Annotated in this window: 48 protein-coding genes (2 of these 48 cut by a window edge); 31 read left to right on the top strand and 17 right to left on the bottom strand. The window is 70.4% G+C overall.

Translation table 11 applies throughout. From position 1 onward, the window contains the following. On the top strand, positions 1-1,358 hold the 3' portion of the coding sequence (locus ABD665_RS15110; RefSeq protein WP_344742487.1) for a serine hydrolase domain-containing protein. 16 nt of this gene lie to the left of the window's left edge; only the last 1,358 of its 1,374 coding nucleotides appear in the window; its start codon lies off the left edge, out of view; its stop codon occupies positions 1,356-1,358. Between the two features lie 62 nt (positions 1,359-1,420). Then, on the top strand, positions 1,421-1,774 hold the full coding sequence (locus tag ABD665_RS15105; protein WP_204913457.1) for a hypothetical protein: 354 nt from the start codon (positions 1,421-1,423) through the stop codon (positions 1,772-1,774). A gap of 15 nt (positions 1,775-1,789) precedes the next feature. Here the strand turns inward: ABD665_RS15105 and ABD665_RS15100 are convergent, their stop codons facing one another. From ABD665_RS15100 to ABD665_RS15080, 5 genes are read right to left on the bottom strand one after another with little or no spacing between them, the layout of a single operon-like run. Further along, entirely contained in the window at positions 1,790-2,143 is a 354-nt protein-coding gene (locus ABD665_RS15100; protein WP_204913456.1) for a hypothetical protein, read from the bottom strand. 55 nt (positions 2,144-2,198) lie between these two features. Next, a complete protein-coding gene (locus tag ABD665_RS15095; protein WP_204913455.1) occupies positions 2,199-2,483 on the bottom strand; it encodes an antibiotic biosynthesis monooxygenase in 285 nt (94 codons plus the stop codon). Between the two features lie 8 nt (positions 2,484-2,491). After that, positions 2,492-3,247: a decaprenylphospho-beta-D-erythro-pentofuranosid-2-ulose 2-reductase gene (dprE2, locus tag ABD665_RS15090; RefSeq protein WP_204913454.1), complete on the bottom strand. Its 756-nt coding sequence runs from the start codon at positions 3,245-3,247 to the stop codon at positions 2,492-2,494. Between the two features lie 26 nt (positions 3,248-3,273). Continuing rightward, entirely contained in the window at positions 3,274-4,761 is a 1,488-nt protein-coding gene (dprE1, locus tag ABD665_RS15085) for a decaprenylphosphoryl-beta-D-ribose oxidase (RefSeq protein ID WP_344742486.1), read from the bottom strand. Beyond that, positions 4,758-5,768 carry a decaprenyl-phosphate phosphoribosyltransferase gene (locus tag ABD665_RS15080; protein WP_204913453.1) on the bottom strand — a complete coding sequence of 337 codons (1,011 nt, stop codon included), beginning with the start codon at positions 5,766-5,768 and terminating at the stop codon, positions 4,758-4,760. Before ABD665_RS15080 ends, dprE1 begins: the two co-directional genes overlap by 4 nt. Before the next feature lie 138 nt (positions 5,769-5,906). Between ABD665_RS15080 and ABD665_RS15075 the strand changes: the two genes are divergently transcribed. After that, complete coding sequence (locus ABD665_RS15075) at positions 5,907-6,347, top strand: hypothetical protein (RefSeq protein WP_204913452.1); 441 nt, start codon at positions 5,907-5,909, stop codon at positions 6,345-6,347. Between the two features lie 33 nt (positions 6,348-6,380). Here ABD665_RS15075 and ABD665_RS15070 read toward each other — a convergent pair whose 3' ends face one another. Both ABD665_RS15070 and ABD665_RS15065 read right to left on the bottom strand, forming a co-directional pair. Continuing rightward, a complete protein-coding gene (locus tag ABD665_RS15070; protein ID WP_204913451.1) occupies positions 6,381-7,604 on the bottom strand; it encodes an acyltransferase family protein in 1,224 nt (407 codons plus the stop codon). A gap of 139 nt (positions 7,605-7,743) precedes the next feature. Further along, positions 7,744-8,349: a hypothetical protein gene (locus tag ABD665_RS15065; protein ID WP_204913450.1), complete on the bottom strand. Its 606-nt coding sequence runs from the start codon at positions 8,347-8,349 to the stop codon at positions 7,744-7,746. A gap of 566 nt (positions 8,350-8,915) precedes the next feature. Here ABD665_RS15065 and ABD665_RS15060 point away from each other — a divergent pair. Next, entirely contained in the window at positions 8,916-9,440 is a 525-nt protein-coding gene (locus ABD665_RS15060; protein WP_204913449.1) for a ferritin-like domain-containing protein, read from the top strand. A 118-nt stretch (positions 9,441-9,558) separates the two neighbouring features. Beyond that, positions 9,559-10,971, top strand: a complete 1,413-nt coding sequence (locus ABD665_RS15055; RefSeq protein WP_204913448.1) for an aminotransferase class I/II-fold pyridoxal phosphate-dependent enzyme — start codon at positions 9,559-9,561, stop codon at positions 10,969-10,971. Between the two features lie 57 nt (positions 10,972-11,028). Here ABD665_RS15055 and ABD665_RS15050 read toward each other — a convergent pair whose 3' ends face one another. Then, positions 11,029-11,556 carry a DUF309 domain-containing protein gene (locus ABD665_RS15050; RefSeq protein ID WP_204913447.1) on the bottom strand — a complete coding sequence of 176 codons (528 nt, stop codon included), beginning with the start codon at positions 11,554-11,556 and terminating at the stop codon, positions 11,029-11,031. 6 nt (positions 11,557-11,562) lie between these two features. Next, complete coding sequence (locus ABD665_RS15045; protein WP_204913446.1) at positions 11,563-12,195, bottom strand: TIGR03085 family metal-binding protein; 633 nt, start codon at positions 12,193-12,195, stop codon at positions 11,563-11,565. 168 nt (positions 12,196-12,363) lie between these two features. Here ABD665_RS15045 and ABD665_RS15040 point away from each other — a divergent pair, with 168 nt between their 5' ends. The 6 genes from ABD665_RS15040 to ABD665_RS15015 all read left to right on the top strand — a co-directional run bounded on the left by ABD665_RS15040 (position 12,364) and on the right by ABD665_RS15015 (position 18,657). Beyond that, a complete protein-coding gene (locus ABD665_RS15040; RefSeq protein WP_204913445.1) occupies positions 12,364-13,167 on the top strand; it encodes a nitrilase-related carbon-nitrogen hydrolase in 804 nt (267 codons plus the stop codon). Positions 13,168-13,315: 148 nt separating this feature from the next. Beyond that, positions 13,316-14,641, top strand: a complete 1,326-nt coding sequence (gene hisD, locus ABD665_RS15035; RefSeq protein WP_204913444.1) for a histidinol dehydrogenase — start codon at positions 13,316-13,318, stop codon at positions 14,639-14,641. Between the two features lie 143 nt (positions 14,642-14,784). Continuing rightward, the gene (locus ABD665_RS15030) at positions 14,785-16,071 is read left to right on the top strand and encodes an extracellular solute-binding protein (protein WP_204913443.1); all 1,287 of its coding nucleotides are present in this window, start codon (positions 14,785-14,787) and stop codon (positions 16,069-16,071) included. A 95-nt stretch (positions 16,072-16,166) separates the two neighbouring features. Next, positions 16,167-17,042 carry an ABC transporter permease subunit gene (locus ABD665_RS15025; protein ID WP_204913442.1) on the top strand — a complete coding sequence of 292 codons (876 nt, stop codon included), beginning with the start codon at positions 16,167-16,169 and terminating at the stop codon, positions 17,040-17,042. Continuing rightward, a complete protein-coding gene (locus ABD665_RS15020; protein WP_204913441.1) occupies positions 17,039-17,950 on the top strand; it encodes an ABC transporter permease subunit in 912 nt (303 codons plus the stop codon). The genes ABD665_RS15025 and ABD665_RS15020 overlap by 4 nt, the downstream gene beginning before the upstream one ends. Continuing rightward, positions 17,950-18,657 carry an alpha/beta fold hydrolase gene (locus tag ABD665_RS15015; RefSeq protein WP_204913440.1) on the top strand — a complete coding sequence of 236 codons (708 nt, stop codon included), beginning with the start codon at positions 17,950-17,952 and terminating at the stop codon, positions 18,655-18,657. Before ABD665_RS15020 ends, ABD665_RS15015 begins: the two co-directional genes overlap by 1 nt. On the opposite strand, the gene ABD665_RS15010 is transcribed toward ABD665_RS15015, so the two are convergent. Beyond that, complete coding sequence (locus ABD665_RS15010) at positions 18,640-19,116, bottom strand: MarR family winged helix-turn-helix transcriptional regulator (RefSeq protein ID WP_344742485.1); 477 nt, start codon at positions 19,114-19,116, stop codon at positions 18,640-18,642. The genes ABD665_RS15015 and ABD665_RS15010 overlap by 18 nt on opposite strands. A gap of 313 nt (positions 19,117-19,429) precedes the next feature. Here ABD665_RS15010 and ABD665_RS15005 point away from each other — a divergent pair, with 313 nt between their 5' ends. Then, positions 19,430-20,371 (top strand): anti-sigma factor RsbA family regulatory protein, encoded by a 942-nt coding sequence (locus tag ABD665_RS15005; protein ID WP_204913439.1) that lies wholly within the window; start codon positions 19,430-19,432, stop codon positions 20,369-20,371. A 58-nt stretch (positions 20,372-20,429) separates the two neighbouring features. Here ABD665_RS15005 and ABD665_RS15000 read toward each other — a convergent pair whose 3' ends face one another. Next, a complete protein-coding gene (locus tag ABD665_RS15000) occupies positions 20,430-21,149 on the bottom strand; it encodes a UTRA domain-containing protein (protein ID WP_204913438.1) in 720 nt (239 codons plus the stop codon). A 145-nt stretch (positions 21,150-21,294) separates the two neighbouring features. Here ABD665_RS15000 and ABD665_RS14995 point away from each other — a divergent pair, with 145 nt between their 5' ends. The 6 genes from ABD665_RS14995 to ABD665_RS14970 all read left to right on the top strand — a co-directional run bounded on the left by ABD665_RS14995 (position 21,295) and on the right by ABD665_RS14970 (position 27,667). Further along, complete coding sequence (locus ABD665_RS14995) at positions 21,295-22,638, top strand: extracellular solute-binding protein (protein ID WP_204913437.1); 1,344 nt, start codon at positions 21,295-21,297, stop codon at positions 22,636-22,638. After that, entirely contained in the window at positions 22,635-23,603 is a 969-nt protein-coding gene (locus ABD665_RS14990) for a carbohydrate ABC transporter permease (protein WP_344742484.1), read from the top strand. The genes ABD665_RS14995 and ABD665_RS14990 overlap by 4 nt, the downstream gene beginning before the upstream one ends. 4 nt (positions 23,604-23,607) lie before the next feature. Next, on the top strand, positions 23,608-24,417 hold the full coding sequence (locus ABD665_RS14985; protein ID WP_204913436.1) for an ABC transporter permease subunit: 810 nt from the start codon (positions 23,608-23,610) through the stop codon (positions 24,415-24,417). 78 nt (positions 24,418-24,495) lie between these two features. Then, on the top strand, positions 24,496-25,317 hold the full coding sequence (locus ABD665_RS14980; RefSeq protein ID WP_204913435.1) for a 6-phosphogluconolactonase: 822 nt from the start codon (positions 24,496-24,498) through the stop codon (positions 25,315-25,317). A gap of 59 nt (positions 25,318-25,376) precedes the next feature. Next, positions 25,377-26,678, top strand: coding sequence for a family 4 glycosyl hydrolase (locus tag ABD665_RS14975; RefSeq protein WP_204913434.1), 1,302 nt, complete (start codon positions 25,377-25,379; stop codon positions 26,676-26,678). Continuing rightward, positions 26,675-27,667 (top strand): BadF/BadG/BcrA/BcrD ATPase family protein, encoded by a 993-nt coding sequence (locus ABD665_RS14970; RefSeq protein ID WP_204913433.1) that lies wholly within the window; start codon positions 26,675-26,677, stop codon positions 27,665-27,667. The genes ABD665_RS14975 and ABD665_RS14970 overlap by 4 nt, the downstream gene beginning before the upstream one ends. Before the next feature lie 143 nt (positions 27,668-27,810). Here ABD665_RS14970 and ABD665_RS14965 read toward each other — a convergent pair whose 3' ends face one another. The 4 genes from ABD665_RS14965 to hisD (ABD665_RS14950) all read right to left on the bottom strand — a co-directional run bounded on the left by ABD665_RS14965 (position 27,811) and on the right by hisD (ABD665_RS14950) (position 31,733). Next, on the bottom strand, positions 27,811-28,593 hold the full coding sequence (locus tag ABD665_RS14965) for a GolD/DthD family dehydrogenase (RefSeq protein ID WP_204914950.1): 783 nt from the start codon (positions 28,591-28,593) through the stop codon (positions 27,811-27,813). Between the two features lie 202 nt (positions 28,594-28,795). Further along, positions 28,796-29,566 carry an aldolase/citrate lyase family protein gene (locus ABD665_RS14960; protein WP_204913432.1) on the bottom strand — a complete coding sequence of 257 codons (771 nt, stop codon included), beginning with the start codon at positions 29,564-29,566 and terminating at the stop codon, positions 28,796-28,798. Continuing rightward, complete coding sequence (locus tag ABD665_RS14955; RefSeq protein WP_204913431.1) at positions 29,563-30,312, bottom strand: SDR family NAD(P)-dependent oxidoreductase; 750 nt, start codon at positions 30,310-30,312, stop codon at positions 29,563-29,565. The genes ABD665_RS14960 and ABD665_RS14955 overlap by 4 nt, the downstream gene beginning before the upstream one ends. 56 nt (positions 30,313-30,368) lie before the next feature. After that, on the bottom strand, positions 30,369-31,733 hold the full coding sequence (hisD, locus tag ABD665_RS14950) for a histidinol dehydrogenase (RefSeq protein ID WP_204913430.1): 1,365 nt from the start codon (positions 31,731-31,733) through the stop codon (positions 30,369-30,371). A 141-nt stretch (positions 31,734-31,874) separates the two neighbouring features. Here hisD (ABD665_RS14950) and ABD665_RS14945 point away from each other — a divergent pair, with 141 nt between their 5' ends. The 5 genes from ABD665_RS14945 (at position 31,875) to ABD665_RS14925 (ending at position 37,063) form a co-directional block, all read left to right on the top strand. After that, positions 31,875-32,885 carry a substrate-binding domain-containing protein gene (locus ABD665_RS14945; RefSeq protein ID WP_204913429.1) on the top strand — a complete coding sequence of 337 codons (1,011 nt, stop codon included), beginning with the start codon at positions 31,875-31,877 and terminating at the stop codon, positions 32,883-32,885. A gap of 179 nt (positions 32,886-33,064) precedes the next feature. Continuing rightward, positions 33,065-34,045, top strand: a complete 981-nt coding sequence (locus tag ABD665_RS14940; protein WP_204913428.1) for an ester cyclase — start codon at positions 33,065-33,067, stop codon at positions 34,043-34,045. 39 nt (positions 34,046-34,084) lie between these two features. Next, positions 34,085-35,248: a cupin domain-containing protein gene (locus ABD665_RS14935; protein ID WP_204913427.1), complete on the top strand. Its 1,164-nt coding sequence runs from the start codon at positions 34,085-34,087 to the stop codon at positions 35,246-35,248. Between the two features lie 87 nt (positions 35,249-35,335). After that, positions 35,336-36,148, top strand: a complete 813-nt coding sequence (locus tag ABD665_RS14930; RefSeq protein ID WP_204913426.1) for a nitrilase-related carbon-nitrogen hydrolase — start codon at positions 35,336-35,338, stop codon at positions 36,146-36,148. A 129-nt stretch (positions 36,149-36,277) separates the two neighbouring features. Continuing rightward, positions 36,278-37,063 carry a DUF2306 domain-containing protein gene (locus ABD665_RS14925; protein WP_204913425.1) on the top strand — a complete coding sequence of 262 codons (786 nt, stop codon included), beginning with the start codon at positions 36,278-36,280 and terminating at the stop codon, positions 37,061-37,063. 32 nt (positions 37,064-37,095) lie between these two features. Here ABD665_RS14925 and ABD665_RS14920 read toward each other — a convergent pair whose 3' ends face one another. Continuing rightward, positions 37,096-37,551 (bottom strand): HEAT repeat domain-containing protein, encoded by a 456-nt coding sequence (locus ABD665_RS14920; protein WP_204913424.1) that lies wholly within the window; start codon positions 37,549-37,551, stop codon positions 37,096-37,098. A gap of 16 nt (positions 37,552-37,567) precedes the next feature. Continuing rightward, entirely contained in the window at positions 37,568-38,869 is a 1,302-nt protein-coding gene (locus tag ABD665_RS14915; protein ID WP_204913423.1) for a hypothetical protein, read from the bottom strand. Positions 38,870-39,207: 338 nt separating this feature from the next. On the opposite strand from ABD665_RS14915, the gene ABD665_RS14910 reads away from it, so the two are divergent. From ABD665_RS14910 to ABD665_RS14875, 8 genes are all read left to right on the top strand, one after another. Then, a complete protein-coding gene (locus ABD665_RS14910; RefSeq protein WP_204913422.1) occupies positions 39,208-43,275 on the top strand; it encodes an AAA domain-containing protein in 4,068 nt (1,355 codons plus the stop codon). Between the two features lie 215 nt (positions 43,276-43,490). Next, positions 43,491-44,396: a hypothetical protein gene (locus tag ABD665_RS14905; RefSeq protein ID WP_204913421.1), complete on the top strand. Its 906-nt coding sequence runs from the start codon at positions 43,491-43,493 to the stop codon at positions 44,394-44,396. Further along, positions 44,397-46,319 carry an AAA domain-containing protein gene (locus ABD665_RS14900; protein WP_344742585.1) on the top strand — a complete coding sequence of 641 codons (1,923 nt, stop codon included), beginning with the start codon at positions 44,397-44,399 and terminating at the stop codon, positions 46,317-46,319. Between the two features lie 226 nt (positions 46,320-46,545). Beyond that, positions 46,546-47,154 (top strand): hypothetical protein, encoded by a 609-nt coding sequence (locus tag ABD665_RS14895; protein WP_204913419.1) that lies wholly within the window; start codon positions 46,546-46,548, stop codon positions 47,152-47,154. A 108-nt stretch (positions 47,155-47,262) separates the two neighbouring features. Next, a complete protein-coding gene (locus tag ABD665_RS14890) occupies positions 47,263-49,533 on the top strand; it encodes a GmrSD restriction endonuclease domain-containing protein (protein ID WP_204913418.1) in 2,271 nt (756 codons plus the stop codon). Between the two features lie 123 nt (positions 49,534-49,656). After that, positions 49,657-52,509, top strand: a complete 2,853-nt coding sequence (locus tag ABD665_RS14885) for a helicase-related protein (protein WP_204913417.1) — start codon at positions 49,657-49,659, stop codon at positions 52,507-52,509. Next, positions 52,509-57,167 (top strand): class I SAM-dependent DNA methyltransferase, encoded by a 4,659-nt coding sequence (locus ABD665_RS14880; protein WP_204913416.1) that lies wholly within the window; start codon positions 52,509-52,511, stop codon positions 57,165-57,167. The genes ABD665_RS14885 and ABD665_RS14880 overlap by 1 nt, the downstream gene beginning before the upstream one ends. Beyond that, positions 57,164-57,671: the beginning of a DEAD/DEAH box helicase gene (locus ABD665_RS14875; RefSeq protein ID WP_344742483.1), read on the top strand. Its footprint extends 5,804 nt past the window's final position; only the first 508 of its 6,312 coding nucleotides appear in the window; its start codon is at positions 57,164-57,166; its stop codon lies off the right edge, out of view. The genes ABD665_RS14880 and ABD665_RS14875 overlap by 4 nt, the downstream gene beginning before the upstream one ends.

Here is a 57,671-nt window from a genome sequence, read left to right as displayed (position 1 = left end):
TGGACCTGCTGCCGACGACCCGACGGGTGCTCGACCACCGGTTGGCCCGCACCCAGACGGAGGGACGGGCCCCCAGCGTGGCCGCGGGCCTCGTCCGTGACGGTGCCCTGGTGTGGTCCAGGGGGCGGGGTTCGGTGGACGGGGCGGCCCCGACGACGGACACCCAGTACCGGATCGGCTCGATCACCAAGACCTTCGTGGCCGTGCTGGTCCTGCGCCTGCGCGACGCGGGCCGCCTCGACCTCCTCGACCCGCTGGAGACCCACCTCCCGGGCACCGCCGCCGACGACCGGACGGTGCTGCAGCTGCTGTCGCACACCGCCGGCGTCGCGTCGGAGACGCCGCCGCCCTGGTGGGAGCGGACCGACGGCGCGGTGCGGCCGGCGGTGACCGACCTCCTCGGCGCCGACCCTGCCGAGCAGCTGACCGGGCGACGCTTCCACTACTCCAACCCGGGGTTCGCGCTGCTGGGGGCGATGGTCGCGCGGCTCCACGACCGGCCCTTCGGCGAGGTCCTGCAGTCCGAGGTCCTGGACCCGCTCGGCCTGCGCCGGACGACCCTGATGCCGGTCGCGCCGCACGCGCTCGGCTGGGCCGTGCACCCGTGGGCGGACCTGCTGCTCCCCGAGCCCACGCACGACGCGGGGCTGATGGCCCCGGCCGGCCAGCTCTGGTCGACCGTGGGGGACCTCTCCCGCTTCGCGAGCTTCCTGCTGGTCGGCGACGACCGCGTCCTGCCGCTCACCACCCTCGAGGAGATGCGCGAGCCGGTCGTCCCGGCCGGGGCGGACGGTTCGGGCTACGGCCTGGGCCTGCAGACGCGAGGGGGACCGTACGGCCTGGTCGGTCACGGAGGTTCCATGCCCGGCTTCCTCGCCGGCCTCGACGTCTCGGCGGAGGCGGGCCTGGCCGTCGTCGCCTTTGCGAACGCCACGTCCGGGCCGGACCTCGGCGCGCTCGTCGAGGACCTGGTCGACGCGGTGGCGACGGCCGAGCCCCGCGAACCCGAGCCCTGGGCGCCGCTCCCGGACGCCGACCCGGAGCTGCTCGCGCTGACCGGTCCCTGGTACTGGGGCGCGGCCCCGTTCGCGGTCCGGCTGCAGGCGGACCGGCACCTCGAGCTGGTCACCCTCGGCTCGCGCGGGCGGGAGTCGCGCTTCCGGCCCGCCGCGGACGGTCGCTGGACCGGGCTGGACGCCTACTACCGGGGCGAGACGCTGACGGTCGTCCGGGACGCGGGCGGCGACGTGACCCACCTCGACCTGGGGTCCTTCGTGCTGACCCGCCAGCCGTACGGCCCCGCCGAGGTGGTGCCGGGTGGCGTCGACCCCGCCGGCTGGCGCGGTGGTGGTCGCTGACGCTGCGTCGACCGACGAAAACGGCTGGCCGGACCGTGGCACGGTGGGGTTGCCTGTCGGCCATGGTTCTTCCCGGGTGGACGCCCTACCGGCGGCACGAGGACGACGAGCTGCTGGGCTACCTCGTGCAGGAGCCGGGCGGCACCGTGCCGCTCACGCTCTTCGGGGCCCGGCTCGCGGAGGCCGGCACCCTCGAGCAGGCCGAGGCGGTGCTGCGCGCGCGGGGGCTGTCGTGCCTGGCCGACCCCTGGCTCTTCCGGCAGGACGACGGCGAGGAGGTCCGGGTCGCCCTCGTGGCCGCGTACCCCGACCGGGTCGTGGTCGTCCCCGCGCCGTGGGGGTACGCCGACCCCGGCGCGCAGCCGGTGGTCGTGGCGGCCGAGAACGGTGCGGACCGGCTCCGGCCGCTGCGCTGAGCAGGCCCCGGCGGTTCAGTCGTCGGCGGGCAGCGGGGGCTGGGTGGTCGAGGCGAGGACGCGGCGGGCGCGGCGCCCGAGGTCGCTGAGGTCGACGCGTCCGGCGTCCGCGGCGGCGGCGAGCCGGGCCGCGAGGTCGAGCGCCTCGTCGAGGACGGGGACGTCGACGGCAGCCTCCTCGCCCATGTCACGGAGGATCGTGATCTCGGTCCGCGAGGCGATGATGGGCTCGGGCACGCCCTCGATCCAGACCCGGGTGCGACGCCCGCCACCGCGCTGCTCGCCGGTCAGGCGTTCGAGCGCGAAGATCTTGTTCGACCGGGCGTACTTGCCGAACCCGAGGGCGATGATCCGCGAGTCGTCGGCCACGCGCTCATGATGACAGCCCGGACGCCGCCGGCGCCGTGAGGGGCGGGCGGCCCGGTCAGCCGACGTCGGTGAAGTGCTCGACCCGCGGCGGCCCCGCGAACCAGGGGCCGATGGCCTCGCGCCACCGCGTGAAGCGCTCGCTCTGCCGGAACCCCGTCTCGTGCGCCTCGACGCTGTCCCACTCGACCAGCAGCACGAACCGCTCGGCCGACTCGACGCCACGGGTCATCCGCACCGAACGGCAGCCGGGCGTGCCGGCGAGGATCTCCCGCGCCCCGAGGAACGCGTCCTCGAAGGCGTCGGGGTCGGTGACGTCGATGAGGGCGACCTCGAGGACCACGGCCGGCGTCAGATCGGCAGCCGGCGGAACAGCGGCCGCGGCACGTGGCGCAGCCCGGACATCACGAAGCGCATCGGCGTCGGCACCCAGATCAGCTCGCGCTTCGCGGTCACCGCCTCGATCGTCGCCTCGGCGACCTCCTCCGGCGTCGCCGCCAGCGGGCCGACCTCGAGGTCGGCGGTCATCTTGGACTTCACGAAGCCGGGACGGACGACGAGGACCCGTACGCCGGTGCCGCGCAACGCCTCGCCGAGCCCGAGGTAGAAGCCGTCGAAGCCGGCCTTGCTCGACCCGTAGACGAAGTTGGAGCGGCGGACCCGCTCGCCGGCGACGCTGGAGAGGGCGACGACGACGCCGTGCGCCTGCTCCTTGAGCCGGTTCGACAGCAGCACTCCGAGGTGGACCGGCGCGGCGTAGTTGACCTCGGCCAGCTCGAGCGCGAGCTCCGGGTCCTGCCACGCCTGCTCGGTGTCCCCGAGGATCCCGAACGCGACCACCGCGACGTCGATGTCCCCGTCGGCGAAGGCCGCGTCGATCGTGGCGGCGTGCGAGCCGTGGTCGCGGGCGTCGAGGTCGACCTCGCTGACCTGGCAGCCCAACGTCCCCAGCTCGGCCGCGGCCGCCGTACGCCGCTCGCCCGGACGCGCCGCGAGGACGACCCGCAGGCCGCCGCGACGGGCGTACCGGCGGGCGATGGCGAGCGCGATGTCGGACGTGCCGCCCAGCAGGAGCAGGGACGAGGGGTTGCCGGTCGCGTTGATCAAGGAGTCGCTTTCGGAGGAGGGAGCCATCAGATCGCCAGACGGCGGGCGAGGTCGGAGCTGAAGAGGTGCTCGGGGTCGGCCTGCCGGCGGACGGCGAGGAAGTCGTCGAGGCGCGGGTACATCTGACGGAACCGTTCCGCGGTGAGCCGCGAGTCCTTGGCCAGGTAGACCCGGCCGCCGACGCTGACGACCTCCTCGTCGAGCGCGTCGCAGAGCTTGTCGAGCCCCGGCTCGATGGGCAGGTCGACGGTCAGCGTCCAGCCCGGCATCGGGAAGGACAGCGGCGAGAGGTTGCCCGGGCCGAAGCGCTTGAGCACGTTCAGGCAGGACAGGTGCCCGGAGTTCACGATCATCTCGAAGCACCGCTTGAACGTCTCGTGCGCCGAGAACGGCACCACGAACTGGTACTGCAGGAAGCCGTTCGGGCCGTAGACCCGGTTCCACTCCGCGACGATGTCGAGCGGGTGGAAGAAGGCCGTGATGTTCTGCAGCGCCCCGACCTGGTGCTTCGGCGCCTTGCGGAACCAGAACTCGCTGAAGGCCTTCGCCGTCAGCTTGTTGACCATGCGGTTCGGGAAGACCTCGGGGATCGTCCCGAAGGACGGCGCCACGAACTTCAGCGGCTCCCGGCGGCGCTTGGGGTCCAGCTGGGACAGCTTCGCCTTGTCGCCGCGGGTGAGGACCGCGCGGCCCATGTGCCTGCCCTTGGTGACCGCGTCGAACCAGGCGACCGAGTAGTTGTACGCGTCGTCACCCGTGCTCATCCTCGCCATCAGGTCGTCGATGTCGCTGCAGCGGTCGGTGTCGACGGTGAAGTACGCCGTCTCCACGCGCTGCAGCTCCACGACCGCACCGACGATCGCGCCGGTCAGGCCCATCCCGCCGATCGTCCCCCAGAACAGCCGGCCGTCGTCGTCCAGCGCCTCCCACGAACCGCCGGTCGGACGCTCGAGCGTCTTCACGCTGCCGTCGGCCATGAGCAGGTCGAAGGAGCGGACGTGGTTGCCGAAGCTGCCCTGGGTGTGGTGGTTCTTGCCGTGCACGTCCGCCGCGATGGCGCCCCCGATCGTCACCTGCCGGGTGCCCGGCAGCACCGGGACCCACAGCCCGAACGGCAGCAGCGCCTTCATCAGCGTGTCGATGCTGACGCCGGCCTGCAGCGTCACGGTGGGCGGCTCGGAGGCGGCGTCGACCGAGAGGATCTTGTCGAGGTGCGTCAGGTCGAGCGTGGTCCCGCCGGAGTTCTGCGCGGCGTCGCCGTAGCTGCGCCCGAGCCCGCGCGGGGTCACGCCGCGCCCGGCCCCGCTGCGCAGCGCGGACACCGCGTCCGCGACGGAGTCGATGGCGTGCAGGTGCGACATCGCGCCCGCCGCCCGGCCCCAGCCGTGGATCTCGATGAGCTTCTGGGGGATCGGCGGCTGCTCCTCGACCCCGGAGGGCCGGATGTGCGGCAGGTCGAGGTCGCTGCCCCCGCCCGGCATGGACGGGAAGGCGTTCACCGGGAAGGCCTTCATCGGGTGAACACCCCGATCGAGATCACCACGAGCCAGACCAGTCCGATCACTTGCAGAACCCTGTCGTGCAGGACAACTTCCTCCGGCTCCCCGGCGTTCCCGGAGTCGACCTCGAGGGCGTACTGGAGCAGCCCGAGGGTGAACGGCGCGATCGAGATCGCCGTCCAGGGCACCGCGTACGCGCCGACGCCGCCGTTCGTGAACGCCCAGAGGCTGTAGGAGATGAGCACCATCGTCGCCGCGAGCATCCACGCGAAGCGGAGGTAGGACTCCGTGTAGCGCTCGAGCGAGCGACGGGTGCCCGCCTCGCTGCCGAGCGACTTGATCTCGGAGTAGCGCTTGCCGGCGACCATGAAGAACGAGCCGAAGGCCGCCACCAGGAGGAACCACTGGCTCAGCGGGATGTCGCTCGCGACGCCGCCGGCGATGGCGCGGAGCAGGAAGCCCGAGGCCACCATGGCCAGGTCGACGACGGGCAGGTGCTTGAGGAAGGCCGAGTAGCCCAGCTGCAGCAGGAGGTAGATCAGCAGCGTCACGCCGAGCTGGGGGGTGGTGAGGAAGCCGATGGTCAGGCCGGCCGCACCGGTGATCACCGCGAGCACCACCGCCGCCTGCGGCCGGAGCTCGCCGGCCGCGATGGGACGGAACCGCTTGCGCGGGTGCAGCCGGTCCTCCTCGACGTCGCGGACGTCGTTGATCAGGTAGACCGTGGCGCTCATCAGGCAGAAGGCGACGAACGCCAGCGCCGAGCCGAGCAGGACGTCGCGGTCGAAGAGCCGGCCCGCGGCGAGCGGGGCGGTGAAGACGAGGACGTTCTTGACCCACTGCCGCGGGCGCATCGCGCGGACGGCGGCGGGGAGGCGCGAGCGACGCGGCTCCTCGAGCAGGTCCTCCTGGGGGATGTCCGGCACGGCCGGGACGGCGGGCGACGGCTCGACGCCCGGCGCGGGGGCCGGTTCGGCGGGAGCCGGCCGCGAGGTCGCGGACCGGGGAGAGGTGTCGGTCATCAGACCTCCGATGGTATCGGCGCGGGCCGACATCGGGCTGCACCCGCCTCGCGGGCCCGGCGGGCCGGTCGCCCGTGCGTCCTCTCGGCCGGGCCTCCCTTACCTGCGCCTGTCGAAGGGCGCGGCTACCCTCGCCGCGTGCGTACGCCCCGGGTCCTGCGCGCGGTCGTCGTCCCCGTCGCCCTCGTCGCTGCGCTCTCCGGGTGCGCGGCGGGGTCCGTGCCCGACGTGCCCCCCGCGTCGTCGCCCGCCCCGACCCCGACGGTCTCCACGCCCGCGGACGGCGTGAGCCTCGCGGCGCTGGGCTTCGAGAACGGTCCCGTCGACCGGGTGTTCGTCCCCGTCGGCGCGCAGCTCGCGTCGCGGGTCGACCAGACGAACAACGTCACGCTGGTCATGACCGCTCCGTCCGCCGCGGACCTCGCCGCCTTCTACCGCCGGACGGCGGCGGGCAACGGCTTCACGGTGACCGCTGACGACGCGGCGACCGCGACGCTGACGTTCGCGGGGTTCGGGTGGACGGGGACGTTCACCGGCGACCGGCAGGCCTCGGCGCTGCTGCTGCGCCCCGCGAGCTGACCGCTTCCCGAGAGGCCAGCGGGAGGGCGGGCCTCAGGAGGAGCCGACGCGGACCCGCTGCCGGCGCGAGCGGAACCAGGCGACCAGGTGCTGCGGCCAGGCCCGGTCCATGCACGGGCGCTCGACGAGCACGAAGAACACGGCCGAGAAGGCGACCACCAGCGGCCCCGTGATCGCGAGCTGGAGCAGCAGGTCGAGGCCGTAGACCCCGGTCGGCGCGAGGCCCTTGGTCAGGAACAGCGTGTTGTTGAGGAACACGTTGTGCAGCAGGTAGATCGAGTAGCACATCCCGCCGATCGTGGTCACGAGCGGCAGCGTCAGGAACGCGTGCAGCGCGACCCCGCGGAACACCCCGAGGTAGCCGAGCAGGCAGAGCCACGGGACGGCGAGCTCCGCGACCAGCTGGTGCGAGGCGGCCGGCAGCCAGCGTGCGGCCCCCGTCTGCGTGTGCAGCATGACGACCACCGGCACCGCGGCCAGGGCGAGCACGTCCCACCGCACGCGGCGCGGCCCGGTCGGGAAGAGCCGGCCGACCACCATGAGGTCGGCGAGCAGGAAGCCCACGAGGAAGTACTGCGCGAAGCGGAGCAGCGTGTTGTGCAGGTGCGGGCTGGTGTCCGCGAGCAGGGGCCCCACGGCGGAGGTCGCGACGATCGCGGCGACGAGCACCGCCCGCCGGGCGACGGTCCCGCGGATCGCGAACAGCGCCGTCAGCCACGGGACCAGCAGGTAGAACTGGATCTCCACCTCGAGCGACCAGGCCACGTTGTTGATCAGGCTGTCGCGGGCGTAGACGAGGTCGTGGACGTAGCCGAGGCTGGCCAGCAGGTGGGGTGCGAGCTCCCGGGCGCTGCGCCCGTGCACGACCACGAGGAGCAGGAAGCAGCCGAGCATCACGAGCACGTACGGCGGCTCGAGCCGCGTGAGGCGGCGCAGGAAGTACGCCCGCAGCCCGACCGCGGGACCCCCGCGCAGGTGGTGCCGCGCGAACGGCAGCGCCAGCACGAGCCCGGAGACGATGAAGAAGAGCTGCACGCCGAGCTCGCCCGACCGGATGGTGTCGTGCAGGGCGCTGCCCGGCACGGGGTAGGCGAAGGCGGTGGGGTTCCGGCTGGCGAGGTTGAGGGCCAGGTGGAAGACGACCACGGCCGCGATGGCCACGAAGCGGAGCCCGTCCACCTCGGGGATGAACGCGCCGCGGGACGTCACCCGCGAGAACGGGGCGAGGAGCGGCGACCGCGGGCGGACGGCCTGCACGGGGAGATCGAAGCAGAGGATCGCGCGTCGTGGGGCTGCTTTCCCGCACTCGTCCCCGCACGTCTGCCCGCCCACCGCCCGCCGGGTCCCAGGAGTCACACAGACCCCTGGTGCCCCGACGGGCGGGACCGCGTACGGGTCAGGACGCGTTCTCGACCAGCCACTTCCCGCCGTCGTTCACGAGCGTGACGGTGACGCTGCCCTTGCCGAGCGACTTGAGGGTCTTCCAGTCGTCGCCGTCCTTGCGCTGGGCGACGTTCTCGTAGTCGAGCTCGGCGGTCGCCGAACCGGACTCCAGCGAGGTGACCTCCGGGGCCTTGCCCAGCTTCGGCGCCGACCGGGCGCGCTGGGCGTAGAGCGACTTGAGGGCCGCCGACCCCTTCTTGGTCGACTCGGCGCTCTCGAGGTTCTTGAAGCCCTCCTCGGTCATCAGGGGCTCGATGCGGTCGGTGTACTGCCCGAAGGACTTGTCCGGGTAGCCGATCGTCAGCACCGCCTTCACGAACTTCTCCGTCGCGGCCGCGACGGCCTTCTTCTCCGCCGCGGCGTCGGCGGTGGGGGAGGGCGAGGCGGCGGTGGGGGCCGAGCTCGCGGCCTCGCTGGCCGGGGCCTGGCTCGCCGCGGCCGAGGTCGCCGGCGCGGCCGGGCTGCCGGCGGCCGGCTCGCTGCTCGCGCCGCACGCCGCGAGCAGGGGCATGATCGCGGCGGCGGAGACCGCGACCGCCCGTGAGATCCGCTGGTGCATCTGTTCCTCCGTGTCATGGGGTGCCGGCTCGTCGGGGGCGGGACCTGCGGCTCGTCGCGGGTCACCTCGAGCGCGTGAACGGTCTCACGCGGCGTGAGGTCGCGCGGCCGAACGGCGGGTTGTCCACAGCGGTTCCGCGAACTTCTCAGCGGGCGCCCAGACGACCACCCCCCTGGGGGTGCCCACAGCCGTTCCTGAGGTGGTCCCGCGCACCCGAGCACTCCTGCCGAGGTCCTGAGCCCACGCGGTCCGTCGTCCTGAGGCGGTCCGGAGGTGGCCCCCGCAGAGTTGTCCTCACCAGCCCGTCAGGGGCTGGGGCAGAGCGTGCGCCGCTGCCGCACCGGTCGCTCCCGTCGGGGGAGCGCGGCCGGGCGGCAGGGGCGCGACGGACGAGGGCTCGCGCAGCTACCGGGGGGTGCCGCGCGGGCCTTTCTCCGTCTCCGGGAGCGGCCCGTCCACGACGTGGGCAGGCGTCGTCCACCACGTGAGCAGATCGCCCGATCCGGAATGGCCCTCCCGGCCTCCCAGTTGATCAAGGCGTACGAGCAACGACGAAGGAGACACGCATGACTGCGAGCACGACCGAGAAGAAGCACACGTTCAAGCCGGCGTTCAAGGCCGACGAGGCGCTCGGCGCCAACCTGCAGCGGGTGGCGGTCGACATGATCAACCTGCACGTCGTGGGCAAGCAGGCCCACTGGAACGTGGTCGGCAAGAACTTCCGCGACCTGCACCTGCAGCTCGACGAGCTGGTCGAGTCGGCCCGCGAGTTCTCCGACGAGATCAGCGAGCGGATGCGCTCGATCTACATCACCCCGGACGGCCGGGCGTCGACGATCGCGAAGACGACGACCATCGCCGAGTTCCCCGCGGGCGAGGTGGACACGGCGGAGACGGTCGACCTGATCGTCGCGGCGATCTACGCGACCGCCGGCACCATCCGCGAGGTCCACGACGACGTCGACGAGGCCGACCCCACGACGGCCGACCTGCTTCACGGCTTCCTCGTCCGCCTGGAGCAGCTCGCCTGGATGCTCGAGGCCGAGAACCGCGTCGCGAACGTGACGACGCCGAAGCCGGTCCACGAGTGAGCTGAACCGCTCCTGGCACCACCGAAAGTGGTCGCTCCGCCCCCACGCGCACGGCGTGCCGGGGTCCGGGGCGACCACTTCCGTGTCTGCGGGGTCCGGGCTGGCAGCATGCGCACCCATGACCCCCTCGTACGAGGCGCTCGTCCGGGCCGAGGCCCCGCTCCTCGACGCCTACCTGCGGACGCTCGACGGCGACGCCGCCCCTTTCACCATCCCGGGGCACAAGCGGAACCCGGCCTTCGGTCGGGTGGTCGCGGGTGACGTCCCGCTGCACGGGGGCCTGGACTCGATCGGGCTGACCGGCGGGGTCCTCGTCGAGGCCGAGCGCCGGGCCGCCGCGCTCTGGGGCGCGGACGTCGCGCGCTTCTCCGTGGCCGGCTCGACGCACGGCAACCAGGCCATGGCGCTCGCCGTCGGCCGCCCGGGGGACCGCGTCGTCGTGCCCCGCACGCTGCACCGCTCCCTCCTGCTCGGGCTGGTCCTGGCCGGCCTCGAACCCGTCTGGCTGCCCACCCGGGTCGACCCCGCCACCGGCCTCCCGCTGGGTTGCCGCGTCGCCGACGTCGAGCGCTGCCTGGCCGACCACCCGGACGTCGTCGCGGTCTTCGTCGGCGACCCCACGTACGTCGGCAGCGTCGGCGAGCTCGCACAGGTCGCGGACCTCGTGCACGCCGCCGGGCTCCCGCTGCTCGTCGACGCGGCGTGGGGGGCCCACTTCGGCTTCCACCCGGCGCTGCCCGACCACGCGATGCAGGCCGGGGCGGACGCCCTCGTGACCAGCGCCCACAAGATGCTGCCGGCCTACTCGCAGGCCGCGCTCGTGCTGGCCCGCACCGAGCGGATCGACGCGGCCCGCTTCCAGCGCGCCTTCGACGCGACCCACACCACGAGCCCGGCCGGTGCTCTGCTGGCGAGCATGGACGCGGCGCGCGCCCTGCTCCAGCTGGACGGCCAGGCCCAGCTCGACCGCCCGGTCCGGCTGGTGGCGTCCGCCCGCGCCCGGCTCCGCGAGGAGGCCGGGCTGACCGTGCTCGACACCGTGGAGGCCACGCGCCTGGTCGTGGGGCTCGCGGGGGTCGGGGCCGACGGGGTCGCCGTCGGCCGCGAGCTGCGCGAGGCCGGCGTGGAGGTGGAGCTCGCCGACCGCGACTGGCTGATCCCGGTCGTCACCCTCGCCGACACCCCGCAGACGGTCGACCGGCTGGTCGAGGCGCTCGTCGCCTCCGTCCGCCGGCACGCGGGACCGCCGCGCCCGACCGTCGTGGCCGCCAGCTGGAGCGTCCAGCCGGAGATCGTCATCGCCCCGCGCGAGGCGTTCTTCGCGCCGACGCGGACGCTGGGCGTGCAGGAGGCGGTCGGGCGGGTGTCCGCCGAGCTCGTCGCGCCCTACCCGCCGGGCGTCCCCGTGCTCGCACCGGGCGAGCGCATCACGGCCGAGGCGGTCGCCTCGCTGCTGGCCGCCGCGCAGGCCGGCACCCGGATCGCGTACGCCGCGGACCCCACGATGGCGACGTTGCGCGTGGTCGCCTGAGCCGAGCAGCCGACCTCTTCGAGGCCCTTCGACAGGCTCAGGGGGCGTTGGACAGGCTCAGGGCGCGTGACGGAGGACGGGAGTCGTGGGCACGTCAGCAGGACGCTCCCTGAGCTTGTCGAAGCGGTGTCCTGAGCCTGTCGAAGGAGGCCACGAAGTGGTCAGCGTCTGGAGCACCTCGTCGCACCACGCCACCAGGCCGTCGGCGTCGATCCCGTACGGCGGGTCGGCGGCGTAGAGCGACACCCGCCGCCGGGCCCGCTCGAGCAGCGTGCGGGCGCCGGCCGGGTTGCCGCGCAGGACGTGGGTGAGCCCGACGGCGAGCTGGGCCAGGCCCTGCCAGAGCTCGCGCTCCTCCTCGGGTGCGGCCTTCCAGCTCGCCTCGAGGACCTCGTGGGCGTGGAAGGGCATCCCGGCGTCCAGCAGCCGCTGCGCCTCCGCCAGCGCGGGCAGGGGCTCGAGGACCAGGTCCTCCGGCACCCGCTCGACGCCCACGGAACCCCGCGGCAGCGGGCGGCCCAGCGCGTCCCGGGGCCGTGCGTTCTGGGCGCGGCCCTGGGCGTTGCGCTCGCGCTCGACGACCACGACCGCCTAGCCCTCGGCCCAGGACCGGAACGCCTCGACGGCGTCCGGTGCTCCGGTCACGGTCACCTGCGCGGCCTCGCGGCGGCCGCTGATCCACAGCGCCAGCTCGACCGGCTCGCCGGTCAGGGTCACGCCGTCCCCGGCCTTCGCCACCCGGGTCTCGCCGGCCGGCGTCGCCAGGCGCACCCCGACCGGGGAGCGCCGCAGCGACAGCGCGAACAGGCCCAGCTGCTTCCAGACCGCCTCCTGCTGGGCAGCCGGGAGGTCGCGCGGTGCGGCCGGGCTGGTCCCGCCCCGGCGGACGTCCTCGTGGTGGATCACGTACTCGACGAAGTTGATCTTCTCGGCCGCCCAGCTCATCGGCGACCAGCGCGGGGCGCCGGCGACGAAGCGGTCGACCAGCCGCGCGTAGCCGTACGGCGACCGCGCCCGGTCGGTCAGCCGGCTGAGCCCGGGCTCCTGGCCGGGGGGCCTGCGCGCCACGGCGTCCTTGAGGCCGTCGACGGGTCCCTGCTCGCGCTGGACGAGGTGCGAGAGCAGCCGGCGCACGTCCCAGCCCTCGCACAACGTCGGGGCGTCGGGGTTGGCGCTGCGCAGGGTGCGCACCAGCGCGTCCTGCTCGGTCGCGACCCAGCTCATGTCTTCTCCTCCTGCGCGGCGACAGCCTGCCGCCGGACGCGGCCAGCATAGGAACGCGAGCCGCCGACCCCAGCGACGAGGCATCGCGGACGAGGTCGGTGCAGCATCGTCACAGAGCCGTCATCTCAACGGCGTGCGCGGTGCGCATACGGATGCGACGATCTCGGCGTGGTCATCGTCGCTGCCTGCCAGGTCCCGATCGACATCGACGACGTCGAGAAGACCCGGCGGCGCGTGTTCGAGTCGGTGGGGGAGGCCGCGCGGCTGGGCGCCCGCCTGGTCGTGCTGCCCGAGCTCGCGATGTGCGGGTCGATCTTCGCCGACGCCGCCGAGTCGGCGTCGCGGGCGGAGCCGGCCGACGGCCCGTCCGTGCGCTTCTTCGCCGAGCTGTCCGACACGTACGACCTGGTGCTGGTCGCGGGCTTCTGCGAGGAGTCGGGGCTGGCCCGGCCCTACAACAGCGCCGTCGTCGTGGACCACGGCGAGGTGCTGTCGGTCTACCGCAAGACCCACCTGTGGGACTTCGAGCACGAGCTCTTCACGCCGGGCGACGTGCTGCCCCCGGTGGTGCCCACCTCGGTCGGCGCCGTCGCGCCGCTGATCTGCTACGACCTCGCCTTCCCCGAGGTGCTGCGGAGCGTCGCCCTGCGCGGGGCACAGCTGGTCGCTTCGCCCGCGAACTGGCCCGACTCCGACAGCCCCGACACCCGCCCGCCCGAGGTGTCCAAGGCGATGGCCGGGGCCGCGATCAACCGGATGGTGGTGGTCGTCGCGGACCGGGTGGGGGAGGAGCGGGGCCGGCGCTGGGTCGGCGGCAGCGTGGTCTGCGACCACGAGGGCTACCGGGTCGCCGGGCCGGAGTTCGGCGCCGAGACGGTGCTGGTGGCGGAGGTCGACCTGGAGGCGACGCTGGACAAGCGGATCAGCGGCCGCAACGACGTCTTCGCCGACCGCCGGACCGACCTGTACTGACCGCGCGGCCCCCGTCGTCGCCGCGCCCCGCAGGGACAGGGGCGCCACGTACCGACGGGGGGACACCCGCGTCACCGTTGCGTGACGATCCGCGACGCGACGCCCGAAGAGGTTGCCAAACGCGCTCAGGGATCCCTAAGTTATACGTATGCACCTGACCCCGGCCGACGCTCGCAGGATCACCGGTTCGTACTCCGTCGTGCGCGCTCCCGAGCGCCCGGACGTGGCGGCCCAGTCCGACCCGAAGGTCATCGAGACCGTCTCCACGATGCTGTCCGAGATCGAGCGCGACGGGCTCCCGGCCGTCCGGCGCTACGCCGAGCGGCTCGACGGCTGGACCGGCGGCGAGGACTTCGAGGTCGCCGAGGACACCATCGGCCCGCTGACCGACAGCCTGCCCGCCGACCTGCGTGCGGCCCTCGACCAGGGCGCCGAGCGCACCCGTCGCTTCGCGGAGATGCAGCGCGCCCACCTGACCGACTTCGAGGCCGAGGTCATCCCCGGCGTCGTCTGCGGCCAGCGCTACGTGCCCGTCGGCAACGTGGGCGCCTACCTCCCGGCCGGCCGCTTCCCGCTGCTGGCCAGCCCCTTCATGACCGTCGGGGTCGCCCGCGCCGCGGGCGTGCCGAACGTCGTCTGCGCGACGCCGCCGTCGAACCACGGCCAGGTGCACCCGGCCGTCCTCTACTCCGCCCGTGCGTCGGGGGCCGGCCGCGTCTTCGCGATCGGCGGCGTGCAGGCGCTCGCGGCGATGGCCTTCGGGCTGCTCGACGGGGTCCCCTCCGACATGATCGTCGGGGCCGGGAACGCCTTCGTGGCCGAGGCCAAGCGCCAGCTCTACGGCCAGGTCGGCATCGACGTCCTCGCCGGCCCGTCGGAGGTCGCCGTGATCGCGGACGAGACCGCCTCCGCCGCCATGGTCGCCGCCGACCTGCTGGCCCAGGCCGAGCACGGCCCGACCACGCCGGCCTGCCTGGTCACCACGTCGGCCGAGCTCGCCGCGGCCGTCGAGGTCGAGGTCGCCCGACAGCTCGAGGGCCTGGCCACCCGGGACATCGCCGGCGCCGCCTGGCGCGACTGGGGCTCGATCTACGTCGCCGACTCGCCCAAGACCGCCGTCGAGATCATGGACGTCCTCGCGCCCGAGCACCTCGAGATCCTGGCCGAGGACACCGACTTCTACCTCGAGAACATGCGCAACTACGGCTCGCTGTTCCTCGGCGAGTGGTCGACGGTCGCGTACGCCGACAAGGGCATGTCCGGGACGAACCACACGCTGCCTACCGGACGCGGCGCCCGCTACACCGCCGGCCTGTCGGTCGCCCGCTACCTCAAGCAGCTGACCTACCAGAAGGCCACACGCGCGTCCACCGAGGCGCAGGCCGGTCCTGTGGTAACCATTGCGGACTTCGAGGGCATGCCCGGCCACCGTGACAGCGCCCAGCTGCGACTGGACCTGATCGCCGGCCGCTGACCCCTCGCACCCCCGCCGACCGAGGGCGGGGACAACTGAACACGTGTGGCTCCACCCCGCTCGACCCTGCTGCGTCCGTCGTCCCCGCCTGCCGAGAAGAAGGTCCCATGCGTCACTCACGTCCCCACAGTCCCGTCCGGCTCATGGCCGTCGGTCTGCTCGCCGCCTCGCTCGCGCTGACCGCGTGCGGAGCGGGCTCGCGGACCGGTGCGGCCACCGCCACCAAGGTCGCCTGCGACTTCACCAACCCGGCGTCCGCCACGACCATCAACGTGCTCGCCTACAACTCGTCGGCCGTCGACCCCTTCAGCAACACGATGGTCGCGAGCTGTACCCACGACAACGTCACGGTCAAGCACGACCCGATCGACTTCGCCGGCCAGCTCGAGAAGACCACGGCCACCCTCGCGGGCGACTCGGGCACCTACGACGTCGTCGAGACCTACACCTACGCGATCCCGGACCTGGCCTCGCGCGGCAAGCTGGCGCCGCTGGACGACCTGTACGCGAAGAACAAGGACAAGTACGCGCTGGGTGACCTCGACCCCAACACGCTGAAGTCGATGACCTACGACGGCAAGCTCTACGGGCTGCCGATGCAGTCCCAGCTGCTGGTCATGGCCTACCGGAAGGACCTGTTCGACAAGAACGGCCTGACGCCGCCGACGACCTTCGAGGAGCTGCGCACCGACGCCAAGAAGCTGCAGGAGGCGGAGGGGATGAAGTACCCGGTCGCGCTGCCGCTGCTCAGCACCGCCGACCTGGACACGGCCTTCGCCGCCGCCCTCGGGTCCCAGGACAGCGCCTTCTTCGTCAACCCCGACACCAAGAAGCCGAACTTCACCCAGGAGCCGACGGCCAAGGCGCTCGAGCAGCTGAAGTCGCTGCTGCCGTACATGGACCCGCAGGTCACGACCTTCGACCAGCCGAAGGTCCAGCAGCAGCTCTACAACGGCAAGGCCGCCGTCGCGGTGATGTTCTCGGGCCGGATGAACGACCTCGTCCAGCAGAAGAACACCAAGCTCTACGACAAGTTCGGCTTCGCGGCCCCGCCGGCGGTGTTCGAGGGCGGCAAGGCCTACAGCACGGTGTCCACCGACGGCTGGTCCATCCCGTTCAACACCAAGGTCGACAAGGACCTTCTCTTCGAGGTGATCGGCGCCTCGGTGAGCCAGGAGGCCTCGCAGGCCTCGGTGCCGGCCGCCTTCCCCGCCCGGACGACGGTCGACCAGAGCGCCTCCCCGTACGCCGCGGCGACCAAGGACTCGCTGGCCAAGGGCCCCACGAAGGAGATCCAGCCCTACGTGCCGGCGGTGAGCGAGGCCATCCGCCCGGTGCTCGCCAACTACATGGCGGGCAAGATCGACGTCGGTGAGGCGCAGAGCCAGATGCAGGCCGCGGCCGAGAAGGTCATGGCCGCCCAGAAGTAGCCGGTCGGGGTGGGTCCGAGCTCTCTCGGACCCACCCCAGCCCCGGAGCGGCCCCAGCGGCCCACCTGCCACCGCAGCGGACGAGGAGTAGGGCCATGAAGAGACGGCAGTTCTGGGCGCTGGTCGCACCCAGCGTGGTGGTGATGTTCGGCTTCATGCTCGTGCCGCTCTACCAGACGCTGCGGTGGAGCTTCGAGAGCGTCAACTACGGCGAGGCCGGCACCTTCATCGGCCTGACGAACTACCGGGCGGCGCTGTCCGACCCCAGGCTCGGCCGGGCCGTCCTGTTCACCGTCGGCCTGACGGTCGTCGCGTCGGCGTTCTGCATCGTGTTCGGCTACATCCTGGCCGCCCTGGTGAACAAGCTCGGCCGGGCCCGGCCCCTGGTGCTGGGCATCCTGCTCATCTCCTACGTGTCGCCCCAGGTGGTGGGCGCCGTGGCCTTCTCGTGGCTGTTCGACTCCAACTTCGGCGGGATCGTCGACTACCTCCTGAACGCGGTCAGCGGCGGCGCCTTCGGCAACCCGCTGTGGTTCACCTCCACCTGGCCGAACCGGTTGATCATCGTCGCCAACGTCGTCTGGTTCATGCTGCCGTTCGCGATGCTGATGATCCTGGCCGGGCTGCAGGGCGTCTCGGAGGAGACGCTCGAGGCGGCGGAGATCGACGGGGCCTCGCCCCTCCAGCGGCACCTGTACGTGATCATCCCCAGCATCCGCGGCGTGCTCGGCTTCGTGGTCCTGATCCTGACCATGGACGTCATCCGCGTCTTCGACTCGCTCATCCCCCTCGCGCCGCAGTCCCTGACCAACGGCAACGAGTCTCTGATGGTCTACATCTACCGGGTGGCCTTCAGCGAGGCCTCGCGGAACCTGGGTCTGGGCAGCGCGATCAGCGTGCTCACGATCATCCTCATCCTGATCCTGCTGTTCCCCTCCATCCGCAACATCGTGAAGGAGGCCCGGGCGTGACCCTCGACATCCCCGCCGCCAGCACCCGCTCGTCCCAGGCGCCCGTCGACCTCGCTCCCGAGGCCGGCCGTGGCCGGCCCGCGTCGCGGCGGTCCCGGCGGGCGGGCGTGGTCACCGCGGTCCTGCTGACCGTCGTCTGCCTGCTGATGGTGTTCCCGTTCCTGTGGGCGGCCCTGTCCAGCGTCAAGCCGACGGACGTGGCCTTCGCCAACCCGCCCGTGTTCCGCTTCGCACCGACCTTCCAGCCCTACGTCGACCTCTGGCAGACCACCGACTTCTACCTCTACCTGATCAACACCCTCGTCGTCGCGGTGATCAGCACGGTCGTCGCCCTGCTGGTCGGGCTGCCCTGCGCGTACGCGCTGTCGCGCTACACCGGGATCTCCTCGGTCGTGCTGCTGGTGCTGGCGCTGGTCTTCCGCGCCCTGCCCCGGTTCGCGGTCGTGCTGCCGATGTACGACATCTCCCAGAGCCTGGGGATCTACGACACCACGTACGCGCTGGCCGGCGCCCTGATCGTGATCAACCAGCCGTTCACCATCTGGCTGCTGCGGAACTTCTTCGCCGAGATCCCGCCGGAGCTGGACGAGGCGGCCATGGTCGACGGGTGCACCCGGTTCGGGGTGCTGCGGCGCATCATGATCCCGCTCATGGGACCGGGCATCCTGACCGCGGGGATCTTCGTCTTCCTGTTCGCCTTCCAGGAGTACCTCACGGCCGCCGTGCTCACGGACACCTCGTCGAAGACGGTCCCGGTGTTCATCGCCACGCAGCTCGGGCAGAACCTGCCGCTGCTCCAGCAGGCCTCCGCCGCCACGGTGCTGCTGACCCTGCCCGTGATCGGCATCGCCCTGATCGCCCAGAAGTACCTCGTCGCCGGCCTCGCCTCGGGCGCCGTCAAGGGGTGATGCCGACCCCGACGCCGCCTGCCGACCCGCTGGTGCTGCTGCCCGGCTCGGGCTGCACCGCGGCGCTGTGGTCGCGGCTGGCCCTGCCGGACGGCGCGATCACCCCCGCGCTCGAGGAGCCGTCGCTCGACGCCGAGGTGGACCGGCTGCTCGACCTTCTGCCGCCGCGCTTCGCGCTGGCCGGGCTCTCGCTGGGCGCGATCGTGGCCATGGCGCTCGTGCGTCGCGCGCCGGAGCGGGTCAGCCGGCTCTGCCTGATGTCGACCAACCCGTACGCCCCGGTCCCGGCGCAGCACGAGGCCTGGGCCGCTCAGCGTGAGGTGCTGGCGACGGGATCGGCCCGTGACCTGCAGACGTTGCTGCTCCCGGTGCTGCTGTCGCCGGACCGGTCCGGGCTGGTGCCGCTCGTCCTGGGGATGGCCGACGAGCTGGGCGCGCCGACGTTCGCCGACCAGCTCCGGCTGCAGGACACCCGCGTCGACGAACGTCCCGGGCTCGCGCAGGTGCGGTGCCCGACCCTGGTCCTGGCCGCCCGGGACGACCGGCTCTGCCCCGTCGAGCGGCACGAGGAGATCGCCCGCCTCGTCCCCGGCGGCCGGCTCGTCGTGCTCGAGGACTGCGCCCACCTCTCCCCGCTGGAGCAGCCCGAGCGGGTCGGGGCGCTCCTGCGGGACTGGCTCGGGGGAGCGCTACCCGACGGCTGCTGAGGACGAGGGCGGGTCGTTGTGCTCCTTGGCCCGCACGATCACCTCGCTCAGCAGCTCCTGCAGCGTCGCGATGCGGTCGAGGCTCATGCCGAGCCGGGAGAGGATCGTCGTCGGCACGCCGGCGGCCCGGGCCTCGAGCGCCACGCCCTGCTCGGTCAGGGTGACGAGGACGGACCGCTCGTCCGCGGGGTCGCGCCGACGCAGCACCAGGCCGGCGCTCTCGAGCCGCTTGAGCAGCGGCGAGAGGGTCGGGCCCTCCAGCTGGAGCATCCGGCTCAGCCGCTTGATCGAGACCGGCCCCTCGGTGTTCCAGAGGGTGACCATGACCAGGTACTGCGGGTGCGTCAGCCCCAGCGGCTCGAGGAGCGGGCGGTAGAGCGACACCACCTCGCGGGACGCGACCGAGAGGGTGAAGCAGACCTGTTGCTCCAGCGTGAAGCGGTCCTGCTCGACGCGCACGGCGATCGTCCTCCTGCTGCTCCGGGCGCTCGTGCGCCGTCCTCTGACCAGGGTTCGGACTGTACCCACGTGGCCCTGCCGAAAACCGCTTCTAACTGTTCATGCACGAATGCTTCACGTAGGATCGGGGTCGTTCGGGGGGCCGTCGCTTCGGCGCGTCCCGATCTCGAGCCGGCCGGTGCCTGTCCCTGCGGGGGGCCAAGGGGATCGCGGACGTCGTCCGCGTCGACGGGCACCGGCCGTTCCGGGACCGCCGGTCCCGGGCTCGACGGACGACCTCGCAGCAGGGGGCAGCGGGGATCCCAGGAGGACCATGCCGACGACCGCGCCGCTGCGCGCCCACCAGAGCTATCGCCACGAGGCGTTCCTGTGGCGGAGCCGGGACGAGTACGTCGCCAAGCTGGTGCCGTTCGTGCTCGAGGGGCTCGACGCGGGCGAGGCCGTGCTCGTCGGGGCCACCCCTGAGCACACGGCGTGGCTGCGGGACGCGCTCGGCCCGCGGGTCGCGGAGGTCGAGCTCGTCGAGCTGGACAAGCTCGCGCGCAACCCCGCGCTGATCGTCCCGGCCCTGCTGGAGCTGCTCGACCGCTGGTGCGGTCCCGGCCGCCCCGCGCGCGGCATCGGGGAGCCGGTCTGGCCCGGCCGGAGCCCCGAGGAGGTCCACGAGGCGCAGCTGAACGAGGCGCTCCTCAACCTCGCCGTCGACCCCGACCTGCCCTTCTGGCTCGTGTGCCCGTACGACGCCGAGCACCTGGACGTCGCGATGCTCGACGACGCGGCGCAGAGCCACCCGGTCATCGCCACGGCCACCTCGTACGCGGGCAGCGGCGGCTACCGCGGGCGCGACCACGCCCGCGACCTCTTCGCGGGCGCGCTGCCCGACCTCGGCGAGCCGGTCGCCGACCGGTGGGTCACCGAGCGCAGCCTCCGCGCGGTGACGGAGGAGGTGACGTGGCGCGCGAGCGCCAGCCTGCTCTCCGACGACGTCGTCACCCTCGCCGACGTCGTGCCCCGCCTCGTGGTCGACAGCGTCCGCCGTGGCGCCGCCCGGACCCGCGTCCGGGTGTGGGACCGGCCGGAGGCCCTGGTGTGCGAGGTCGCCGACCGCACGGTCGTCGACGACCTCCTGGCCGGGCGCCGCCGACCGCCGGCCGGCCGCGAGGAGCCGCTCTGGCTCGCGAACCACGCCTTCGACCTCGTGCAGGTGCGCTCGAGCCCCTCCGGCACCCACGTGCGGCTGCACGTCCGGAAGTAGGCGTCGGACAGAGCCCTTCGACAGGCTCAGGGAGCGTCGGTCGCGCTCTCTCGCCGCGTCACAGCGGGCGGAACAGGTCCGCCTGGAAGCGGTAGGCGTCGCCGCGGTAGCGGGTGGCGCCGACGAGGACCGGGCGGCCGACGTCGGTGTAGCCGACCTCCTCGCCCACGAGCACGGGCCAGCCGGCCGCGACGCCGAGCTGGCCGGCGAGGTGCGCGTCGGCGACCTCGGCGCGCACGGAGTAGACGGACCGGTGGATGCGGACGTCGCAGCGGGCCTCGAGCTCCTCGTAGAGCGAGCAGTCCTCGAGGTCGGCGTCGCGGAGCGGCTCGGCGAGGTCGAGCGGCAGCACGGACTCGTCGAGGCAGATGGTCGTGCGCTCCATCCCGCGCAGCCGGACCAGCTCCAGCACCTCCGCCCCCGGCGGGATCCGCAGCACGTCGGCCTCCGCCAGCGTGGCCGGGCGGACGCGCTGGCGCAGCACGTGCGCGGTCGGACGCAGCCCCCGTGCGCGGGCCATCTCGGTGAACGTCTGCAGCACGCTCGGCGGTTCGCCGACGACCTCGGGCGCCACGAACCAGCCGCTGCCGACCACGCTCTCGAGCAGGTGCTCGTCGGCGAGCCGGTTCAGCGCGTTGCGCAGCGTCTCGCGCGACACCCCGTACTGGGCGGCCAGCGTCCGCTCCGCCGGCAGCCGCGCGCCCGGTCCGTAGACCCCGCGCTGCAGGGCGTCGGCCAGCTGCCGGTACGTCTGCTCGGAGGCGATGGAGGCCCGCATCGGGTCAATGTAGCGATTCCTCGCCGAACCGCTGTTACCGCTTGTCCCTGATTGGTCTAATCGGTATGGTTCTTGGGCGGTTGGTCTTCTCCGGCCGCAGGTCGTGCTGGTTCCAACGAGGGAGTCATCCGTGTCATCTCCGAGAGTGGTCCGACTGCTGGCGGCGCTGGCCGTGCCGCTGAGCCTGGTGGTGGCGGGGTGCGCGCCCAAGGCCGCGAGCACCTCGGGCGGTGACGTGCAGCCCTCGTCGGTCTCCTCCGACGTCGCCTCGCAGGGGCCGGTGACGCTCAAGTTCCTCGACTTCGAGGAGGGCGGGGACGCCGACTACATCAAGAAGGCGATCGCCGGCTTCGAGCAGCAGTACCCGAACGTCAAGATCGACCGCACCGAGCAGAGCTTCGACCAGGTCATGTCGACGCTGAACCTGCGCCTGGCCGACCCGAGCGGGCCCGACGTCGCCACCATCAACAACGGCTGGCAGTCGATGGGCACGCTGTCCAAGGCCGGCCTGATCCTCAACCTCGACAAGTACGCCGAGCTCTACGGCTGGCGCGACCAGATGTCGTCGACGATGCAGCGCCAGCTCGAGTTCACCCCCGACGGCAAGAAGATGGGGGAGGGCTCGCTCTACGGCACGCCCGGCGCGCGGCTGACCACGGTCGGCCTCTACTACAACAAGAAGCTCCTGAAGGACGCCGGCGTCGCGGTGCCCACCACGTACGCGGAGTTCGAGGCCGCGCTCGCGACGGTCAAGAGCAAGGGCGAGACGCCGATCGCGCTCGGCACGCAGGAGAAGACGTACGCGACGAACCCGCTCTTCGCGGTCCAGTCGCTGCTCGGCCAGCCGAAGGCGATCAACGACTTCGTCTACGGCGCCGGCGGCACCACCCTCGAGCAGACCGGGCTCGGCACCGCCGCGGCCAAGCTCAGCGAGTGGCAGAAGGACGGCTACCTCAACCCCGGCTACAACGGGCTCGACTTCGACGGCGGCAAGAAGGTCTTCACCGACGGCAAGGCCGCCTTCCACTTCGACTACTCCGGGGCGCTCGTCGGCACCGGCGCCGACGCGTCCGAGTTCGGCCGGCTCCAGCTGCCGCAGCCCGAGGGCGGCGCGCAGACCAGCGTCGGCGCCGCCTCCGCCGTGTTCGGCATCTCGGCCAAGACGCAGCACCCCGACGCCGCGGCCGCGTTCCTGAACTACCTCTCCAGCCAGCCCATGAACGAGCTGGCGGTGGAGAGCGGCTACCTGCCGATCCGGCCCGTCACGACCCAGCCGAAGGCCGGCACCGTCTTCGCCGACGAGGTCAGCGGCGCGGCCGCCGTGACGGCCGACGACGGCTTCCTGCCCTTCTTCGACTGGGCCAGCCCGGAGATGCTCGACGTCATCGGCGGGCAGGTCCAGCTGATCCTGGCCGGCCGCTCGACCCCGGAGACCCTGGTCACCGACGGCCAGAAGAGCTACGACGACGCGGCGGCGAAGCGCGGGTGACCACGCGGACCGCAGGCGTCACGACGCGGCCCGGCCCGGGCCCGTCGGGGACGCTCGACCGCGCCGAGCCCAGCACCTGGACCCCGCGCCGCCGGAACCCCAACCGCCGGCTCCGCTGGGTGGGGCTGCTCTACCTGGCCCCCGCGTTCGCCATGTACACGTGGGTCGTCCTCGTGCCGCTCGTCCAGTCCGCGAACTACTCGCTCTACTCCTGGGACGGCGTCTCGACGCCGACCTGGGTCGGGCTCGGCAACTACGGCGACTTCTTCACCGACCCCGACCTGCGCGCCGCCCTCGGGCACGTGGGCGTGCTGATCTGCTTCTTCTCGTTCCTGCCGATCGTGCTCGGGATGGTGACGGCGGCGATCATCTCGCGCCGCAACCTGCGCGGGGCGGCGCTGTTCCGGTCACTGCTCTTCCTGCCGCAGGTCGTCACGACGGTCGTCACCGCGGTGGTGTGGAAGTTCCTCTACACCCCCGAGGGCCCGATCAACACGCTGCTGCGGGCCCTCGGCCTCGGCGCGCTGGCGCAGAACTGGCTCGGCGACGTCACCTGGGCGCTGCCCGCGCTCGGCGTGATCGGGACCTGGGTGACCTTCGGGTTCTGCATGATCCTCTTCGTCTCCGGCGCCCAGTCGATCCCGCAGGAGCTGTACGAGGCCGCCCGCATGGACGGCGCCTCCCCGGTGCGCGAGTTCTTCGCCGTGACCCTGCCGGGCCTGCGCCCGCAGCTCGCCGTGGCGCTGACGCTCACGATCACCGCGGCCCTGCGGACCTTCGACCTCGTCTACGTCGCCACCCAGGGCGGTCCGGGCTCGTCGACGACCACCCCGGCGCTGCTGCTCTACCGCAAGGCGTTCCAGAACCCCGACGTCGGGGCCGCCGCGGCGATCGCCGTGGTGCTGGCCGTCGCCTGCCTGCTGGTCGCCGTGCTGATCCAGCGCGTGACCGAGCGGGAGGGGTAGAGCCGTGGTCAAGCGCTCCGAGACGATCATGAACTACTTCGTGCTGCTGCTGTTCACGGCCGTGGTGCTGCTGCCGATCGTGTGGACGTTGCTCGCCGCGCTCAGCCCGAACCTCGACGGCAGCGCGTCCACCGACCTGCGCTGGTCGAACTTCTCCGCCGCCTGGACCCGCGGCGCGCTGGGCCAGGCGCTGCTCGCCAGCACGGTGATCACCGTCGGCGCGGTGATCGTCCAGGTGCTGCTCGCGCTCGGTTCCGGGTACGCGTTCGGGGTGCTCGACGTCGTCGGCTCCAAGGTGCTGTTCCCGGTCGTGCTGCTCGGCCTGATGCTCTCGACCGAGGCGTTGATCATCCCGCTGTACTTCCAGTTCCGTCAGCTCGGGCTGATCAACTCCTGGCTCGGCTTGATCATCATCCACGTCGGGATGGGCGTGCCCTTCGGCGCCTTCTGGATGCGGGCGACGTTCCGCGCCATCCCCGCCTCGTTGATCGAGTCCGCGCGCCTCGACGGCGCCGGCACCTGGCGCGTGCTCTGGCGCATCCTCGTGCCGGTGTCGCGCCCGGCGATCCTCACGCTCGTCCTGCTCAACGCCATGTGGACCTGGAACGACTACTTCGTCGCCCTGATCCTCATCTCCGACCCGGCCAAGCAGCCGGTGACGCTGGCGCTCGGGGCGTTCCAGGGCCGGTTCACCACCGAGTTCAACACGATGGCGGCCGCCGCGGTGATCATCTGCCTGCCGATCCTGCTGCTCTACGCCTTCTTCCAGCGCCAGTTCATCCACGGCGTCCTCACCGGGGCGCTGAAGGAGTGAGCACCCACCCCGACCGGTCTCTCGGCCGACCCCGGACCGTCGCCACCTCCGCCACCCCCGTCTGCCCAGGAGCCCCGCATGTCGATCGAGCCTGACGTCTTCGCCAACCCCGACGAGCTCGGGAGCCGCGCGGCCCGGATGGTCGCCGACGGTCTGGTCGCCGCCGCCGCGGCCGGGCGCCCGTACGTCCTCGGCTGCCCCGGTGGTCGTAGCGCGTCCTCCACGTACTCGGCCCTCGCCGGCCTGGTGCGCACCGAAGGGCTGCCGCTCGAGCACCTCGTGGTCGTGATGATGGACGACTACCTCGTCCCCGACGCCGACGGCGTGCTGGTGCACGAGCGGGCGGACGCGGCGCACTCCTGCATCCGCTTCGCCCGCGAGGAGATCGTCCGCCCGCTCGACGAAGCGGCCGCGAGCGTCGGCTCCAATGCCGCCGTCCGCCCCGAGCACCTGTGGTTCCCCGACCCGGCCGAGCCCGCCGCGTACGACGCCCGGATCCGCGACATCGGGGGGATCGACCTGTTCCTGCTCGCCTCAGGCTCCAGCGACGGCCACATCGCGTTCAACCCGGCCGGCGCCTCCCGTGACAGCCGCACCCGCGTGGTCGACCTGCCCGACAGCACCCGGCGCGACAACCTGCTGACCTTCCCGTCCTTCGGCGGCGACCTGGACCGCGTGCCGCGCCACGGCGTCACCGTCGGCATCGACACGATCGCCGCCAGCTCCGCGTCGGTCGTGATGCTCGTGCAGGGCCGGGAGAAGGGCCGCGCCGCCGCTCACCTGCTCGCCGCCGACGCGTACGACCCGCAGTGGCCCGCGACCGTGCTCGTCGAGTGCGCCCGTCCGCACCTCTTCCTCGACCACGACGCGCTCGCCGCCGTGCCCGCCCCCGCCCGCTGACCCTGCCCGCTCACCCCGCTCCGCGCCCAGACCCCGCACCAAGCAAAGGAACCCTGCACATGGCCACCATCAAGCTCGCCTACCTCGGCGGCGGCTCCTCCCGCGCCGCCGGCACCATGGCCTCCTTCATCGCCCACGGCGAGGAGTTCCAGGGCTCGGAGGTCGTGCTCATCGACCAGCGGGCCGACGAGCTCGAGGTCGTCCGCACGCTGGCCGAGAAGATGGCGCGCGACGCCGGCCTCGACCTGACGGTCACGGCGACGACCGACCGGCGCGACGGGCTCGAGGGCGTGGACGCGGTGCTCACGAGCTTCCGCCCCGGCGACTTCGCCATGCGCCAGCAGGACGAGCTCATCCCGATGCGGCACGGGGTCATCGGCCAGGAGACCCAGGGCCCGGGCGGCTTCATGATGTCGCTGCGCTCGGTGCAGGTCTTCCAGGGCCTGATCGCCGACCTCGACGACGTCGCGCCCGGCGCCCGGATCTTCAACTACACCAACCCGGTGAACATCGTGTCCCAGGCGGTGGAGGACCACACCGACACACCGATCTACTCGATGTGCGAGGGCCCGATGATCTTCTGGCCGTCGATCCTGCGCACGGCCGGGCTGGACCCGGAACGCGCCGAGGTGATCATGGCCGGGGTCAACCACAACTGCTGGTCGACCACGCACCTGTACGACGGCGAGGACATCATGCCGCTGCTCGAGCAGGCCTGGGACAAGGTGCAGGGCGACCTGACCGTGCCGGTCTGGGAGCGCCGCATGCTGCACCTCGCCGTGGCCATGCAGTCCATCCCCGCGGACTACTTCAAGTACTACTACTTCGGCGAGGAGCACTTCCGCGAGGCGCAGGCGTCCCGGCTCACCCGGGCCGGCGTCATCCTGTCCCACGTGGACGACTACTGGGCGCACTACCGCGAGCAGGCGGCCAGCGAGCACCCGCGGCTCGACCCGGAGCGTTCGCGCGGCGGGATCCACGAGCTCGAGCTCGCCATCGACGTGATGAGCGCCTACTACAACGACGTCCCCGCGCGGCTCCCCGTGAACCTGCTCAACACCGGCGGCGCGCTGCCCGGCTTCGACGAGGACACCGTCGTCGAGATGTGGTGCGACGTGGACGGGACGGGCGCCCACCCGATCGAGCAGAAGCCCCTGCCGCACGCGGTCCGCGGCATCACGCAGCAGCTGGCCGAGTACCAGCGCCTCGCCGCCGTCGCGGCCTGGGACGGCAGCCGGGCGGACGCCGTCCGCGCCCTCGTCGCGCACCCCTTCGTCCCGACGCTGGCCGTCGCCGAGGAGCTCTACGACGACCTCGCCCACGCGAACGCCGCCTACCTGCCCGACCGCCTGCTGCGGTGACCCCGGTCTACCTGGGCCTCGACGCCGGCAACTCCAAGACCGTCGCGCTCGTCGCCGACGAGCACGGCTGTGTCCTCGGGCGGGGGCGCGGCGCGTCCGGCGACATCTACTCGGCCCCCGACGCCGAGGGTGAGGTCGAACGCGCCGTCCGGACGGCCCTCGCCGACGCCGGCGTCGAGGCCGGGCAGGTGCGGCACGCCGCGTTCCGGCTCGCCGGGGTCGACTGGCCCGAGGACGAGGAGCACTGGACGGCGGTCCTCGGTCATCGGCTTCCCGAGCTCCGCAGCGTGAGCATCAAGAACGACGGCTACTCGCTGCTGCGCTGCGGCAGCGTGGACGGGGTCGGCGTCGCGATCAACGCCGGCACCGGGCCCGCCGTCGCCGCCCGCGGTGCCGACGGCCACGAGTGGTGCGCCTGCTGGTGGATCCAGCACCCGCTCGGTGGGCGCGACCTCGGCCGGGCCGCGTTCCGCGCGGTCGTCGAGGCCGACCTGGGCACCGGACCGGCGACGTCCCTGACCGAGGGCCTGCTGGCGCTCTACGGCTACGCCGACGTCGGTGAGCTGCTGCACGCCTTCACCCGCCGCCACCCCGTACGCCCCGTGCCCGACGACCGCGTTGCCGCGCGCACCGTCCTGCGCGCGGCGGGAGCGGGGGACGGGGTCGCGCGCTGGCTGGTGATCGAGCAGGCGACCGCGTTCGCCCGCCTCGCCCGCGTCGCCGCGCGCGAGACCGGCCTCCTCGGCGGCACCCCCACGCCCGTGGTGCTCGGAGGCTCCATCCTCACCTCCGAGCACCCCGCCCTCCGCGAGGCCCTCGTCGACGCCCTGGAGTCCGAGCTCGGCCTCGTCGACGTCGTCGTCAGCGCCGCCTCACCCGTCGCCGGCGCGCTGCTGGACGCCCTGGCCGAGGGTTCCGCAGGGCTCGACCAGGCCGTCCACGACGAGGTCCTCAGCGCCCCCCACCCGACCGAGTTCCTGCTGACCTGAGCGCGTACGCCCTCACCGCTCGCCGGAACGCCCTCTGAGCCTGTCGAAGGGCCCCGAAGGGGTTGGCGCCCGGGAACGCCCCCTGAGCCTGTCGAAGGGCCCCGAAGGGGTTGGCCCCTTTGCTCCGGAGCTTCGCGCGAACCTCAGCGGATCGTGTAACCCCCGTCGACCACGAGGTCGGCGCCGTTGATCATGTCCGAGGCACCACTGGCCAGGAACAACGCTGCGCCCGCGACCTCCCGCGGCAGGGCGAACCGGCCGACGGGGATCTCGCGCTTCGCGGCCTCGCCCTTCTCCCCGGCCCAGGCCTTCTTGCCGAGCTCGGTGAGGACGACGGTGGGGGAGATGGTGTTCGCGGTGACGCCGCGGCCGGCCCACTCGGTGGCGAGCACCTTGGTCAGCCCGACGACGCCGGCCTTGGAGGCGCAGTACGCCGCGTGCTCGAGCAGCCCGACGCTCGCCGCCTGCGACGCGAGGTTGATGATCTTGCCCCGGCCGGCCTCGAGCATGTGCCGTCCGACGGCCTGGCTCATGAGGAACGTGCCGGTGAGGTTCACGGCGAGGGTGCGGTTCCACACGCCGGTGCTCAGGTCCTCCGCCGGCGCGAGGTCGACGATGCCCGCGCTGTTGACCAGGACGTCGACGTGCCCGACGGCTGCGACCGCCTGCGCGACCGCCGCCTCGACCGACGCCGGGTCGGACACGTCGCAGCCCACGCCCACCGCCCCACGTCCGAGCTCGGTCGCCCGGCGCTCCGAGGCGCCCGCGTCGAGGTCGACGACGACGATCCGCGCGCCCGCGTCGGCGAACACGTCGGCGATGGCGGAGCCGATGCCGGACACCCCGCCGGTGATCAGGGCGACGCGGCCCTCGAGGCGGAAGGTCAGGTCGACCGCGGGCTCAGCGTCGGTGCTGGAGGTGCTGATGGGGGACTCCTCGTCGGGTGCCGGGCAGGTCCCCCGAACCTAGGGCATGTCTCCCCGTCTCCACCGTGCGCAGGCGGGCCCCCGCATCCCGACCGGCAGCGTTGGAGCTGCTCAGCGCAGCCCGCTGCGCTCTCGCCCCTCTGCCTTGCCGGATCGGGCGCGGCTGCCCCGCCTGCGCCTGGCGGAGACGGGGAGACACGCCCTAGTCCCAGCTGCCGTCCGACGGGCTCGCGGTCCGGAGCTCCGCGAGGTGCGCCATGACCGTCGCCGTGAGGTTGTAGACGACGAGCTGCGCGCCGTCGGCGAAGGACGCCTCCGCGGCCGGCAGGCTACCGACGATGTCCATCCGCATCCGCCCCTGGGCGGCCAGGACGGCGTGCACGTGCCGGGTGCCCTCGGCCGGGGGCGGGTCCGCGAGCGTGGTCGACGCGGCCAGGTCGGCGACGCCGACCATGATCCCGTCCAGGCCGTCGACGGCCGCGATCCGCTCAGCCTGGCGGACCCCGTCGGGCGACTCGATCATCCCGAACACGAGCGTCTCGGCGAGCATCCGCTCCTGGTGCCGGCGCGGGTCGACGAGCCCGAAGTCGCCGGCCCGCCCGTAGGTCGCGAACCCCCGGTGCCCGAGCGGCGGGTAGTGCGCCGAGTCGACCAGCGCCCAGGCCTGCTCGGGGGTGTCGACGTGCGGCGCGACCACGCCTGTCGCGCCCGCGTCGATGGCCCGCAGGACGAGCGCCGGCTCGGCGGAACCCACCCTGACCAGCACCGGGACCCCGTGCAGCGCCGCGGCGGTGATGTGGCGGCGGAGCTCGACGACGTCGGCCGGCCCGTGCTCGCCGTCGAGCAGCACGAAGTCGAAGCCCGCCACGGCGACCATCTCCACGAGCTCCTCGGCCGGCATCCGCAGGAGGACGCCGAGGGCACGCTGGCCGGCGGTCAGCCGGGCCTTGAAGGACGGCAGGTCGACGGTCACGCGATCATCCCCGCCGACAGGTCGACGTCGGCGCCGGTCATCCCCGTCATGCCGAGCATCGCGACGACGGCCGCGCCGACCTCGTCCTCGGTGATCATGCGGTTGAGCGCAGCCCGGGACACGTACGCGTCCTGCGCGGCCTCGTACGTCGCTCCGGTGCGCTCGGCCTCGAGCCGGAAGTTCCTGTCCATCCGCTCACCCTGCACCGGACCGGGGGAGAGGCTGTTGACCCGGACGCCCGACGCGCCGACCTCGAACGCCAGCGTCGACGTCAGCCCGATCACCGCCAGCTTCGAGGCCGCGTACGGCGTCCGCCGCGTGAGCGGCCGCTTGCCCGTCACCGACGCCAGGTTGATCACGTCGCCGGTGCCGCGGCTGATCATGGCCGGCAGGAACGCGCGGCAGAGCAGGAACACCCCGCGCACGTTCACGTCGAACACCTCGTCCCACGCGTCCACGTCGATCTCGACCAGGGGAGCGACGGGCCCGGCGATGCCGGCGTTGTTCACCAGGACCGACACCTCGACGTCGCTCAGCGCGTCGGCCAGCGCCTCCACCGACGCCGGGTCGGCCACGTCGCAGACCCGCCACGACGCGCGCTCTCCCAGCTCGGCGACAACGGCCTCGAGCGGCTCCGCCCGCCGGCCCACGACGACGACCGTCGCCCCGGCCGCGTGCAGCGCCTGCGCGATCGCCGCCCCGAGCCCCGTCCCGCCACCGGTGACGAGCGCCGTGCGCCCGGTCAACGCCCCCTGAGCCTGTCGAAGGGCCCCGGAGGGGTTGGCGTCAGAAGGAGTGCTGCTCACGCCTGCCCAGCGACCTCGAGCGAACCTGCACCCTGCGAGCTGGCCGCGTACCGCGCCTTCGCCTCGTCGATCCACGGGTAGCTGTCCCCGAGGTACTGCGCCGCGCGGACGTCCCCGGAACGCGCGTGACCCTCGAACAGCTCGACCCGCGCCGCGCGGCCGCAGACCCGACCGAGCTCGCCGCTCGTCTCGGTGCTGCGCACCTCCTGGTAGGTGACGGTGCGCAGGTACTTCCCGACCCAGAGGCCGCCGGTGTAGCGGGCGGCGCCGAGCGTGGGCAGCACGTGGTTGGTGCCGATGACCTTGTCGCCGTAGGAGACGCAGGTGTTCTCGCCGAGGAACAGCGCGCCGTAGTGGTGCATCTTCTCCAGCGCCTGGCGCGGCTCGGCCGTGAGGACCTGCACGTGCTCGAAGGCGAAGGTGTCGGCCAGCGCGTACGCCTCGTCCAGGTCGTCGACGACGATGACCTGGCCGTGGTCGCGCCACGCCGGTCCGGCGTAGTCGGCGGTCGGCATGCCCGGCAGGATCGCCTCGACGTGGGCCATCGCCTCGCGCGCCACCCGCTCGCTCGTGGTGATCAGGACGGCCGGCGACTCGGGGCCGTGCTCGGCCTGGGACAGCAGGTCGACGGCGACGACGAACGGGTCCGCCTCGTCGTCGGCCACGATCAGGATCTCGGTCGGCCCGGCGAACAGGTCGATGCCCACCTCGCCGTAGAGCTGGCGCTTGGCCTCGGCGACGTACGCGTTGCCCGGGCCGGCGATCAGGTCGACGCGGCTCATCGTCTCGGTGCCGACGGCCATGGCAGCCACCGCCTGGACGCCGCCGAGGATCCAGATCTCGTCCGCGCCCGCGAGATGCATCGCGGCCACCGTGGCCGCGGGGATCTCGCCGCGGATCGGCGGGGTGCAGGCGACGACGCGGGGGACCCCGGCGGTCTTCGCGGTCACGATGGTCATGTGGGCCGAGGCGGTCAGCGGGTACTTGCCGCCCGGCACGTACGCGCCGACGGCCTGCACCGGCACGTGCTTGTGCCCGAGGAACACCCCCGGCAGCGTCTCGACCTCGACGTCGGCCATGGAGGCGAGCTGCACCTCCGCGAACCCGCGGACCTGCGCCTGCACGAAGACGATGTCGGTGATCACCTGCGGGTCGAGCGTGGCGATGATCTCCTGCACCCGCTCGTCGCTCAGCCGGAAGCTCTCGGGGCTCCAGCGGTCGAACGTCTCGGAGTACGTCCGGACCGCAACGTCACCGGTCTCGCGGATCTCGCCGATGATCTGCGCGACGCGGTCGCGGACCTCCTGCTGCGCGGTGTCGGCGAACGTCTTCGTCCGGGCGGACTTCAGCGTGGTGGGCAACGCGTACTCCTTGAGCGGGGGCTTACATACGTATGCTGCGAGTTAACCCGATCGCTCCCGCAGGGTCAAGGCAACCCCGTTAGGCTTCCCCCACCCGCGCGGGCCATCGCCTGCGCAGGAGCCGGTCGAGGAGGGGCAGAGGTGGTCACGAGCCACGACGTCGCGCGCCTCGCCGGGGTCAGCCAGCCGACGGTGTCCCGCGCGCTGCGCGACAGCCCGAAGGTCTCCGAGCTGACCCGCCGCCGCGTCCGGGACGCGGCGACCGCGCTGGGCTACGTCCCGAGCGACACGGGACGCGCGCTCTCGGTCGGCCGGACGCACCGGGTCGGGCTGCTCGTCACCGACCTGGCCAACCAGTTCTACACGCACACGATCGCCCCGATGCACCTCGCGCTGCAGTCGCTCGGCTACCAGCTCGTGCTCCACACCGAGGCTTCAGATACGGGAAGCGCCGCCGGCAACGTGGCCGACCGCCTGCTCTCGAACTCCCTCGACGGCGTCCTCCTCGCCACCACCGCGATGGACTCCGTGCTGCCCGTCCGGCTGCGCGACCGCGGCATGCCGTTCGTCTACTTCAACCGCCGGGCGAGCGCGGTCGAGGCCGACTCCGTCGAGGTCGAGGCCCGCAGCGGCATGCGGGAGCTGACCGAACGCGTCCTCGCGCTCGGCCACCGCCGCGTCGGCGCCGTGCTGGGCCCCGCGAACGCCAGCACCGCGTCGAACCGCGAGCTGATCCTCCGCTCCACGCTCGCCACAGCGGGCATCACGATCCCGGACGAGCTCTCCCACCGTGGCGGCTTCGACTTCGAGACCGGGTACGCCGGCGCCCACCGTCTCCTCGAGCTCGACGAACCGCCGACCGTGATCGTCTGCGCCAACGACGTCGTCGCGTACGGCGCCCTCAACGCCGCCCGCGAGCTCGGCCGCTCCGTCCCCGGCGACGTCTCGGTCACCGGGTTCGACGACCTGCCCGAGGCCCGCTGGCCCCTGCTGCAGCTCACCACCGTCGCCTTCGACCTCGACGCCATGGCCCGCCGCGGCGCCAGCCTCCTCGTCGACCGGATCCAGCAGGGCCCTCTCGAGCCCTACCGCCACGAGTGGTTCCCCAGCCACCTCGTCGAGCGCCTCACCCTCGGCCCGCCTGCGCGCTGACGCGCTTGGGCCAGGTGTGCCCCCTGAGCTTGTCGAAGGGCCTCGAAGAGGTCGGCCTCCTTCCGTGCACGCCACCAACGCGGATGCACGTAACCCACAACACGCCGCTCCACCCTCGACGCGCACGAATGCATACGCATACACTCGGGCGAAAGCCGTTCCACCCGAGAGGACTTCTCATGCCGTTGGACGCGATCGCGTACAAGCCGTACGCAGATCCGGACGACTTCATCCGCGAGGTGACCGACCTGATCTGGGTCCGCCGCGCGATCGGCCACATCTACGAGAACTACGAGCCCGACGCCATCGTGCACGGCTCGTACGGCACCTCGGTCGGGGTCGAGGAGGTGGTGCAGGGGAGCCTGATGCGCATCTCGGCGACGCCGGACCGCGTCGGCCAGGCCGAGGACGTCGTGTGGGAGGCGCGCGGCGACGACGCGTTCCTCAGCTCCCACCTCGTGCTCTCCGTGGACCCCGCGACCGACTTCATCAGCCGGACCGTCGCGAACTGCCTCTACCGCCGCGGCCGCATGGTCGAGGAGTGGGTGGTGCGCGACTTCCTCGCGATCTGCCTGCAGCTCGGGCAGGACCCCGACGAGGTCGCCCGGATGAAGCCCTTCATCGGCTACTCCGGCAGCATGCTGACCCCGCCCCCCGAGAACGTCCTCGCCGTCGGCGACTCGGGTCCCCGGCCCGACGAGTACCGCTCGGAGGCGCAGATGGTGCTCGAGTTCATCGAGCGGGTGTGGAACGGGCGCGACCTCAACGCCGTCGAGCAGTACTGGGTGCGCGACCTGACCCTGCACACGATCGGCTACCGCACGATCACGCGGCCCGAGGGCTACCGCCGTGCGCTGCTGAAGATGCTCCGACCGTTCCCGGGCGGGCGCTTCGAGGTCCGCGACGTGCAGACGAACTACAACGTCGACTACGCCGGCCTCCGCGTCGCCGTCACCTGGGTCTACAAGGGCGACTACGACGGCACCGCCGACTTCGGCGCGCTCACCGGCACCCCCGTCGAGATCCTCGGCGTCTCGCAGTTCCTCGTGCAGAACGGTCGGCTGGTCCGCGAGGTGCGCGTCTACGACGAGATCGCCGTCCGCAGCCAGATCCACCACCGTCGCGGCGACAGCGAGTTCGCCGGCACCAACATCTACTGACCCCTCGTTCTGCCGCTCCACCTCCGAAAGGAACCACCCATGACCGACGTGGTCGTCCCCTCCAGCGAGCTGACCCGACGGACCATCCGGCGCACCGACTGGGTCGCCGAGAACGCCGCCTTCATCGACTGCCGCACCCCCGGCTCGGACCGCAAGTCCAACTACGCCTTCATCGGCCCGGGCGTCTCGCAGAACGCCAAGCAGTTCATCAACCTGTCCGAGCCGCACGGCTACAACGTCGGCGCCGCCGGGATGCCGAACGGCGTCAACAACAACCTGCACCTGCACTTCACCGCCGAGGTGTTCATCAACTTCGGCGGCACGTTCCGCGTGCGGTGGGGCGTCGACGGCAAGGCGGGGGAGTACGTCAGCCACGACGGCGACATCATCTCCGTGCCGGCGTGGATCTTCCGCGGCTTCACCAACGAGGGGCCCGACGAGGGCCTGCTGCTCACCGTCCTCGGCCAGGACGTCACCGGCGGCATCATCTGGGGGCCGTCGGTGCTCAAGGAGGCCGAGTCGTACGGCCTGCACCTCACCGCCGACAACCGGCTGATCGACACCGTCGCCGGCGACGAGCTGCCGTCCGACGTGCCGCTGATCAAGCCGATCAAGCAGGAGTACATCGACGAGCTGACGCCGTTCAGCGTCGAGGAGATGCGGGCTCGCGTCACGGCTGCCGAGGACCGGCGGTACTCGGCGCGAGGGCTCCTCTCCCAGGCGGTGCCGGGCGGCAACGGTCAGCTCGCACTCGTCATCGGCTACGGGATGAGCGAGGACCGCCGCCAGGTCCCGCGCCTGCACGAGCCGCACAGCTTCAACATGGCGTGGCTCAAGGCGACCCCCGGCGAGGGGATGCTCCGGCACCGCCACGGCGCGACGTCCACGCTGATCGTGAAGTCGGGGGTTTGGCGGGTCACGCTCAACGAGGGTGACGCGCAGGAGTCGGTCGACTTGGGCCCGCAGGACATGCTCTCGGTGCTGCCGGGCTCGTGGCGGAGCATCGAGCTCCTCGAGGCCGGGGACGACGCAGCGGAGGACGGCACCGGCGAGCTGCTCGTCGTCAACGCCGGCGACGGCCGCGTACGCCTCGAGTGGGCCCCCGAGGTCGTCGAGGCCGCGTTCGACGCCGGCTGGATGCTGGACCCGAACGGCTACCTCGCCCCCGTCGCCGTCCTGGTGACGGCGACCGAGGACGACTGAGTCCGCAGCGGGAACGCCAGCACGTTCCCTGAGCCTGTCGAAGGGCGAGGGCACGGGTCCAGCAGGAACAACTGAGAGGCTGGACCCGTGCCCACCACCCGCGTCGCGGTCTGCCAGTACGCGATCGACATCGACGACCCTGCCGGCACGCTCGAGCGGCTCCACGCCTCGGTCGCCGAGGCGGCGGAGAGCGACCCGGACTTCATCGTCTTCCCCGAGCTCTGCACGAGCGGCTACGTCTTCCGCGACATCGCGGAGGCTCAGTCGCGCGCGGAGCCGGTCGACGGACCGACCGTCCAGCTGTTCCGCGAGCTCTCGCTGAAGCACCACGCCATCGTCGTAGGCGGCTTCTGCGAACGCTCCGACGGCGAGCGCCCGTTCAACTCCGCGGCCGTCGTCGAGAACGGCGAGGTCCTTGTCGTCTACCGCAAGACCCACCTCTGGGACACCGAGAAGCTGATCTTCGCCGTGGGCGACGAGCCGGCCCCTGTGGTCGAGACCAGCGTCGGCAAGATCGCCGTGATGATCTGCTACGACGCCGAGTTCCCCGAGATGGTCGGCAGCGTTGCGCGCCGTGGCGCCCAGCTCGTCATCGCTCCCTCGAACTGGCCCGCCAAGCACATCCCGCCAGGAGAGCGCTCCTCTGAGGTCGTCAAGGCCCAGGCCTTCGCCGCGGTGAACCACGTCTTCACCCTCGTGTGCGACCGCGTCGGCCCCGAACGCGGCGTCGACTGGATCGGCGGAAGCGTCGTGTGCGATGTCGAGGGCTACCCGGGTGCGGGGCCGGCGGAGGGCAACGCGGTCGTCCTCATCGCCGACCTCGACCTCGACCGTGCGCTGGTCAAGACGATCAGCGCTAACAACGACGCCTTCGCCGATCGACGCCCCGAGCTGTACTGACGCCCTCGGCCCGACGACGACGTCACCTACGATGCGAGGAAGCAGCACCAGCGCCTTGAGGTGACCATGCCCACGAGCGAGACCGATCGCGTCCGAACGGTCGTCCGCGCTCCGGATGCCCCCCGGCCGGTGGCTGTCCGACGGACATCCATCGCGCTCGTCGTCACCGTCTGGATCAGCGTCACGCTCTTCGGCGCGTACATCCTGGCGCACTACGCCGGTGCGGTCACCGACCAGGACCTCCCGTCCTGGAACGCGGTGCTCCCACGCCTCTATGAACCCACTACGCCCGCGGCAACGGTGGCGATCGGACTGCACTTCCTCGCCGGCGGGGTCATCCTCGTCCTCGGCTGCGTCCAGCTGCTCGCATCGGTGCGCGCGCGGTGGCCGGCCGTGCACAGGTGGCTCGGGCGCGTGTACGTGGCGGCCTCCTTGCTCGCGGGGCTTGGTGGACTCGGCTTCATCCTGGCGAAGGGCACGGTCGGCGGGTTCGTGATGGACCTCGGCTTCGGCCTCTACGGGGTGCTGATGGTCGGCTGCGCGGTCCAGGCCTACCGCTACGCGCGGGCACGGCAGATCGAGCGGCACCGGGCCTGGGCCCTGCGGCTGTTCGCCCTGGCCGTCGGCTCCTGGCTCTACCGCATGGAGTACGGCTTCTGGCTCCTGCTGGTCGGCGACGTCGGGCACACCGACGACTTCCGTGGCGGGTTCGACCGCGTGATGGCGTTTTTCTTCTACGTCCCGAACCTGATCGTCGTGGGGGTGCTCCTCCGTGGGCGGGGGAGGACGAGCTCGACGGCGGCCCGACGTTCTGCCGTCGTCGTCCAGCTCGTGGCCACGGCGTTCCTGGTGCTCGGGACCTACTTCTTCACCGTCGAGATCTGGGCCCCGGCCGTCGCCGACCGGTTCTCCTGAGGGGTCAGCCCGGACGGAACGGCGTCGGAGGTTCAGCGGTCGAGACGCCGCAGGGTCTGGGCGGCCAGCTCACGCAGGCCCGGCTCCCCGGCCGCGTGCACGCGTTCCTCGATCCGGGCCCGAAGGCTCGGCGAGATCTGCTGAGGTACGGCCCGGAGCGCGCTCTTCGCCACCCCGGGGTCGAGATCGACCAGCAGCGCCGTGAGCACCGGCTCGTGCACCGCCACGTCGAAGGATCGGGAGGACGAGGCGGCCCCCATCCGGATCCGTGGGTCCGGGCTCGCGGCGAGCCGCAGCAGGGCTTGCCCGCCCTCGTCGGACGGCACCTCGCCCAGCGCGTACGCCGCCTTGACCGCGAGCGCCACGTCGTCACCCTCGGCCAGCGTCACCAGGTGCGGCACCGCGGAGGCGTCGAGCAGTTCGAGGTGGCTCTCGGAGGCCTCGTCGGGGAGCAGGATCGTTCGGACGGCTTCCAGGTCCATGGTCATCGTGGTTCTCCTTCGGTCACAGGTCGACGGTCAGTGCGCTCGCGTCCATGGCGGAGCTCTCGGACGCATCGAGGTCGGGCGGCAGGTTCGTGATGCTGCCGGTGCCGCCGCCCGTCATCAGGCGATCGGTCAGCCGGGCACCCGCGTCGTCGCAGTGCCTCAGCCCCAGCACGTGGCCCACCTCGTGGGCGAGCGTCCACCGCGTCGCGATGCTGGACACGGCGGCACCCGGTTGGCCGTCAGGGTGGGTGGCGCACCCGTTCCAGGTCGAACCCGCGGCGACATCGGTCACGGAACGGCAGAAGTAGACGGTGATGTCGTCGGCCCCGACGTTGTTGCGGTTGGCGAAGAGCTGGTCCTGCTCGGTCGTCGTCGTCCCCCCGCACCCGCCGGCGTCCAGATCGGTCAGGAGAGGCAGGTTCAGGTTCTCGGTGCCCTCGACGGTGACGAGCTGGCCGACCGAGGCGTAGACCTCGCGCATTGACCTGAGCATGTCGGGGATCGGCACCGACGGTGCGTCGAGGATCTTCAGCTGAAGCCGGACGCCCTTGCCGCGGCGCGGGGTGACCTGGGCAGCGGTGATCCGCAGACCCTCCTCCTCGAACAGGCGCTGCGACTCGGCGGCGAAGTCCTGCACAGGCCAGCCGAGGAAGAAGCGGTGCGCATCCCCGCTCGGGGTGTAGATGCCCGCGTATCGGGTCGTGCCGCCGACCTCGTACTCCACGAGCTGGTCGAGCCGCAGGCCCTCGGCGTCGAAGAGGCGCTGGGTCTCCCGGGCGAAGGTGTTCTGGTCCTGACCGAGGGTGAAACGGTGCGCCCAGTCCCCGCCGACGTAGATGCCGGCCCAGCGCAGCGAGCCGTCCGGCGCCGTGCACGGGATCGCTTGCGTCAGCCGTAAGCCCTCGCGGTCGAAGAACGCCTGGGTCTCGGCGAGGAAGGTGTCCGTGTCCCGCCCGACCGTGAAGCGGTGGGCCCAGTCCCCAGACCGGTAGCTGCCGGCCCAGACGAAGCGCCCGCCCTCGAGGAACACCTCGGCCCGCTCCAGCCGGAGGCCCTCGCGGTCGAACAACGCCTGGGTCTCAGCCAGGAAGGTGTCTGTCTCGCGCCCGACCGTCAGTCGGTGCGCCCAATCACCGGAGCGCCAGACGGCGCTCCACAGGCGCTGGCCCCCGGCGACGTAGCTGTCGAGCTCGACGAGCCGCTGCCCCTCGACGTCGAAGCGCCGCTGGGTCTCCCTGAGCAGGTCAGCCGTCGTCAGGCCGAACTGCCACCGGCTGGCCCAGTCGCCCGTCCGGCAGACGCCGTTGATGAAGATCATGTGCTACCTCCCTTGGTCGTTGCTCATAGGGAAGGAGTCGTCGGGACCGTCGGTGATACGTCCGACCGTGCGAGGGGCGGCGGCCAGGTGGTGCGATGTGGTTCCGGTCGGATGCGGGTCTCGATCTCTGTGGGCCAGCCGGTCGCACAGAAGGAGGGGTGGACGCAGACGACCGAGACGGTGCTGAATCACGGTGACCACGACCGTGGACCGCCGACGGCTCCGCACGGCTTCTCATAGGCTGCCAATCCGCGAACCGCTCCCCGAGATCGGCGGCCATGAGCACCAGTCAGTTCGGCGACCGACCCGTTTCTCCGTCTTCGCAGCGGCAGAGACTGGTGAGCGACGCCACCCGGCAGTGGACCGACCAGCTGCTCGACGTCAGTGGACGCAATCAGCTGTTGTTCTACCGCGACCTCAAGGTCGGGACGCTCGACCTCGGGGACGCGGACCCCACCGCTCTCGACGCTCTGCTCCGGGGACGCAAGTCCTCGATCAGCCGGCTCTTCGACCCCGCGGTCGTACCCGACCGGTTGAAGCGCGCTCGAGCGATCCGTAACAAGTCGGTCGAGTCCTTGGAGGAGCGCGGCATCGTCACGTGCTACCTCACCTCGGGCATGGCGACGTGGCAGCCGCAGCAAGGCAAGCCAGTACCCAATTCACCGGTCCTGCTGCGTGCCGTCACCTTCACGGCGACCGACGCGGCTGAGTCCGACTTCGACCTGGTCGCCGACCCTGAGGTCCAGCTCAACCCGGCCCTGGTCCAGCTGCTGGGGTCGGACTTCAAGGTCTCGTTGAGCTCGGACGAGCTGGTCGACCTCCTGCCGGACGGATCGTTCGACCCGTCGAGCCTGTTCGAGCGCCTGAGCAAGGAGGCCTCGCGGGTCCCGGGTTTCGTCGTGGATGCTCGCGAGTTCATCGGCACCTTCAGCTACGCGAAGCTGCCGATGGTCACCGATCTGCAGGCGAACGCGGACGCGTTGACAGCGCACGACGTCGTGGCCGCCATCGCCGGCGACGCGGAAGCACGACGAAGCCTGACCCAAGCCGGTCGGGACGTCGACCCGACCGAGCCCGACCGGCGGCCGCCGTCGGACGAGTTCCTGGTCCTCGACGCCGACTCGTCCCAGAGCTACGCGATCAATGCTGTGACCGCTGGTCAGTCCATCGTGATCTCGGGACCTCCGGGGACCGGCAAGAGTCAGACCATCGCCAACCTCGTCGCGAGCCTGGTCGCCCGCGGCTCGAGCGTGCTCTTCGTCGCAGAGAAGCGTGCAGCGATCGCGGCCGTGGTGGGGCGGCTGGAGAGGGTCGGCCTGTCCGACCTCGTCCTCGACCTGCACGAGGGAGTCCGGTCCCGCCGAACTCTGGCGGAGAGCTTGGCCACCGGCCTGCGAGCAGCGTCGGCTGTCGCTCGTCCCGACCAACGGGTTCTGCACGAGCGGCTCGTGCAGCGTCGTGAGCAGCTGAACGCGCACGACACCGCGATGCACGTCCCGCGTAGCCCGTGGAGCCTCAGCGCCTTCGAGGTCCAGACCGTGCTGATCGATCTCGCGGAGAAGTACGGTCCGGCGGCCGAGACCCGGGTACGCCTCCGTGGCGCACAGCTCGCCGCGATCGATGACGCGTCCTACCGTCGGTTGCTGGAGAAGGTCCAGGAGTTCGCGGCGCTCGGCGGCTTTCGTCTGACCAGGGTCGACAGTCCGTGGGCGGATGCCCACATCCGTTCCTCCGAGCAGGCAGAAGCTGCGCTCGACACGGCCAGCCGCTTGGCGTCCCGAACCGTGCCAGAAGCCACGCGGGCCCTCGAGGGGCTGATCGGTGAGGCTGGCTTGACGCCACCGCGGGACCTCGCGGAGTGGACGCAGGCTCTCGCCCTCCTCGAACGGGTCAGCGAGCTGCTGCGGGTCCTCGACCCCGAGGTGTTCGGACCGGAGCTGGCGGAACGAGTGGCGGCGTCAGCCACACGGGACTGGCGCAAGACGCACCCCGGGTGGCCGGGCCACGACGCCGGCTGGGGACTGCGTAGGCGGCGCGTGAAGTCGGTGCGCAGTCTCTGGCGTGGACCGACGACCCCGTCGAAGCAGCAGCTGCACCAGGCCCTGCAGGAGGCTCATGACCTCGACGCCGCCTGGCGGGGCGCCGCCGTCGATCAGCGAGGGCCGCACGCGCCGGCGTCGATGCTCGGTGCCAAGGGTCTCTTCGACCAGCTGCGGCTGGAGCTGGCGGCGCTCGGCGCGTACGTCGTCGGCACGGACTTCGAGCACCTCGACAAGGCGGGGCTGCAGTCCACGATCGAGAACCTGCAGGGCGACGCCCAGATCCTCTTCAAGATGCCCAGGATCAACGAGCTGAACGACGAGTTCGACCGCGCCGGACTCGGCCCACTCATCGAGGAGATGAAGGGCAGGCGGCTCGACGCCGACCTCGCCGGCGCCGTCTTCCAGACGTGCTGGCACCGGTCGGTTCTCGAGCGGATCACCTTCGAGGACCAGGCGCTCGCCAACTTCCAGGGAACCCGCCATCACGAGCTCGTGAGCACGTTCCGGGAAGCCGACAACGAGCACGTGTCCCAGACCGCCCAGCGGGTGCGTCGAGCGGCAGCCGAACGTCTGGTGCGCGTGCGGGACGAGCACGAGGAGCAGAGCACCCTCGTGCAGGCGCAGGCCCAGCGGAAGCGGGGCCACCTCCCGCTCCGCGAGCTGTTCCGAGCAGCGCCCGACGTGATGACGGCGCTCAAGCCGTGCTGGGCGATGAGCCCGCTGGTCGTCAGCCAGCTCCTCCCGGGCGATCGCCCCTACTTCGACGTCGTGATCTTCGACGAAGCGAGCCAGGTCCTGCCGGCCGACGCGATCCCCGCGATACTCCGCGGCCGTCGGCTCGTCGTGGCAGGCGACGCTCAGCAGCTTCCGCCGACGAACTTCTTCAGCTCGGCGTCCGACGGCGACTCCGACGAGCAGCAGGCCATCCTCGACGACGGCACGATCAACCTGGCCCTGACGAGCGGCTACGAGTCGATCCTCGACGTGCTGACGGCAGGGCTCGGGTCTGGCCGCACCCGCTCGCTGACCTGGCACTACCGCAGCCGGGACGAGCGACTGATCGCCTTCTCCAACAGCTGGATCTACGACCGCTCCCTGACGACCTTCCCGGGCATCCTCGGGCAGGACTGCCTGTCGCACGAGCTGGTCCAGCAGGGGGAGCAGGTCGCGGGACAGGAGGACAGCGTCACCGCTGAGGTGGAGCGCGTCGTCGACCTGGTCATCAAGCACGCGGAGGAGCGGCCCCACGAGTCGCTCGGCGTGATCACCATGGGGATCAAGCACGCCGAGCGCATCGATGTGCGGCTGCGCGACCGGTTGTCGCAGCTGCCCCAGCTCCACGCCTACTTTGACGACACGGACGGCGACGAGCGCTTCTTCGTCAAGAACCTCGAGCGGGTGCAAGGGGACGAGCGCGACGCCATCATCCTGTCCATCGGCTACGGCATGTCCGGAGACGGGCGGCTCCTGTACCGCTTCGGCCCGCTGCTCCAACAGGGCGGGCACCGACGGCTCAACGTCGCCGTGACACGAGCGCGGTCGCGGATGACCTTGGTGAGTGCGTTCAGCCATCAGGACATGGACCCCAACCGACCCATGCAGGACGGCGTCAAGATGCTGCGGGCGTACCTGCAGTTCGCTTCCACTCGTGGAGCGAGCCTCGGTGACGTCGCGATGGAGAAGCCGGCGCTCAACCCCTTCGAGATCTCCGTGCGGGACCGGCTCGTGGCGGCCGGCATCCCCCTCACGGCTCAGTACGGGGTGGCGGGCTACTGGATCGACTTCGCCGCCGCGCACCCGCAGCAGCCCGGGCGCATGGTCCTGGCGATCGAAGCCGACGGCGCGACCTACCACTCCTCCCCGACGGCTCGTGATCGTGACCGCCTCCGGCAGGAGCAGCTCGAGCGGCTCGGGTGGTCGTTCCACCGCATCTGGTCGACCGACTGGTTCTCCGACCCGGACCGCTGCGTGAGCCGGGCGAAGATGGCGTACGACCGCGCGGTGGAAGCCGCAGACGCCGAGGACCGGAAGCGCGCCTACGCACGGGAGACGAAGGGGAAGCTTGCTTTCGCTCCGCCACTCAAGGTCGCGGCGGAGCTCCTGTTCACTCCGCCCGCGCCCCAGCAGTCGGCTCGTTCCGGTTTTAAGCCACAAGTCGTTCTCGGGATGCCGATCACGGAGTACTCCGATCGGACCTTGGTCGACCTCATCCGATGGATCGAGTCCGACACGCTGTTGCGAACCGAGGACGACCTGTTCGATCAGTTCGTGCTCGCGTTGGGGTTCAAGAGGCGAGGTTCGCGTATCCGTGCCGCCTTCGATCGCCTTCTTCCGGTGGCACGACGAACGAACGGCCAGCGATAGGCGCTCGCGACGGGAAGTTCGATGCTTCACGGCAGCGAGCCTCTGAGCGGCGCGCACATCGAGCCCTTGAAGTTGCTTGCCGTGCAGCGGGCGACTGCAGGTCTCGGCCTTGCCGGATGCTCGGATGTCGCCGAGTTCGCCGGATCGCCGGACAGGACCGATAGGTACCTGATACAAAAGCCGGCCCACCTCATTGCGTGAAGGACCGCCCTGCTGTGCAGAAACTCGTGACTCACTTGCAGGCGGCCCTCCGTTCCGGCCCGATCGGTGCAGACGAGCTGATGGAGTTCCTCGAGCAGCGCGGCCTGCGGCGGGTGGAACCCGGCGACGTCTTTCTGACGTGCACCGAGCACGGCCTAGCCGATCTCAGCGACGGACGCTGGATACCGCGAGGATGGTCGACCCCCGGCGATTCTTCAACGGATGCTCGGGGAAGCGCGCCAGATGTCGTCGGTACGGCGAGCCGAGCTACACATGTGTCTGTCGAAAGTCCACCAGAACTGGTCCCGCAACTGTCGGGCGTCCATCAGGTCGAGCTCAAGCAGCTCCGGGCTCAGGTCGTTCCGGAAGTTACGGCAGCGCCTCGGTCGATCGAGCACTCGGAAGTGCCTGCGGAGTGGACCCGCTTCGTCGACGAGGCGGTAGAGGGGCTGCGCGACGAGCTGACCGCCGTGTCCCAGCAACGGACACTCAGTGAGATCCCCCTTCGTGGGGGCACCGTGAGGGAGAGGGGCGCGACCCGGCAGGTTGTGCGCTTCGAGGCCGACTCAGAGCCGACGGTCAAGGACGGTATGCCGGCGACGCTCGTCCTCAGGACCGGCATCCATGAGGTGGAGGTCATCTCGATCTACGGCGTGATGGTGACCCTTGCCTTGCCGACGCAGGCTCTCGTCGAAGAGAGGGCGACGCTTCGCTCTGACTTGTCCTACCTCACCTCGTACCAGGCCGGGCGTCTGCGGGAACTGCGCCGTCCGCAGGAGGACTTCGACGTTCGCGCAGCGCTCGACGTCCTGAGGCCCAGCCTGACCGAGCCCGAAAGAGCCGAGCCGTACTGGGTCGACGATCTCAACGAGCAGCAGAGTCAAGCAGTCGGTCAGGCGCTGACCGAAGGAACGACCTGAATCTGGGGACCGCCGGGAACCGGCAAGACGACGACCCTGGCCGCCTTGCTGGCCGAGATGTACGCGGGTCGTCGGCGGGTCTTGTTGACCGGTCCGACGAACACGGCGGTCGACGTCGCCCTGGAAGCCGTTCTGCGCCAGATCGGCGAGTACGAGCTCGGGTCGATCGTCCGAGTCGGACAGCCAGCGCTGGCCACCCTCCGTCAGCTTCAGACACCCGTTCTGGCGAACGAGCTCGTCGACCTTCGGAGCGCTCCGCTGCAGAAGTCGCAGGACGACGCGTCCGAGGATCTTGATTCGCTGCGGGCGCGGCACAAGGAGCTGTCCCGGGCGGACGGGGACGCTCCAGAGATACGGTCCATCGAGGTACGGATCGCCGAGCATCAGGCTTTCCAGCGCGAGCTCGACCGCATTCGTGCCGACGCGCGTCGGGCGGTCGCGATCAATGCGCGTCTGGTGGCAGCCACGGCGCACCAGACCTTGCTGTCGACGCTCAAGGGGCAGACGTTCGATGTCGTGGTGATCGACGAGGCGAGCATGCTGCCGGCGTCGCTGGCTGCGCTTGCGGCTGGGGCTGGACGTGGCCACACGATCGTTGCCGGAGACTTCCGTCAGCTGCCCCCGGTGGTGGTCAGCGACGAGCCGAACGCGCGACGCTGGCTCGGACGAAGCGCGTTCGAGGCAGCGGGCATCGACCGACGCGTCCTGCGCGGAGACCCACCCACAAACCTCGTGGCTCTCAAGCTCCAGCACCGCATGCCCCCACGCCTTGCCGATGCAATCAGTGCGGGCTTCTACCGGGAGAACCCGCTGGAGAGCGCCCCTAGCGTGTTCGAGCGCCGTGGCGAGGCCGGTGTGTCGAGCTGGGGACCAATAGTTCGCATCGACACCTCGTCCCTCCGACCACGCGTCGCCAAGCGAGGGGGAACGGGGTCGCGCTACAACCTCATGCACGCGATCCTGATCGCCGCCGTTCTGAACAACCGTGAACTGGTGGGATCTGCGCCGGCTCTCATCTCGCCCTTTGCTCCTCAGGCTCGGCTGCTTGAAGCGCTGGTGCCGGAGGGCGGCGCCGAGGGTGAGGCGTCCACCGTTCATCGCTTCCAGGGCGGCGAACGGGACGTGGTGGTCGTGGACGCCGTGGATTCGGCCGCGGGTGCGCTCAAGTTGCACCCGTGGTTCGCAGAGGGCAACGACGGTACGACCGGAGCTCGTCTCGTCAACGTCGCGGCCAGCCGAGCCAGAGAGCGGTTAATCCTCGTTGCAGACTTCGATCGGGTGCACCGGAGCCGGGGCAAAGACGACGCTCTCGCTCGCTCCTACAGGGCGGCACAACGTGAGGCTGACGCCCTCCACCCCGGTGAAGTCGTGTCCCCTGAAGTCCTGTTCCGGCAACCTGACCTCGCCTCCTTGAGATCTGATCTGGAGTCGGCGCAGCACCGGATCGAGATCTGGTCGCAACGGGTGGACAAGGAGGCGATGGTCGACCTGATCCGGCCCTTGCTCGGAGCCGCGAGTCGTGGTGTTCAGGTCACGTTCTGGTTCGAGCCGGACGGTCAGACCGATGTTCCTGTCGCTCTGACGCCCCTGCAGCGGTCCGAGGTGATGCTCCGGCCCTGCCGGCCCATCCGCGAATCCTCCGCAGTCGTCGACGACACCGTGTGGGCGGCGTCGGGTCCACTACTCAGCGCTGCCGCCGGGCACTCGATGCGCCCCGAGAACAGCCCACTTGCGGAGGCGGTGCGGCGGATTACCAGGCGGCGTGAGCTCGGTGGGTCCGCTGCCACAGGTGACGCCGCCGGGACCTGTGGTCGGTGCGGACGACTCCTCGTTCGTCTCGAGGCTCGCCACGTCATGGCTGGTTGCCTCAGCTGTGACAGACCTCGGCTCGGAGGTCGAGAGAAGTCGAAAGGACGAGTCTAGGTTTCGCGGAGCCTGGCCCAGGCGTCGCAAGCGCGCTGTTGCCCGGGAAGGCTCGCGCGTTGGGTCAAGAACAGGTCTGCGCGCGCCGTTGGCAGCGGCACGAACCACGAAGCTCTGTCAGCCTTCGTCGTGGCCGGTGAAGCGGGTCGGGCTGTGAGCGCGAAGGACGATCCGCGAGAGAGTTCGCAGTCGTCGCGCAGTAATGCCATCAAGCAGAGGAGACATCGTGAACGAAGACTTGAGTGATCTGGGTGCAGCGTGCGCCTTCTGGCAAGCAGGAAGAGACGGCGGTTCGACTCTTCTCCGAGGTGCGGCCCGAGTGATCACGGGGGTTCCGCACTACTTCTGCGCACCGTTCATCCACGAGAAGGAGGAGGAAGCGCGGCATACTCCGATTGCCCTGTTTCACGGCGCTGTGCTCCTCAACGAGCTTGAGCGGGCACCGAGCCGGACCGCGAGCGAGTGGGCCATCGAGACGAAGGTCCCGGACCAAGCCTTCGCCGGCCGAGGTCTCAAGAGCGCAGCACAGGATGACAAGATCGAGCAGCGTCTCGAGTCTCGCCGCATTGACATGCCGTTGTGGGGCCTTTCGTTGGACCGCGAGGTGACCGAAAATTACGGCGGACGCTTCCTGCTGGAGGTCGTGGGTCCGTTTCCTGCAGTCCCCGCATGGCTCGTCTCCCACGTGAAGGAGGACGAGCAGGAGCTCGTCACCGGTGGGCAGTACGCGGTGGAGTCCGTCGAACGGTCCGAAGGCACGACCCTCGCCCGCCTCAGTTGGCAGTCGGCTGTCGAGGGCCGGCGCATCTGTGAGGTGTGCAGTTCTAGCGACTGACCTACCAGGTAGTCCAGAAGCAGGACGCATTGAGACGCTACGGGTTTCCCACCGGACAACCGGCCCAGTAGTGCACGATGAGCGCTCGACGACGAACCTGGAGGATCCATGGCCGCATCCCTCTACCGCGACACCGGCTACAGCCTGAACCACCTGGTTGAGGACATCAAGGTGGGACGGATCGGGCTGCCGGACATCCAGCGTCCCTTCGTGTGGACAGCGTCGAAGACACGAGACCTGTTCGACTCGATGTACCGCGGCTACCCCGTCGGAACGCTGATGTTCTGGGAGACGGGGGCCGAGGTCGGGACCCGCCAGATCGGCCTCGTCGAGGCGCAGCGTGCCCCTCAGCTTCTCGTGGTCGACGGTCAGCAGCGCCTGACGGCGCTCTACTCGGTGCTCAGCGGGGCCGAGGTGCTGACGAAGACGTTCCAGCGTCGTCGCATGCAGATCGCGTTCCGGCCGCAGATAGAGTCGTTCGAGGTGGCTGACGCCGCGATCTTGAAGGACCCTGAGTTCATCCCGGACATCACCTTGCTCTGGGGGAGCAGCTACAAGTCGACGGTCCGATCGTTCTTGCACCGCTTGGCCTCGGTGCGCGAAGGGGGCTTGACCGACCAGGAGCAGGATGTCCTGGAGGAGCGGATCGACCGGGTGCGCGACCTGCGAGACTTCCGCTTCCAGGTCGTCGAGCTTGGAGCGGGGGCGAACGAGGAGCAGGTCGCCGAGATCTTCGTGCGGATTAACTCCGAGGGGGTCCAGCTCAACCAGGCGGACTTCATCCTCACGCTGATGTCGGTTCACTGGGAGAAGGGACGCCGCGAGCTCGAAGAGTTCAGCCGCGCGGCGGTCGACCCCGCCGCACCTCAGCCGAGCCCGCGCAACCCGTTCATCAACCCGAGCGCAGATCAGCTGCTCCGCGTCGGCATTGCGGTGGCCTTCCGCCGAGCTCGTCTGCAGCTCGTCTACAACCTGCTTCGAGGGAAGGACCTCGAGACCGGGCTCGTGAGCGAAGAGCGTCGTAATGACCAGTTCACCCGGCTCGAGCAGGCGAACGACGCGGTTCTTGACCTGCAGAACTGGCACGAGTTCTTGAAGTGTCTGGCTGCCGCCGGGTTCCGTAGCCGCAGCATGATCACGTCCGAGAACGCAGTGATCTTCAGCTACGCCCTCTGGCTGATCGGGCGGCTCGACTTCGGCCTCGATCTGAGGTCGCTCCGTAGCGTGATCGCCCGCTGGTTCTTCATGGCGCACACCACCGGTCGCTACACCTCCTCTCCCGAGTCGGCGCTCGAGTCCGACCTCAAGCGCATCGCTGACATCCCCGTGCACGACGGCGCGGCTTTCGTGGAGGAGCTCGACCGCCTCACCCGTGCGAACTTTACGCGGGACTACTGGGAGATCTCGCTGCCCAACAAGCTGGACACATCGGCTCCGCGATCGCCGGCCCTGTTCGCCTATCTCGCTGCGCTCAACCTGCTGGACGCCGAGGTGCTGTTCAGCACCGTCAAGCTGCGCGAGCTGACCGATCCGTCCGTCGCTGCTCCTCGAGCGATGGAGCGGCACCACCTGTTTCCGAAGGCTCACCTGGCCTCGCTAGGCATCAGGAGCACGACCAAGACGAATGCCATCGCGAACATGGCGTTCTTGGACTGGAGCGAGAACGCTCGCATCAGTGCAGCGGCACCGAGCGACTACTGGCCCGAGCTGTCGGGCCGGCTCGACGAGGCGCGGCTCAAGCGCCAGATCAAGCAGCACGCCCTGCCGGTGGGCTGGGAGCAGCTCGAGTACTCCACCTTCCTGGAGAAGCGACGCCAGCTCATCGCGCGGGTGGTGCAGGAAGGCTTCGCCACCCTCTGGGGGGAGGGACCGAAGCCCGGCGACGTCACGGTAGAAGACCTCATCCGAGCGGGCGAGTCCGACACCGTCGAGCTCAAGTCGACGGCGCGCATCAACCTGCACACAAACCAGGTCGATCCCAAGATGGAGCACGTCATCGTCAAGACGGTGTGCGGCCTCCTCAACCACGAGGGCGGCAATCTCTTGGTCGGGGTGGCCGACGACGGCGAGGTGCTCGGTATCGACAAGGACCTGGCGACCCTCGGAGCCAAGAGCAACACCGATGGCTTCGAGCTCTTTCTCCGGCAGCTCCTCGACAGCAACTTGTCGGTGCCGACGGCGCACGTCGTCCGGGTGCGCTTCGAGGAGGTTCGCGGCCACTCCGTCTGCCGCATCGTGGTTGCTCCGTCGGCCAAGCCGGTTTTTGCCAAATCAGGCAAGGGAGCCGAGGCATCCGAGTTCTGGGTCCGCGTCGGCAACGCGACGAAGCAGCTGCACGGCGACGACATGATGACCTACCGGCGAGACCACTGGGACTGATGTGGAACTGACACGGGCGGCGGGCCGCGAATTTCATGTGAGGGCGTCGACGACGGCGACGGCCCACCTACACTCCAGCACCATGAGCACCAGCGCTGGCGCCAGAGCGACGAGGTCTGCTGAGTGACGTCAACGCCGATTGCCCCCGGATCGGTTGTCCTCGTTCGCGACGAAGAGTGGTTGGTCACCTCCCTCGATCAGACGGCCGATGGCCAGCTGATCCAGGTCCAGGGTTTGTCGGAGCTGGTCAGCGGAACGACTGCGGCCTTCTACGACAGCCTCGATGAGATCGAGGTCCAGGACCCGGCCGCAGCCCGACTGGTCGCCGACGACTCGCCGCACTACCGACGTACGCGTCTGTGGTTGGAAGCCACCGTCCGCAAGACGCCCGTCCCGCTCGCGGACACGCGCCTTGCCGTCACGTCGGGAGCGCTAGCCAACGCCTTGGCCTACCAGCGGTCGGCCGTCCGGAAAGCCCTCGAACCCTCCAACCTGCGGCCGCGCATCCTGCTGGCGGACGCGGTCGGCCTCGGCAAGACGCTCGAGATCGGCATGATCCTGTCGGAGCTGGCTCGTCGCGGCCGCGCCGACCGCGTGCTGATCGTCTGCCCACGCCACGTGCTCGAGCAGATGCAGCAAGAGCTGTGGACGCGCTTCGCCCTCCCGTTCGTTCGGCTCGACTCCTTGGGCGTCCAGCGGGTCCGTCAGGAGCTGCCGGCGACCCGCAACCCGTTCACCTACTTCAAGCGGGTGATCATCAGCATCGACACCCTGAAGCAGGACAGGTTCGTCAACGACCTGCGACGCCACCGGTGGGACGCGGTGGTGATTGACGAGGTCCACAACGTCACCAACTCGGCGACCCACGCCAGCAAGCTGGCACGCATCCTCGCGCCCAACACCGACGCGTTGGTGCTGGCCTCCGCCACTCCTCACAACGGCCGGGCCGAGTCTTTCGCCGAGCTCATCCGCCTGCTCGAGCCGACGGCGGTGTCACCCGACGGTGACCTCATCCGGGAGGAGGTCGAGCGCCTGGTCGTCCGGCGTCACCGTCACAGCCCCGAGGTGGCGCAGGTCGTGGGAGACGACTGGGCCGAACGTCGTGAGCCCCAGAACCTCCTGGTCGACGCGTCACGCTTGGAGAACGCCGTTGCGGCGGAGCTCGACGACGTTTGGCTGCACCCAGGTGCAGCAGGTTCGCCCTACTCCGGCTCGACGTCGGGCTTGTTCCCCTGGACGCTCGCCAAGGCCTTTCTTTCATCCCCGGCAGCTCTGCAGCAGACCTTGATCGAGCGTCGTTCCCGGCTCGGTTCCGGAGCGTCTGCTGACTCAGAACGGCGCGCTTTGGACCGCCTCGCCGAGCTGAACGAGCCTTGCCTCGTCGACGGCGGCGCCAAATACGACAGGCTCCTGGCGTACCTGCGCGAGATCCAGGTCGGGCCACGCTCCGCCAACCGGGCCGTGATCTTCGCGGAGCGCGTGAAGACGCTGGAGTGGCTGCAAGCACGGCTGCGGCGCGACCTCGGTCTGCCGAACGACGCGGTCCAGGTGCTGCACGGGGGACTGAGCGACGACAGGCAGCAGCAGGTGGTCGAGTCGTTCAAGCTGGCGTCTTCACCGATCCGACTGCTCATCACCGGTGACGTCGCCTCCGAGGGCGTCAACCTGCACGTCCAGTGCCACGAGCTGATCCACTTCGACATCCCGTGGAGTCTGATCCGTATCGAGCAGCGCAACGGGCGGATCGATCGTTATGGACAGCGGCATCGACCGCAGATCACCACGCTCCTGCTGCGCCCCGACAGCCCGCGCTTCGCCGGCGACCTGCGGGTGCTGTCTCGCCTGCTCGAGCGCGAGCAGGTGGCCCACGCCGCGTTGGGCGACACCGCCAGTCTGATGGGGAAGTACTCGGTCATGGGCGAGGAGGAGGAGCTTGCTCGGGTGCTGGCCGGTCAGCATGACTTCGACGACGCGGTGGCGGAGGTCGACCAGCTGGACGAGATCGACCCGATCGCTGCGTTCCTCGCTGAGCTCGGCGGTGGCAAGCGGGACGTGCTCGCTGACGAGGTCGCCCCCAAGACGCTTTACGACAGCCATCTTGACTTTCTCCGCGACGCGGTGACCGAGGCCTACGAGACGCCGGAGGCCGATCCATCGGGCGGCGGCGTGCGCTGGCGCGAGCACCTCGACCACGGAACCGTCTCCCTCCAACCGCCTCCGGACCTGCGTCAGCGCCTGCGGGTGCTGCCACAGAGCTATCTACGGCAGCGCCGGGTGGACGTCGAGCTCGTGCTCGCCGTCACCGAGCTGCGGGGCAAGCAAGCGTTGGCCGAGGCGCTGACGACAGCCTCTGACGCCGCGTCCGGGACAAGCTGGCCCGAAGCTCATTACCTTGCACCGCTGCACCCGGTGCTCGATTGGGCGGCCGACCGCGTGCTGAACACGCTCGACCGGCACCAGGTCTTCGTCGTCCGCGGAGCCGTTGATCACCCCGTCGTCGTGCTGCAAGGAACGCTGACCAACCGACGCGGGCAGGTCGTGGCCGGAAGCACGCTGGCCGTCGAGTTCCCCGATCCTGGCCGGCTGCAGTTCGCCCCTGTACGCGTCTTCGACTCCGTGGCCGCTGCCAGCGAAGCCGTTGGGCTTAACCAGGGCCAGCAGAATCTCGGTCCCGTCCAGGACCTCGAGGCTCTGCAACCGTTGCTGGAACGGGCCGTGCGGGTCGGCCAGGCTGAGATCGAGGTGCTGCTGGCTGCAGCGGCGGAGGACGCGCACGCTCGGCTTGATCGATGGCAGGAACGCGCGTCGACGTGGACGGAGCGGTCGGAGCGGGTTGCTCAAACCGCACTGATCAAGCACCGGCGCCTTGGCGTGCGGGACGAGAAGGAGATGGCGCAACGCCTTGCTCCCGATCGGTCGCTCGTCCGGGCTCTGGTGATGGTCGTGCCGGCCGACGAGACCGAGGGAGCGCGCTGATGGCGTCGAGCGATGCGCTGGTCGTGGTCGAGGACTGGATCAGCGAGCACTACTTCACAAGTGAGGCGCGGAACGAGACGTTCCACGCCCGGGTGCGGGCTCGCCGCACGTCGTGGGACGAGCACGAGGGCGCGTCCACGGTCCGGTCGCGCTTCACGCAGCACCGCGCCCGCCTGGAGGCCGGCCTGGCTGCGCTCTATGATCCCTCGGCGACCAGCACAGCCAGCACCCCGGACCTGCTCGACCTGTACGAGCTGGTGCAGACAATTCTTGGCTACCGCTCGGGCGAGTTCGCCATCCGGACAGAGGGCCCGGTCCGCTTCTTCGCGACCCCGGGGGTCGACGCTGAACCCCTGGTCTTGGTGGCGGCCCAGCCCGTGGCGACCCTGGAAGAGATCGGCGACCGCACGAGCGACACCCTCGTCGAGCCCTACCTGTCGCGAGATGACGAGAAGATCACCTCGACGGCGGTGCTGCTGTCACGGCTCTTCGTCGAGGCCGACGGACCCACCTTCGCTCTTGTCCAGTCGGGTCGGTGGCTGGTGATCGCCGACCGCGACCGCTGGCCCGAGGGTCGCTATCTGGGGATCGACCTCCAGCTGGTGTCGGAACGGAACGACAGCAAGCGGGCGGGGGAGATCGACACCGCGTTGACGTGCGTCGCCGCCGAGTCGTTGGCCCCGGACGCCGACGGGGAGATCTGGTGGACCGAGGTCCTCGAGGACTCGGTGAAGCACACGGTCGGGGTGAGCAAGGACCTGCGCGAGGGTGTTCGGCGCTCGATCGAGATCATCGCGAACGAGATCGTCACCCGCCGTGAGCAGCAGGAGCGGCCTCCACTCAGCCCCGACCTGGCCCAGCCGCTCGCCGTGCAGTCGCTGCGCTTCCTCTACCGCATCCTCTTCCTCCTGTACGCCGAGGCGTCCCCCGAGCTCGGCGTGCTTCCGGTCAAGGCGCCCGAGTACACGCAGGGCTATTCCCTCGACCGGCTGCGCGAGCTGATCCAGGTGGACCTGGCCACCGAGCGAGCGAGAAGGGGTACGCACCTCTTCGCCTCCCTCGGCCGGCTGTTCGCGCTGGTCGACGAGGGTCATGCGGTTCAACGGTCGGCTACCGAAGATGCGGATTCAGAATCCGAAGCGCTCAGCCTTCAGTTCAACGCCCTTCGAGCGGACCTTTTCCAGCCGACCGCGACATCGATGATCGACGAGGTCGGACTCGGGAACCACGCGCTCCAGGACGTCCTGCAGCGCCTGCTGCTGAGCAAGAAGACAGCGGGCAAGGAGCGCGGCTTCATCTCCTACGTCGATCTCGGGATCAACCAGCTCGGCGCGGTCTACGAGGGCTTGATGTCCTACACCGGCTCCTTCGCCGAGCAGGACCTCCACGAGGTGGCGAAGGGGGGTGACAGCGAGAAGGGGTCGTGGGTGGTGCCGGTGGATCGCGTTGCCGGCCTCGCGGCGGCCGACTTCGTCACCGAAGAGGACCCGCTGACGGGCGAGCGCAAACCCGTCGTGCACCGGCAAGGCACCTTCGTCTTCCGTCTCTCGGGGCGAGAACGTCAGCAGTCGGCGTCGTACTACACCCCCGAGGTACTCACGCGCTTCACTATCGGCCAGGCCCTGGCGGAGCTGCTCGATCAGAACGACGCCATCACCTCGGCCGACGACATCCTCGACTTCACCGTGTGCGAACCAGCCTTGGGATCAGGCGCGTTCGCGATTGAAGCGGTTCGGCAACTGGCCGAGGAATACCTCAGGCGTCGGCAGACGGAGCTGGGTCGAAGCATCCCGCCCGAGGACTATTCGGCCGAGCTTCAGCGCGTCAAGGCCTATCTCGCGCTTCACCAGGTCTACGGGGTCGACCTGAACGCCACGGCTCTCGAGCTGGCCGAGATCTCCCTGTGGCTGGACACCATGGCTCCTGACCTGGCCGCCCCCTGGTTCGGGTTGCGGCTACGGCGTGGCAACTCGTTGATCGGCGCTCGGCACGCGGTGTACAGCCGGGCCCAGGTCAACGACAAGTCGTGGCTCGTCGCTCCTCCCACGGACGTGCCCCTCGCCGACCTGGCCGCGGCGGTCGATCGGGACGAACCCATGTTCAGCACGGACGGGCGCATCCTGCACTTCCTCCTGCCAGCCAGCGGGTGGGGTGCCACGAGCGAAGCGAAGGAAGCGCGCGAGTTGAGTCCGTCGGCGACCGAAGCGGTCAAGCAGTGGCGGAAGACCTTCAAGGTTCGTCCCACCCGCGCCCAGCTGGACGAGCTCGTGGAGATCAGCCGGCGCGTCGAGGTCCTGTGGCAGGTCGCCTTCCGGAGGCTTCGCGTTGCTGAGGCCGAGTCGCGTCGTGACATCCCGCTGTGGGGTCGCGAGACGGCCGAGCACGGCAGCACGGTCACCCGGGAGCAGATCGAGGAGTCGCTCGTCAACCCGGACGGCGCCTATCGCCGGCTCCGACTGATCATGGACGCCTGGTGCGCGCTCTGGTTCTGGCCGTTGCAGGGCCAGCAGGCCGACTCGGCGACACGGGTCGCTCCCCCCACGCTCGACCGGTGGATCAGTGCCTTGCAGTCGATCGTTGGGCGGGACCCGCAGCGGCTTCGGAAGGCCGGGATGGGTACGTTCGGCGCGGGAGGTGACTGGGCAGCGCTGGCCGAGGCCGAACGCACGGACCTGGAGTTCGCTCAGGCCTTGCCAGTGGCCTCGGTGCTGGAAGAGCAGCCCTGGTTGCGAATCTGTGTCGAGGTCGCGGAACGGCAGGCCTTCTTCCACTGGGAGCTCGACTTCGCCCCAGCCTTCGGCCGTGGTGGGTTCGACCTGCAGGCCGGCAACCCTCCTTGGGTGCGACCACGCACCGACGTCGACGCGCTCCTCGCTGAAGGAGACCCGTGGTGGCAGCTCGCCAACAAGCCCTCCGAGGTGCAGCGAGCGGCGAAGCGCCTACAGACGCTTGAGGTGCCGGGGATTCGTGATCTGGTCATCGCTGGAACAACTGAGACTTTGGCGACCGCTGCATACGTGGGCGACGCCGTCAATTTCCCGGAGTTGGCCGGTCTGCAACCCGACCTCTATCGGTGCTTCATGGCCGCGGTATGGCGGCACGCCGGTCCCGATGGCGTCAGTGTGCTCATTCACTACGAGACGCACTTCGCCGACGAGAAGGCTGGTATCTTCCGTCGCGCAAACTATCGACGGTTACGCCGGCATTGGGAATTCATTAATGAGTTGAAGCTCTTCGACATTAAGGATCAGAAGCACTGGGGCGTCAGTGTTTTTGGTCCGGAGCGGCAGGTCAATTTTCTCCAAGCCACGTCAATGTACCATCCCGACACCGTTTTGCGGTCGTTGGCACATGACGGAAGCGGGCCTGAGCCAGGTTTCAAAGACCCTGAGGGCCATTGGGACCTGCGACCGCACCGGCGCCGGATTACGCGCGTGACCCCAGAGACGCTTTTGACCTGGCACGAGGTGATGGAGAGTGCTCAGGTGCCAGTTGACCAGACCCGGATGGTATATACAGTCAATACTGTAGCTGCCCAGGTGCTATCGAAACTTGCCGAAGCCCCACGTCTTGGTGCCTTTGGCCTGGAGTTCTCCCGCGGGTGGGACGAGTCGATCGATCGGAAGAAGGGTCGATTCATTCAAGAGTGGGGTTCCTCTCCGTCATGGGACGACGTAATCATGCAAGGTCCGCACCTATTCGTGAACAACCCGTACTACAAGTCACCCAACCAAACACTGCTCCATAATCAGGACTGGTCGCTCGTCGACCTTGAGACGTTAGACACGAACGCAATCCCGGTGACGGCGTACAAGCCAGCTGGTGACCGCGCTAAGTACGACGCCCTCTACACTCATTGGGGTCAGGAAAGCGCCCGCGACTACTACCGCGTGGCTTGGCGTCGAATGGCTGCCTCTACCGGTGAGCGAACATTAATTCCCGCGATAATTCCTCCCGGGACGGCACACCCGCACCTGCTTTACTCGATCGCGGTCCGGGACGAGCCGTCGATACTTCTTGCGGTGCAAGGCTTCCTCTCGTCGCTACTGGCGGATTCCTTGATTCGCTCAACTGCTAAGAACGACATTCTGCTGTCAACCGTCGCTAATATACCGTTCATCTCACAACATCCGTTATCCGGTGCGCTGGCCTTGAGGAGCGGTCGACTCAATTGCCTCACTGCTGCCTATGGAGATCTTTGGCGCCTAACTTCGCAACCCGAATGGGCGGAAGACTCTTGGACTCGCGTCGACAACGTGCAATCTTCGCTTCCCGTCGCGTCACGAGATTGGAGCGCGACGTCGCCCTTACGGCGAGCTATCGACCGGCGTCAAGGGCAAGTCGAGATCGACGCGATCGTGGCGCTTATCCTCGGCGTGACCGCCGAGGAGCTTTGCACCGTCTACCGCACGCAGTTCGCGGTTCTCTATGGGTACGACCACTGGGACTACACCTACGACGCGAACGGCCGGCTGGTACCGAATGCTGTTTTAAGCGCGTGGCGCAAGAAGGGCAACGCTGTCACCAGCGAGGAACGCACGCACACCAACCAGGCTGGCAACACCTACGAGTACGAGCTGCCGTTCCGGACGTACGACCGCGAGCACGACATGCGCTCTGCGTACACGGAGTTCGAGCGCCGGTTGGCGGAGAGGTGACCGGATCCACGGTGGAGATGCCACTCCTGCCGACGGTCCAGGCCGAGGATCTGCAGCGCGCACTCGTCGACTACCTGCGCACGACGTTCGCGCTCGCCGACGTGGACGCACAGGTGGCGCTCGAGGACTTCCTCCGGCACGACGCCGACGGCATCTTCAAGGGTCCCTACGTCCGGCTCCGACTTCCGTTCCGCCCCGCGAACGACGGCTGGGAGACGCTGCTCGACTGGATGCCCGAGGGCTTCATGCCGTACGGCCACCAGGCGGACGCGTTCCGGCGTCTGTGCAGCCGTGGTGATGACGGTGACTTCGTCCAGCCGCAGCCGACGCTCGTGACGACCGGGACGGGATCGGGCAAGACCGAAGCCTTCCTGTACCCCATTCTCGACCACGTCCTTCGTGCCCGAGCGGCCGGCGTCGCTGGGACGAAGGCACTGATCCTCTATCCGATGAACGCTCTGGCCAACGACCAGGCTCAACGGCTGGCCGGCCTGATCAGTGGAG

It is taken from the genome of Microlunatus spumicola (assembly GCF_039536445.1).
Taxonomy (GTDB): Bacteria; Actinomycetota; Actinomycetes; order Propionibacteriales; family Propionibacteriaceae; genus Microlunatus; species Microlunatus spumicola.
Note: the sequence above shows the minus strand (reverse complement) of the source record. Positions and strands in the feature narration are given on the sequence as shown.

What these genes read in the sequence shown, in the direction of transcription:
- ABD665_RS14880 (WP_204913416.1), top strand. Translation starts at nt 52,509, where the DNA reads ATGGCGTCGAGCGATGCGCTGGTCGTGGTCGAGGACTGGATCAGCGAG.
- ABD665_RS14980 (WP_204913435.1), top strand. Translation starts at nt 24,496, where the DNA reads ATGTCGATCGAGCCTGACGTCTTCGCCAACCCCGACGAGCTCGGGAGC.
- ABD665_RS15030 (WP_204913443.1), top strand. Translation starts at nt 14,785, where the DNA reads ATGGCCGTCGGTCTGCTCGCCGCCTCGCTCGCGCTGACCGCGTGCGGA.
- hisD (WP_204913444.1), top strand. Translation starts at nt 13,316, where the DNA reads ATGCACCTGACCCCGGCCGACGCTCGCAGGATCACCGGTTCGTACTCC.
- dprE1 (WP_344742486.1), bottom strand. Translation starts at nt 4,761, where the DNA reads ATGAAGGCCTTCCCGGTGAACGCCTTCCCGTCCATGCCGGGCGGGGGC.
- ABD665_RS14975 (WP_204913434.1), top strand. Translation starts at nt 25,377, where the DNA reads ATGGCCACCATCAAGCTCGCCTACCTCGGCGGCGGCTCCTCCCGCGCC.
- ABD665_RS14940 (WP_204913428.1), top strand. Translation starts at nt 33,065, where the DNA reads ATGCCGTTGGACGCGATCGCGTACAAGCCGTACGCAGATCCGGACGAC.
- ABD665_RS15000 (WP_204913438.1), bottom strand. Translation starts at nt 21,149, where the DNA reads ATGCGGGCCTCCATCGCCTCCGAGCAGACGTACCGGCAGCTGGCCGAC.
- ABD665_RS15065 (WP_204913450.1), bottom strand. Translation starts at nt 8,349, where the DNA reads ATGCACCAGCGGATCTCACGGGCGGTCGCGGTCTCCGCCGCCGCGATC.
- ABD665_RS15080 (WP_204913453.1), bottom strand. Translation starts at nt 5,768, where the DNA reads ATGACCGACACCTCTCCCCGGTCCGCGACCTCGCGGCCGGCTCCCGCC.
- ABD665_RS14920 (WP_204913424.1), bottom strand. Translation starts at nt 37,551, where the DNA reads ATGACCATGGACCTGGAAGCCGTCCGAACGATCCTGCTCCCCGACGAG.
- ABD665_RS15015 (WP_204913440.1), top strand. Translation starts at nt 17,950, where the DNA reads ATGCCGACCCCGACGCCGCCTGCCGACCCGCTGGTGCTGCTGCCCGGC.
- ABD665_RS15060 (WP_204913449.1), top strand. Translation starts at nt 8,916, where the DNA reads ATGACTGCGAGCACGACCGAGAAGAAGCACACGTTCAAGCCGGCGTTC.
- ABD665_RS15005 (WP_204913439.1), top strand. Translation starts at nt 19,430, where the DNA reads ATGCCGACGACCGCGCCGCTGCGCGCCCACCAGAGCTATCGCCACGAG.
- ABD665_RS15045 (WP_204913446.1), bottom strand. Translation starts at nt 12,195, where the DNA reads ATGAGCTGGGTCGCGACCGAGCAGGACGCGCTGGTGCGCACCCTGCGC.
- ABD665_RS15105 (WP_204913457.1), top strand. Translation starts at nt 1,421, where the DNA reads ATGGTTCTTCCCGGGTGGACGCCCTACCGGCGGCACGAGGACGACGAG.
- ABD665_RS14915 (WP_204913423.1), bottom strand. Translation starts at nt 38,869, where the DNA reads ATGATCTTCATCAACGGCGTCTGCCGGACGGGCGACTGGGCCAGCCGG.
- ABD665_RS15055 (WP_204913448.1), top strand. Translation starts at nt 9,559, where the DNA reads ATGACCCCCTCGTACGAGGCGCTCGTCCGGGCCGAGGCCCCGCTCCTC.
- ABD665_RS14935 (WP_204913427.1), top strand. Translation starts at nt 34,085, where the DNA reads ATGACCGACGTGGTCGTCCCCTCCAGCGAGCTGACCCGACGGACCATC.
- ABD665_RS14890 (WP_204913418.1), top strand. Translation starts at nt 47,263, where the DNA reads ATGGCCGCATCCCTCTACCGCGACACCGGCTACAGCCTGAACCACCTG.
- ABD665_RS15025 (WP_204913442.1), top strand. Translation starts at nt 16,167, where the DNA reads ATGAAGAGACGGCAGTTCTGGGCGCTGGTCGCACCCAGCGTGGTGGTG.